Below are 56,915 nucleotides of genomic sequence, written 5' to 3' on the forward strand. Positions count from 1 at the left end.
CAGGGTTGTGCTTCATGCACTGGCTTTTAACACACTGTTGAGTTCTCAAGAAACGGACGCGTACACCCGGTCAACCGGACCCGTTCGGGCCGACCGCCAGGGGCGTTCCATTTCGTATTTCTACCGTACATCTCTGTCAAGATTGTGTCAAATTGTGAAGCTCAGTTCACTTGTCACAATCCCGGCAAACTCACTAGGATTTGCATCCCGCTTCCGGGACAACCCTCTGAACCTACCGTGACATCCAGGCCGTCGACGAATCAACCGGTTTTTCGGTGATCTACGTGGGTCCGAACTCTCAGGTTCGTTCAGCGGGTCGGCTCCCGGTGCCCGTCCGCCGCTCAGGCGTCCGGCTCGCTCCCGGGGCATGTGAAAGATTATGCGCCCCTCGGGACATCGTCAAATCAAGAGCCGTGGACAAAACCGCAGGTCAGAGCCCTGCATTGGAAGAACGGGCCACCTTCGCTACCGGAATGTTACGCCGTGGGGCCACCGGCGCCCCGGCCGTGACCGGGGCGTCGGCACATCCTGAACATCTCATCGACCTGGCCGGATCCGATCTACCCGGCGTTGCCGGTGCGACGGCCGGAACCCACGCGGAGACGATGACCGCGTCCGGCGCGAACACGTGGAACACCCGCGCCGGGACCCCTCGGAGAAGACTCCCGGAGCGTCGGGAGCACCCGCGCCGAGACCTCTCGGAGAAGATTCCGGAGCCCCGGGCGGACCCGTGCCGGGAACCCCGGGACTCCGGAACGCCGAGGTCAGGCTCCGATGATCTCGACGCCGCCGACGGAACGCTTGCCCCTGCGCAGTACCAGGAAGCGCCCGTGAAGCAGGTCATCGGCCGACGGCACGTACGTCTCGTCGGTGACCTTGGCGTTGTTCAGGTAGGCGCCGCCCTCCTTCACCGCCCGGCGCGCCTCGGACTTCGACTTGACCAGGCCGCTCTCGGCGAGCAGGTCGACGAAGGACGCCCCCAGCCCGGCCACCTCGGCACGCGGCACCTCGGCCAGGGCCTCCCCCAGCGTCCGGGCGGGCAGCTCCTCCAGGGACCCCTGGCCGAACAGCGCCGCCGAGGCCGCGATCACCGCGGCGCACTCGTCCGCGCCGTGCAGCAGCGTGGTGAACTCCTCGGCGAGCGCTCGCTGGGCCTCGCGGGCGGCCGGCCGCTCGGCCGCGGCCTTCTCCAGCCCTTCGATCTCCTCCCGGGACCTGAAGCTGTAGATCTTGAGGAACTTCACCACGTCCCGGTCGTCCGCGTTCAGCCAGAACTGGTAGAACGCGTACGGCGAGGTCATCTCGGGGTTGAGCCAGACCGCGCCTCCGGCGGTCTTGCCGAACTTGGTGCCGTCGGCCTTGGTGATGAGCGGCACGGTGAGGGCGTGCACGTGGCCGCCCGTCACCCGGCGGATGAGGTCGGTTCCGGCGGTGATGTTGCCCCACTGGTCGCTGCCGCCGATCTGCAGGGTGCAGCCGTGGCGCCGGTTCAGCTCCAGGTAGTCGTTGGCCTGCAGGATCTGGTAGCTGAACTCGGTGTAGCTGAGTCCCTCCCCTCCCAGCCGCGCCGAGACCGACTCGCGGGCGAGCATCCGGTTGACCGGGAAGTGCTTGCCGACGTCGCGCAGGAAGTCGATCGCGGACATGCCCTCGGTCCAGTCGAGGTTGCTGACCAGGATCCCGCGCTTCTCGTCGGAGAAGTCGAGGAACCTCTCCACCTGGACGCGGATCCGCGCGACCCACTCGGCCACCACGTCGGAGGAGTTGAGCGAGCGTTCGGTGCTCCGGCCGCTGGGGTCGCCGATCAGGCCGGTCGCGCCGCCCACCAGCCCGATGGCCCGGTGGCCCGCCCGCTGCAGGCGGGTCAGGGTCAGCAGCGGGACGAGGTTGCCGACGTGCAGTGAGGGGGCGGTGGGGTCGAAGCCGCAATAGACCGTGATCGGACCCTCGGCCATCGCCGCCCGCAGGGCGTCGATGTCGGTGGACTGCGCGATCAGGCCGCGCCAGGCGAGGTCATCCAGAATGTCGGTCACGATCCTTGCTTTCCAATGCTCGAAGGGACTTTCGGGGCTTCGTACACACCCTGCCCGATCACCACCGGGTCGCGCCACCCGGATCCCCCTTCGCGCCCCCAGTCGACCAGCGGGTACGCGGCCTGCGGGACGCGAAAACGGCGCGAAAACGGCGGGGAAGCGGCGGGGACGGGCACGGGACCCGCCCCCGGGACCGGTGGCGGGAGACCCTCCGGCGGCAGAGGGGCCCCCAGGAGACCGGCCGGCGGCAGAGGACCCACCCCAGGAGACGCGCCGACGGCAGAGGACCTACCGGCGGCGCGGGACGTGCGGCCGGTGGGGCGAGACCGTGGGGTCGGCGTCGATCCAGAAGCGCCACGGCGTCTCCTGGGCCGACGACACCCCGGTCCGCGGCCCCGACCTGATCGACGAGGGCACGGCCGGCTCCCCCTCCAGCACCGAGAGCTCAAGGATCTCCGACATCCCCGGGCTGCCCGGGCTCTCCGGAAGCGGCCCCGGGGCGCAGGCGTCGAGGCCGTTGTGCTCGCGGGTGAAGCCGAGCGCCACCGCCAGCCGGGCCGGGCCCTTGGCGAGGTCGTCGTGCTTGACGACGCGGCCGCTCCCGGCGGTGCGTCGGGCCAGGGCCTGCTCGGCGCCGGAGATCACCTCTCCGGCCCGGAGCAGCACGCCGGAGCCGATCCCCTCGGGCAGGCAGGTCAGGTTGGCGCAGAAGTGCATGCCGTACGTGAAGTACACGTACAGGTGGCCCGGCGGGCCGAACATCACCGCGTTGCGCGCCGTCCGGCCGCGGTAGGTGTGCGACGCCGGGTCCTCGCCGGGCACGCCGTACGCCTCGGTCTCGGTGATGCGGAGCGCGACCGGCCCGTGCACCAGCACCCGTCCCAGCAGGTCCGGGGCGACCTGGTGCGCGGGACGGTCGAAGAAGTCCCGTTCCAGCCTCGCCGGAGCGGGTGTGAGGTCCCGTGCCGGCCTCACCGGGGCGGGGGTCCGCCCGCCCCGCTCGTCATCGGGGGTCGGCCGCGTCACCGTCACGGGCCTCAGTTCCCGCTCGCCCAGCTCGCCTGCCCGTCGACGATGTCGCGCAGCGCGATGAGCTGGTCGCGGACCCGGTCGGGCGCGGTGCCGCCGTGCGCCTTGCGGGCCGCCAGGGCGCCGGGCACCGAGAGCACCTCGCGGGAGTCGGGGGTGAAGTGCGGCGAGACCTTGGCCAGCTCGTCGTCGGTGAGCTCGCCGAAGTCCTTGTCGTTGACCTGGCACCAGACGACCAGGTGCCCGACCGCCTCGTGGGCCTCGCGGAACGGCACGCCCCTGCGGACCAGCAGCTCGGCCAGGTCGGTGGCCAGCGCGAACCCGTCGGGGGCCGAGGCCTCCAGCTTGGCGGTGTTGACGCGCATGGTCGCCACCAGCCCGGCCATCGCGGGGAGGACGAGCAGCAGGGTGTCGACGGAGTCGAACACCGGCTCCTTGTCCTCCTGCAGGTCGCGGTTGTAGGTCAGCGGCAGGCCCTTGAGCGTGGTCAGCAGCGCCATGAGGTTGCCGATGAGGCGGCCGCTCTTGCCCCGGGCGAGCTCGGCCACGTCGGGGTTCTTCTTCTGCGGCATGATCGACGAGCCGGTGGAGTAGGCGTCGTCCATCTCGATCCAGCGGAACTCCTGCGAGGCCCACAGGACGATCTCCTCGCCCAGCCGGGACAGGTGCACGCCGATCATCGCCGCGTCGAACAGGAACTCGGCGGCGAAGTCGCGGTCGGCGACGGCGTCCATCGAGTTGGGCGCGGCGGAGTCGAAACCGAGCTCCCCGGCCACGGCCCGCGGGTCCAGCGGCAGGGAGGACCCGGCCAGGGCTCCGGAGCCGAGCGGGGAGACGGCCGCGCGGCGGTCCCAGTCGCGCAGCCGGTCGATGTCGCGGGCGAAGGCGTGCACGTGCGCCAGGAGCTGGTGGCCGAAGGAGACCGGCTGGGCGTGCTGCAGGTGGGTCATGCCGGGCGCTGCGGTCTCGGCATGTTCCTCGGCCTGGCTCATCAGCGCGGTCTCCAGCTCCACCAGCCGGGAGACGATGTGCCTGACGTGGTCGCGGAGGTAGAGGCGCAGATCGGTGGCGACCTGGTCGTTGCGGCTGCGACCGGCCCTGAGCTTGCCGCCGAGCGTGCCGAGGCGTTCCAGCAGCCCGCGCTCCAGCGCGGTGTGGACGTCCTCGTCGGCGACGGTCGGCCGGAACTCGCCCGCCTTGCAGGCTCGCTCCAGGTCGTCCAGGGCGGCGATCATCCGCGCCAGCTCGTCGTCGGTCAGCAGGTTCGCGCGGTGCAGCACCCGTGCGTGCGCGCGCGAGGCCAGCAGGTCGTACGGTACGAGCCGCCAGTCGAAGTGCACGCTCACCGAGAGCCTGGTCAGCGCGTCGGCCGGACCTCCTTCGAACCGGCCGCCCCACAGCCGCATCGGCTTGCCACCATCAGTCACCGTCGTTCTCCCTCCCCATTCAATCCGCGACCCTAGCCCAATCAGGACAGCCGGGCGTCCCGGGCCGAGGCAATCTTGGAGGGCAGGCTCCACAGCTCGACGAAGCCCCGGGCCAGGGACTGGTCGAAGGTGTCGCCGGTGTCGTAGGTGGCGAGGTTGAAGTCGTACAGCGACGCCTCGGAGCGACGGCCGGTGACCGTGGCCCGGCCGCCGTGCAGGACCATCCTGATCTCGCCGGTGACCTGCTGCTGGGCGTCGGCGATGAAGGCGTCCAGGGCCTTCTTGAGCGGGGAGAACCACAGGCCGTCGTAGACGAGCTCGCCCCAGCGCTGGTCGACCGAGCGCTTGAACCGGGCGAGGTCGCGCTCGACGGTGACGTTCTCCAGCTCCATGTGCGCGGTGATCAGCGTGATGGCGCCCGGCGCCTCGTAGACCTCGCGCGACTTGATGCCCACGAGCCGGTCCTCGACCATGTCGAGGCGGCCGACGCCCTGGGCGCCCGCGCGCCGGTTGAGCTCCTCGATGATCTGGAACGGGGTCAGGTGCCGCCCGTCCAGGGCCACCGGGACGCCCTTGACGAAGCTGATGATGACCTCGTCGGCCTCGCGCGGCTGTGCCGGGTCGGCGGTGTAGGCGTAGACGTCCTCGACGGGGCCGTTCCAGATGTCCTCCAGGAAGCCGGTCTCGACGGCCCTGCCCCAGATGTTCTGGTCGATGGAGTACGGGTTCTTCTTGCTGGTCTCGATCGGGAGGTTCTTCTCCTCGGCGTAGGCGATCGCCTTGTCCCGGGTCCAGGCGTAGTCGCGGGCCGGGGCGATGACCTTGAGCTCGGGGAAGAGCGCGGCCAGGCCGGCCTCGAACCGGACCTGGTCGTTGCCCTTGCCGGTGCAGCCGTGCGAGACGTGGGTGCCGCCGAACTCCTTGGCCGCGGCGGCCAGGTGCTTGACGATCAGCGGGCGCGAGAGCGCGGAGACCAGCGGGTAGCGGTCCATGTAGAGGGCGTTGGCCTGCAGGGCGGGCACGCAGAAGTCGGTGGCGAACTCCTCGCGGGCGTCCACCACGACGGACTCCACGGCGCCGCACTCGATGGCCCGCTTGCGGATGGCCTCCATGTCCTCGCCGCCCTGGCCGACGTCGACGGCCACCGCGATGACCTCGGCGCCGGTCTTCTCGGCGAGGAAGGGAATGGCGACGGAAGTGTCGAGGCCGCCGGAGAAGGCGAGTACGACCCGGTCAGTCATGATTGGTATCTCCAGGTTCTTCGTTCGTCACGGGTGTCAGATGCTGCCAGGGACCGCCCGCCTGAGCGGGCTGAATACGTCGGTCGGCGTGCCTGAGCAGCGCCTCGGCGACCGACGCCCCGCCCGTCGGGTCCCGGCTGATGACGAGGATGGTGTCGTCTCCGGCCACGGTGCCGAGGATGGACTCCCAGTCGGCGTGGTCGATGGCGGAGGCGAGGAACTGCGCGGCCCCGGGGGGCGTGCGGACGATGACCAGGTTGGCGGAGGCCTCGGCGGAGACGAGGAGCTCCTCGGCGAGTCTGCCCAGGCGCGCGGCCGGGGACTCTCCGGTGCCGACCCTGGCGCGCCGTATCCGGTCGCCGCCCTCGCCGGGAAGGGCGTAGACCAGGGAGCCGTCCTCGGCGCGCAGCTTGAGGGCGCCGAGTTCGTCCAGGTCGCGGGACAGGGTGGCCTGGGTGACCTCCACCCCGCTCTCCAGCAGCAGCTTGGCCAGCTCGGGCTGGGACCTGATCGGCTGCCGCTGGAGCAGGTCGGCGATGCGCGCCTGGCGGGCGACCTTGGTCATCGGGATCGTCATGCCGGGCCTCCTCCGCGGGAGGAGGCCGGGGAGCCGGTGCCGTGGCCGGTCGTCGCCGTGACCAGCCAGTGCAACAGGGCCTTCTGGGCGTGCAGCCGGTTCTCCGCCTGGTCCCACACCACGCTCTGCGGCCCGTCGAGGACCTCGGCGGTGATCTCCAGGTCGCGGTAGGCGGGCAGGCAGTGCAGCACGACGGCGCCGGGGGCGGCCCGGCCGACGAGCGCGGCGTTGACCTGGTAGGGAGTCAGGTCGGCGATCCGCTGTTCCCTGCCGTCCTGGCCCATCGAGACCCAGGTGTCGGTGGCGAGCACGTCGGCGTCCGCGGCGGCCTGGGCCGGGTCCGCGAGGACGGTGGCCGACCCGCCGGTCGTCTCGGCGATCTCGGCGGCCCGGCGGACGACCTCCGGGTCGGGCAGGTAGCCCTCGGGGGCGGCGATCCGCACGTGCATGCCGGCCAGCGCCCCGCCGAGCAGGTAGGAGTGGGCCATGTTGTTGGCCCCGTCCCCGAAGTAGGCCAGGGTCAGGCCGGCGGTCGTGCCGAAGTGCTCCTTGACGGTCTGCAGGTCGGCGAGGATCTGGCAGGGGTGGAACTCGTCGGTGAGGGCGTTGACCACCGGTACCGAGGAGGCCGAGGCCATGGCCTCGATCCTGTGCTGGCCGGAGGTGCGCCACACGATGGCGGCGACCTGGCGCTCCAGCACCCGGGCGGTGTCCTCGATCGACTCGCCCCGGCCCATCTGGGAGGAGCCCGCGTCGAGGATCAGCGGGAGGCCGCCGAGCTCGCCGATGCCGACCGCGAACGAGATGCGGGTACGGGTGGAGTGCTTGTCGAACAGGACGGCGACGGTCTGCGGGCCGGCGAAGGGCCGGTGGCCGTGGCGGTCCTTCTTCATCGCCGCGGCCAGGTCGAGGACCTGCTCCTGCTCGGCGGGTGAGAGGTCGTCGTCCCGCAGGAAGTGCCTGACGGGCGTCCGCGGGGCCGGGGGCCGCGTGCCGAGGGGGTCACCGGTCATCGGAGGCTCCGTCCAGGATGGCCGGGAGCGCGGCGGTGAAGGCGGCGACGTCGGCGGAGGTGATCACGAGCGGGGGCGCGATCCGTACCGCGTCGGGCTGGAGGGCGTTGACCAGGAACCCGGCCCGCTGGGCGGCGGCCTGGACGGCGGCCGCGCGGTCGGCGGTCAGCACGATCCCGAGCCACAGGCCCCGGCCGCGGACGCCGGCGAGCAGCGGGTGCTCGACGGCGGCGATGCCGCCGGAGAGTTCGGCGCCGACGGCGCGGACGTGCTCCAGCAGGCCGTCGCGGTCGATGGTGTCGAGCACGGCGAGCGCGGCGGCGGCCGCGACGGGGTTGCCGCCGAAGGTGGAGCCGTGGTCGCCCTTGGCGAAGAGGGTCCCGGCCTCGCCCAGGCCGATGCAGGCTCCGATCGGCAGCCCGCCGCCGAGGCCCTTGGCCAGGGTGAGCACGTCGGGCAGGACGCCCTCGTGCTGGTGGGCGAACCAGTGGCCGGTACGGCCGATCGCCGACTGGATCTCGTCGGCGACCAGCAGTGCGCCGGTGGCGTCGCAGACGTCCCTGGCGGCGCGGAGGTACCCCTCGGGCGGGGGCACGACCCCGGCCTCGCCCTGGGTGGGTTCGAGGAAGACCGCGGCGCAGCGGTCGTCGACGGCGCTCTTGAGGGCGTCGGCGTCGCCGTAGGGGACGAACGTGACGTCGATCGGGAACGGGCCGAACTGGTCGCGGATGGAGCGCTTGCCGGTCAGCGAGAGCGCGCCGAGGGTGCGGCCGTGGAAGCCGTTCTCGGCGGCCACGAAGCGGGGGCGGCCGGTGGAGCCGCCGTACTTGAGGGCGAGCTTGAGGGCGGCCTCGTTGGCCTCGGTGCCGGAGTTGGACAGGAAGACCCTGGCCGGGGCGCCGAGCAGGCCGAGCAGGCGCTCGGCGAGCAGCACCTCGGGCTCGTGCAGGAAGAGGTTGCTGGTGTGGGCGAGGGTGGCGACCTGGCGGGAGACGGCCTTCACCAGGGCCGGGTGGGCGTGGCCGAGGGAGCTGACCGCGATGCCGCCGATCATGTCGAGGTACTCGTTGCCGTCGACGTCCCAGACCCTCGTGCCCTCGCCGCGGGCCAGTGCCACCGGGGGCACCCCGTAGTTGGGCATGAAGGCGGCCTCGAAGCGTCTGGCGAGCGCCTGTCCTGCGGGATCGTGCTGCGGGCTCACTGGTCGTTCCCCTTCGGCTGGGCGGCGGCCGTCGGCCGCGCCGTGAGCTGGTCGGGTGCGTGCGGCGTCCCGGGGACGTCCGGCAGCACCATGGTTCCGACGCCCTCGTCGGTGAAGATCTCCAGCAGCACCGAGTGGGGCACCCTGCCGTCGAGCACGTGCGCCCGTGACACGCCGCCCTGGACGGCGGTCAGGCACGCCTCCATCTTGGGGATCATGCCGCTGGACAGGGAGGGCAGGAGCTTCTCCAGCTCGGTGGCGGAGAGCCGTTCGATGATCTCGTCCTCGCCGGCGTCGGGGCGCCAGTCGCGGTACAGGCCCGCGACGTCGGTCAGGACGATGAGCTTGGACGCCCGCAGCGCCACGGCGAGCGCGGCGGCGGCGGTGTCGGCGTTGACGTTGTAGACGGTGCCGTCGTCGCTGCGCGCCACCGAGGAGATCACCGGGATGCGCCCGTCGTCGAGCAGTGCCCGTACCGCGCCGGCCTCGACGCCGACGATCTCGCCGACCTGGCCGATGTCGACGCCGACACCGTCGACGACGGCGTGCTTGCGCACCGCGGTGAACAGGTGGGCGTCCTCCCCGGACATGCCGATCGCGAACGGCCCGTGCCGGTTGATCAGGCCGACCACGTCGCGGTTGACCTGGCCGACGAGGACCATCCTGACGACCTGCATGGCCTCGGGGGTGGTGACCCGCAGGCCGGCGGTGAAGGTGGACTCGATGCCGAGCCGGTCGAGCTGGGCGTTGATCTGCGGGCCCCCGCCGTGCACGATCACCGGCCGCAGGCCGGCGTAGCGCAGGAAGACGACGTCCTCGGCGAACCGCTCGCGCAGTCCCTCGTCGGTCATCGCGTTGCCGCCGTACTTGATGACGACGGTGGTGCCGTGGAAGGTGGCCAGCCACGGCAGGGCCTCGATCAGCGTGGCGGCCTTGGACAGGGCCTCGGCGCGCCTCATGAGGAGTACGCCGAGTTCTCGTGGACGTACGCGGCGGTGAGGTCGGTGGTGTGGATCGTCGCGGTGTGCGGACCGGCCGACAGGTCGACGGTGATCGTCACGTCGCGCGGGGTGAGGTCGACCTTGGAGCGGTCGTCGCCCACGGCGCCGCCCCGGCAGATCCAGATGCCGTTGACGGCCACGTTGAGCCGGTCGGGCTCGAAGACGGCGTCGGTGGTGCCGACGGCCGAGAGCACCCGTCCCCAGTTGGGGTCCTCGCCGTGGATGGCGCACTTGAGGAGGTTGGAGCGGGCGACGGAGCGGCCGACGGTCACGGCGTCGTCCTCGGAGGCGGCGCCGACGACCTCGACGGCGATCGCCTTGGAGGCGCCCTCGGCGTCCAGCAGCAGCTGGCGGACGAGGTCGGCGCAGACGGCCAGCAGGACCTGCTCGAACTCGGCCAGGTCGGGGACGGTGCCGCTGGCGCCGCTGGCCAGCAGGAGCACGGTGTCGTTGGTGGACATGCAGCCGTCGGCGTCGAGCCGGTCGAAGGTGACCCGGGTGACCCTGCGCAGCACCTCGTCGAGGAGTTCGGCGGGCAGGTCGGCGTCGGTCGTGATCACCGACAGCATGGTGGCCAGGCCGGGGGCGAGCATGCCGGCGCCCTTGGCCATGCCGCCGACCATGTAGCCGCCCTCGCCCCTGCGGAAGGAGATCTTCGAGACGGTGTCGGTGGTGCGGATGGCGTCGGCCGCGGCCAGTCCGCCGTCCCGGGCGAGCTGGGAGACCGCGAGGTCGACCCCGGCCAGCAGCGGGTCCATCGGCAGCCGCTCGCCGATCAGGCCGGTGGAGCAGACCGCGACCTCGCCGGCGGAGTCGTCCAGGGCCCGCGCGACCTTCTCGGCGGTGGCGTGGGTGTCCTGGAAGCCGAGCGGGCCGGTGCAGGCGTTGGCGCCGCCGGAGTTGAGGACGACCGCGTGCACCCTGCCTCCGGACAGCACCTGCTGTGACCACAGGACCGGGGCGGCCTTCACGCGGTTGACGGTGAAGACGCCCGCGGCGGCGCGGGAGGGGCCGTCGTTGACGATCAGTGCCAGGTCTCGGGCGCCGCCGGCCTTGATTCCGGCGGCGATGCCCGCGGCCCGGAAGCCGAGGGGTGCGGTCACGCTCATGGGGCGACTCCGTTGAGAGGAAGGCCGAGCTCTTCCGGCAGGCCGAGGGCGAGGTTGGCGCTCTGGATCGCGCCTCCGGCCGTGCCCTTGGTCAGGTTGTCGATGGCGATGACGGTGACGACGCGGCCCGCGCGCTCGTCCAGGGCGACCTGGAGGGCGGCGGTGTTGGCTCCGAGGGTCATGGAGGTCGAGGGCCACCGGCCCTCGGGGAGCAGCCGCAGGAACGGCTCGTCCTTGACGGCGGCCTCGTAGGCCTCGCGCAGCCGGGCGGGGGTCAGGCCGGGCCCGGCGGGCGCGCTGCAGGTGGCGAGGATGCCGCGGCTCATCGGCGCGAGCACCGGGGTGAAGGAGACGGTGACCTTCTCCCCCGTCAGCGAGGAGAGGTTCTGCTCCATCTCGGGGGTGTGGCGGTGGACGCCGCCGACGCCGTACGCGCCGGCCGCCCCCATCACCTCGCTGCCCATCAGGTTCGGCTTGGGCGCCCGTCCGGCCCCGCTGGTGCCGCTGGCGGCGACCACCACCACGTCGGGCTCGACGAGGCCGGCGGCGAAGGCGGGGAACATCGCCAGGGTGACGGCGGTGGGGTAGCAGCCGGGGACGGCGATCCGCCGGGCGGCGCGCAGCTCCTCGCGGCGGCCGGGCAGCTCGGGCAGACCGTAGGGCCAGGTGCCGGCGTGGGTGCCACCGTAGAAGTGCTCCCAGGCGGCGGGGTCGGAGAGCCGGAAGTCGGCGCCGCAGTCGACGACCAGGGTGGCGTCGCCGAGCGACTCGGCGACGGCGGCCGAGGCGCCGTGCGGCAGGGCCAGGAAGACCAGGTCGTGGCCGGCGAGGTTGCCGGGGGTGGTCTCCAGCAGGATCCGGCCGGCCAGCGGTGCCAGGTGCGGCTGGTGCTCGCCGAGGGCGGTGCCGGCGCTGGAGGCCGCGGTCAGCGCGCCGATCTCGATGCCGGGGTGGGACAGCAGCAGGCGCAGGAGCTCGCCCCCGGCGTAGCCGCTGGCGCCCGCGATCGCCGCTCTCATCCGTCCCCCCGATGACTGCATGTTCATTCAGTGAACCTCATGGTCTTACCGTGAAGATTATGCACGCGACAGGATTTCCATGCAAGTCGATAGGAGTCTCGCGGCGCGGCGAATACGGACAGAAGGGATGGAAAGGGAGTTCTCTCATCGCGACATCGGCCGGCAGGGCATTCGGTCGTGTTTCGGCACTGTTGCACGTACCTACCGGTCGGTATCGTGGCGATCGCCGGTCCCTCCTCTCCCGGGAGTACGAACGTATGAGCATCACCCATGACGACGTCCAGGCACGGCTCACCGCTCCCGGGCAGCTCTTCGAGCTGGAGGAGGTCGCGAGCCACGGCGGGACCGTCAAGACCTGGAAGCACGCGCCCAAGGACTTCCGGGCACTGCTGGAGATCAGCCGGCTCCACGGCGACAAGGTCTTCCTCACCTACGAGGACGAGCACGTCACCTACGAGGAGCACTACCGGCGGGCCTGCACCCTGGCCCGGCGCCTGGCCGACGAGTACGGCGTGGCCAAGGGCGACCGGGTGGCCATCGCCATGCGCAACTACCCCGAGTGGGTGATCTCCTTCTCGGCCGTGCTGGCCGCCGGGGCGATCGCCGTGCCGCTCAACGCCTGGTGGACCCCGCAGGAGCTGGAGTACGGCCTGTCCGACTCCGGGGCCAAGGTGCTGATCGCCGACGGCGAGCGAGCGGCCGGTCTGGCCGGCGTGGCGCCCGCGCTGATCGTGACCCGCGGCGAGGCGCCCGAGGGAGCCCGCTCGTTCGCCGACGTGCTGGGCGAGGTGGCGCCGGACGTCACGCCCCCGCCGGTGGAACTCTCCCCCGAGGACCCGGCCACGATCTTCTACACCTCGGGCACCACGGGCCGACCCAAGGGCGCCCTCGGCAGCCACCGCAACCTCGGCCAGGCCCCCATGACCGTCGCCTACGGGATGTACCGCGTCATGCTCAGGTCGGGCGCGGACCCGGGCGCGGCGGCGGGCCAGCGCCGCGTCACCCTGCTGACCGTGCCGCTGTTCCACGTCACCGGCTGCTTCGCGGTGATGACCACCACCATGTTCACCGGGGGCGGCCTAGTCCTGATGTACAAGTGGGACCCGGGCCGCGCGCTGGAGCTGATCGAGCGCGAGCGGATCACCGGCCTCACCGGCGTGCCGACCAACGTGTGGCAGCTGCTCTCCCACCCCGACCTGGAGAAGTACGACATCTCCAGCCTCAGCGCCCTCGGCTACGGCGGCGCCCCCGCCCCGCCGAAGCTGCTGGAGCGCATCACCGAGCAGCTGCCCAGCCGCGCCCCCTCCAACGGGTACGGCATGACCGAGACCACCGCGCTCGCCATCAGCAACGCCGGCGCGGACTACCTGGCCAAGCCCGACAGCATCGGCCTGCCGATGGCCGTGGTCGAGGTGAAGATCGCCGATCCGCTCGGCGCCGAGCTGCCGCCCGGCGCGGTCGGCGAGCTCTGCATGCGCGGCCCCAACGTCATCCTGGGCTACTGGAACCGCCCCGAGGCCACCGCGGAGACCTTCGTCGACGGCTGGCTGCACACCGGCGACCTGGCCAGGATGGACGAGGAGGGCTTCGTCTTCATCGTGGACCGGGCCAAGGACATGGTCATCCGCGGCGGCGAGAACGTCTACTGCGCCGAGGTGGAGGCCGCCCTGTTCGAGCACCCCGCGGTACAGGACGCCGCGGTGATCGGCATCCCCCACGAGGAGCTGGGCGAGGAGGTCGGCGCGGTGGTGCGCCTGTCGTCGCCGGTGCCGACCGAGGAGCTGCAGGCGTTCCTGCGCGAGCGGATCGCGCCGTTCAAGGTGCCGGTCACGTTCTGGACGCGCGAGACCGAACTGCCCCGCAACCCCGGGGGCAAGATCCTCAAGACCAGCCTGCGCAGGGAGGTGCTGGGAACTTGAGCGGGACCCGGCCGTGAGCAGGCCGTAAATCGATTGCCTTCGGATCGTCCAGCGTCGAGACTGGCTGTCCGTGTCGGAAAATCCTGATCGGTCGATGAGAACGCTCCTGCGCCGGCTGTCGATGGACCTCAGCCCGCTGCGCGACTCCCGCGACTTCCGGCTGCTCTTCGGATCCGGCGTGATCACGATGTTCGGGACCTTCCTGACCCTGGTCGCGGTCCCGCTGCAGATGAAGGAGCTCACCGGCTCCTACCTCGCGGTCGGCCTGGTCAGCGTGGCCGAGTTCGTCCCGATGGTGGTCTGCGGCCTGTGGGGCGGGGCGATCGCCGACGCGCTCGACCGGCGCAAGATCATCATCTACACCGAGGTGGGACTCTGCCTCACGGTCCTCGTCCTCACCGTCAACGCGCTGCTGCCCGATCCGCAGGTCTGGGTGCTGTACGTGGTGGGCGCCCTGTCCGCGGGGCTGGGCAGCCTGCAGCGGCCCAGCCTGGAGTCGCTGCTGCCGCGCGTGGTCAGGCACGATCAGCTGACCGCGGCGGCCGCCCTGTCGGCCTTCCGGTGGAACCTGGGCGCCATCGTCGCCCCGGCCCTCAGCGGCCTCATCGCGTCCTGGTTCGGCGTCGCGGTGGCGTACGGGATCAACGTGGTGACCTTCCTGGCGTCCCTGGTCCTGCTCTGGGCGGTACGGGCCCAGCCCCGGTCCGAACAGGCTCCCCCGGCGTCGCTGAGCGCGCTGGTGGACGGGGTCCGCTACGCGGTGCGCCGCCCCGACCTGATGGGCACCTACCTGGTCGACATCGCCGCGATGATCTTCGCCTTCTCCACCGCGCTCTACCCGTTCCTCGCCGACGAGGTCGGCGCCCCCAACGCGCTGGGGCTCTTCTTCTCCGCCTCGGCCGTCGGCTCGCTGATCGCCTCGGTGACCTCCGGCTGGACCCGGCACGTGCACCGGCACGGCCTCGGCGTGATCATCGCGGCGGCCGTGTGGGGGGTCGCGGTGGCGCTGGCGGCGCTGATGCCGACCGTCTGGGGCATCTTCGCCTTCCTGGCGCTGGCCGGGGCCGCCGACATGATCAGCGGCGTGTTCCGCTCCACCATCTGGAACCAGACCATCCCCGACGAGTTCCGCGGCCGCCTGGCCGGCATCGAGCTGCTCTCCTACATGAGCGGCCCGATGCTCGGCAACGCCAGGGCGGGCCTGATGGCCAACCTGGGCGGGACCCGTTTCTCGCTGGGCGTCGGCGGCCTGCTCTGCGTGGGGGCGGTGGCCGCGATGGCCGCGCTGCTCCCCGCCTTCCGCCGCTACGACGCCCGCACCGACGAGTACGCGCTCAGGGAACGCGCCCGTCGCGAGAAGACCGCTCCCGCCTGACCCGCCTGACTCATCCGGTCTCGCGCCAGCCCTCGTACTCCTCGGCCAGCGCGTCCAGGCGGGTCACGCCCTCCGGCGGCAGTGTCCCGGAGGGGTCCTCGACCACCACGAGCCACTGGGCGTCCTCGGCGTCGTCCTCGCCCGCGAGGGTCTCCCTGACCACCGCGGGCACGCCCAGCGCCGGGAACTCCCCGGCCACGACCTCGGCGACCTCCTCGGCGTCGTCGCGCCCGGCGAACACCAGCAGGTGCCTCATCGTCCCCTCCCTGGTCCTTCGCGGGGCGGGAACGGCTTCCCGCCCCGGGTGAGCGGCCCGCGGGTACGTCGTCGTCGCCTCCCGGGGAAGGCCCACCGGGAACGCGGGACCCCGGCCGGAAGGAACGGGTCCCGGTGAGGACCGCGAGGGGCCCGGGGCATGCGCCCCGGGCCCCAGTGAACCCGTGAACCCGTGAACCCGTGAACCCGTGAACCCGTGAACCGGTCAGGCGCCGCGCATCCGGGCGCCGGTGCGCTCGGCGGCCAGGGCCACGGCCGCGTCCCGGGCCGCGGTGGTCTCCTCCACCGTGAGCGTCCGGTCCGGTGCCCGGAAGCGCAGGGCGTAGGCCAGCGAGGTACGGCCCTCGCCGATCTGGGCCCCGGTGTAGACGTCGAACAGCCGGATCGACTCCAGCAGCTCGCCCGCGCCCTCGCGCAGCGCCGCCTCCACCGCGGCCACCGGCGTCGTCGCCTCCACCACGAGCGCGACGTCCTGGCTCGCGACGGGGTAGCCCGAGATGGACGGCGCCTGCGGCGGGCCGGCCATCAGCGGCTCCAGCCGGGTCAGCTCCAGCTCCATCGCGCAGGTGCGCGGGGGCAGGCCGTAGGCCTCGACCACGCGCGGGTGCAGCTCGCCGGCGTGGCCGACGAGCACGTCGCCGGCGTACAGCGCGGCGCAGCGGCCCGGGTGCCAGGGCTCGTGGCGGTCCGCGCGGACCTCCAGGGTGACGCCCGCCTCGGCGGCCACCAGGCGGGCGGCCTCCACGGCGTCCGCCCAGTCGGCCGGCCGTCCCCTGCCCCACCAGCCGGACGGTTCGAACTCCCCGGCCAGCACGACCCCGACCCGGAGCGGCTGGGCCGGCAGCGCCGACTCGATCGAGGCCAGCTCCTCGGGGGTCGGCCTGCGGTCGACGCCCAGCACCGGGGCGGTCGCGGGCGCGTCCGGGGAGGGCCGGTAGACCAGCCCCATCTCGAAGATCGCCACGTCGCCCGCGCCCCGGCCCACGTTGCGCACCAGCGTCTTGAGCAGGCCGGGCAGCAGGGTGGTGCGCATCAGCGGCTCGTCCTCGCTGAGCGGGTTGGCCAGCCGTACGGCCGCCCGCCGCGCGTCGCCGGCGGGCAGCTGCAGGCCGTCGAAGTCGCGCTCCCCGTTGAACGGGTAGGCGAGGGTCTCGACGTAGCCCGCGGCGGCCAGCGCGCGGCCCACCCGGCGGCGCAGGCGCTGGCTCTCGGTGAGGCCGGCGCCCGCCGGGGCGGTGGGCAGGATCGAGGGCAGGTTCTCGTAGCCCTCCAGCCGGATGACCTCCTCGGCGAGGTCGTTCGGGTCGGTCAGGTCGGGCCGCCACGAGGGCGGGGTGACCAGCAGCATGTCGTCACCGGTGACCGCGAGCTTGGCGGCGATCCCCCCGGTGGCGGCGTCGCCGGTGGCCGCGGTGCCGGCGGCCGGCCCCTCACCCGGGGTGCCCTGCACGGAGCCGTCCGGGGACGGGGCCCCGGCGAGGCTCTCGACCGCGCAGCCGACCTGCTCCAGCCTGCGGATCACGGTCTCGCGGTCGTAGACGATGCCCGCGACCCTGCCCGGGTAGCCGCTCGGGACGGCGATACGGACCGGTTCGACGTCCACCTCGGCGTGGGTGACGCCCGGCTCGATCGTGCCGCCGCCGAGCTCGGCCAGCAACCGGGCCGCGCGCCAGGACGCCTGCAGCGGGAGCTCCCGGTCGACGCCCCGCTCGAAGCGCTTGGAGGCCTCGCTGACCAGGTTGTGCCGGCGCGACATGCGCGCGACGCCGCTGGGCGAGAAGTGGGCGGCCTCGATCACGACGTCGGTGGAGGCGTCGGAGATCTCGGTGTTCAGGCCGCCCATGGTGCCGGCCATCGAGATCGCGCCGGAGGCGTCGGTGATCAGGACGTCCTCGGGGTGGAGCGCGCGGGTCACGTGGTCGAGCGTCTCCAGCGTCTCGCCGGGCTCGGCCCTGCGCACCACGATCTCGCCGGTCAGCCGTGCCGCGTCGAAGGCGTGCAGCGGCTGGCCGAGCTCCAGCATGACGTAGTTGGTGACGTCGACCGCGAGCGAGACCGGGCGCACGCCCGCGCGGACCAGCCGGGCGCGCAGCCACAGCGGGCTCGGCGCCGACGGGTCGAACCCGCGGATCCGCCGGAGCACGAACCGGTCGCAGGCCGAGGGGTCGGCGATCGAGGCCGGGTAGGAGGTGCCCGAGGGCACCCCGCCCTGCTCCGGCGGGGAGACGTCGGCCGGGTCGGCGAACGCCGAGCCGAAGGCGGTGGCGGCCTCCCGGGCGACGCCCCGGACGGAGAGGGCGTAGCCGATGTCGGGGGTGATCTCCAGCTCGATCACGTCGTCGCGCAGGCCGAGCAGCTCGACCACGTCGGCGCCGATCGGGGTGCCCTCGGGCAGCACGAGGATGCCGGGCGAGGACTCGGCCACGCCGAGCTCGGACTCCGAGCAGATCATGCCGTCCGACAGCCGCCCGTACGTCTTGCGCGAGGCGATCTCGAAGCCACCGGGCAGCACGGCGCCGGGCAGCGCGACCGGGACGCGGTCACCGGCCGAGAAGTTCGTGGCACCGCAGACGATCTCGCGGGGGGCGGCCTCGCCCACCTCGACCCGGCAGTGGCGGATGGGCTTCTTGAAGCCCTCGAGCGTCTCGATGGAGACGACCTCGCCCACGACGACGTTCTTGATGTCGTGGCCGTAGGAGACGACCGACTCGAGCTTGAGCCCGGCCGCGGTGAGCTTCTCGGCGATCTCGTGCGCCGTGACGGCGGGCAGATCGACGTACTCCCGCAGCCATGAGATCGGGACCTTCATCAGATCTCCATTCCGAAGGGGAGCGTGAAGCGGACGTCTCCCTCGACCATGTCGCGCATGTCCTCGGCGTTGTGGCGGAACATCAGGGTGCGCTCGACGCCCATGCCGAAGGCGAAGCCGCTGTAGCGGGCCGGGTCGACGCCGCAGGCGATGAGCACCCGCGGGTTGACCATGCCGCAGCCGCCCCACTCGATCCACCCCTCCGATCTGCAGGTGCGGCAGGGCGGGTTGCCGGGCGTCGCCGAGGCGCCGCGGCAGACGAAGCAGCGCAGGTCCATCTCGGCGGAGGGCTCGGTGAACGGGAAGTAGTTGGGCCGGAACCGGGTGGTGATGCCCTCGCCGAACATGACCTCGGCGAACCGGTCCAGGGTCCCCTTGAGGTGGGCCATGGTCAGGCCCTCGTCGATCGCCAGCCCCTCGATCTGGTGGAAGACCGGGGTGTGGGTGGCGTCGAGCTCGTCGGTGCGGAACACCTTGCCGGGCGAGATCACGTAGACCGGGAGCGGCCTGCCGAGCAGCGCCCTGACCTGGACCGGGGAGGTCTGGGTGCGCAGCACCTTGCCGGAGTCGACGGACTCCACGAAGAAGGTGTCGTGCTCGGAGCGGGCGGGGTGGTCGGCGGAGATGTTGAGGGCGTCGAAGTTGAACCACTCCCCCTCCAGCTCGGGACCCTCGGCCACCTCGTAGCCCATCGCGACGAAGGTGTCGGCGATGCGCTCCTGCAGGGTGGTCAGCGGGTGCCTGGCGCCCCGGGAGGCGCGGCCGGTGGGCAGCGTGACGTCGACGGTCTCCTCGACGAGGACCCGCTCGTCGCGTTCGGCCTCCAGCTCGGCCTGCCGCCGCGCCAGGGCCTCGGCGACGGCCTTGCGGGCGCCGCCGATGCGCTTGCCCGCCTCGGCGCGGGCCGCCGGGGGCAGGACGCCGATCTCGCGGTTGGCCAGGGCGATCGGCGAGCGGTCGCCGGCGTGCGCGAGGCGCACCCGCTTCAGTTCTTCGAGGTCACGCGCGGCCTTGACGGCCTCCAGCGCGTCGGCCTGCATGCGCGCCATCTCGTCGGCGTGCAGCGGGGTCACCTCGACCGGGTCGTAGTTTGACACAAGAGGGCTCCGAATCCAGGGCTTGAGCGGCCATGAGTCTAGTCGGGTGAGCCCACCGGGCCGACATCCGCGCTCAGGCGAAGTCCGGGGTGCCGGTGGGCACCATAAATCGGAACTCGGCTCCGCCGTCCGGCCCGCGCTGCACGGAGATGGTGCCGCCGTGCGCCTCGATCAGCCCCTTGACGATGAACAGGCCGAGCCCGGTGCCGCCGCGGCGGCGGGCGTTGCCCCGCCAGAACTGCCGGAAGACGCGCGTGACCAGCTCGGGCGGGATGCCCTCTCCCTGGTCACGGACGGACACGGCCACTCCCCACTCGCTTGGTTCGACCACTATTGTCACCGTACCGCGCCCGTGACGCACCGCGTTTTCCATCAGGTTGGCGAGCACCTGATCGATCTTGTCCTGGTCGAGCCAGGTCTCGGGCAGCTCGCCGCGCACGTCGAGCACGAAGCGGTCCCCGGGCTCGCCCGCGGCCACCCGGCCCGCGATGATCCGGGAGATCCTGGCCGGGATGTCGACCACCTGGCGGTGGATCTCCAGCCGTCCCGACTCGATGCGCGAGACGTCCAGCAGCTCGGTGATCAGCCGGGTCACCCGGTCGGCGTCGGCGTTCACCGTCTCCAGCATGACCAGCTTCTGGTCGTCGGTGAAGCGGGTCCACTTGGCCAGCAGGGTCGCGGTGAACCCCTTGACGCTGGTCAGCGGGGAGCGCAGCTCGTGGGCGACGGTGGAGACCAGGTCGGCGCGGCTGCGTTCCAGGCGGGCGCGGGCCCCGGCGTCGCGGAGCGTGATGACGACCCGGACGACCTTGCCGCCCCGCGCGGGTTCGCGCACCAGGCGGGCGGCCACCAGCATCTCCTGCCCGCCCGGGGTGCGCAGCGGCAGCTCGGGCTGGCGGGAGCGGGTGGGCAGGCCGCCGTAGGTGTCGAGCCACTTCCACCAGTCGCGCCCGTCCTGGTCGCGGAAGGAGAAGACGTCGCGCAGGTGCCGTCCGGTGGCCCGCTCGCGGGTGACCCCGGTGAGGCGGGTCGCGGCCCGGTTGACGGTGAGCACGTGGCCGTCCCCGTCGGCCACCACGAGACCGTCGGGGAGCTCGTCAGCGTCGATCATGGGAACGGGATCGGCGCTCCGCCCACCGGTGTGTTCGCCGTGCACGACCCCGCCTCCTCGACGCTACATGGCCGACAATAGCGGGTTTCCCGTACCACCGGTCAGCCCGCGGGCGCCGGTCGCCGGACGCCGGCGGGAGCGGTGCGCTGAGATCGGGCAGATGCGTACAGACAGACCGCGGCGGCGGTCGCCAGGTTCAGGCTCTCGGCCCGCCCGTGGATCGGCACCCTGACGACCTCGTCGGCCAGGGCCAGGATGTCCTCGGGCAGCCCCCACGCCTCGTTGCCGAAGATCCAGGCCGTCGGGCCGGACAGGTCCACGTCGTCCAGGGTGAGCTCGCCCGCGCCGTCGGCGGCCAGCACGCGCAACCCGGAGTCCTTGAGGTGCCGTGCCACCTGCCCGGCCCCGGCGCCGGTGGTGACCGGCAGGTGGAACAGGCTGCCCGCGCTGGCCCGTACGCACTTGCCGTTGTAGGGGTCGACCGAGGCGTCGGTGAAGACGACCGCGTCGGCGCCCGCGGCGTCGGCGGTGCGCAGCACGGTGCCGGCGTTCCCGGGGTCGCGCACGTGGGCGAGCACGGCCACCAGCGCGGAGCCGGGCGTCACCGCGGTCTCCAGGGGCACGTGCACGAAGCGGCACACGGCCAGCAGGCCCTGCGGGGTGACGGTCTGGGCCAGCTCGGCCATGACCTCGCCGCTGGCCCGCAGCAGCGGCACCCCCGCCGCGGTGGCGGCGGCGACCAGGTCGGCGTGGCGCGCCTCGGCCTCGGCGGTGGCGAACAGCTCCACCACCACGCCGTCCAGCGCCAGCGCCTCGCGGACCGCCTGCGGCCCCTCGGCCAGGAAGGAACGGTCGCGGTCCCGGAAGGCCCGCTTGGTCAGCCTTCGCGCGGCCTTGACCCGCGGTGACTTGATGTTGGTCAGCTCAGACCCGGCCATGCCCGTCCCCCAAGAATGCGAACGCGGCCCGCAGCAGTGAAGCTGCGGGCCGCATCGTCGTCAGTGCCCTGCTCGACCGGCTGGCTCAGCCGGCGACCGGCGCGTTCACGTCGGCCGGGAGCGCCTTCTTGGCGGCCTCGACCAGCGTCGCGAACGTGGCGGCGTCGTTGACCGCGAGGTCGGCGAGGATCTTGCGGTCGACCTCGATGGAGGCGAGCCGCAGGCCCTGGATGAGCCTGTTGTAGGTGATGCCGTTCTGGCGGGCGGCGGCGTTGATCCGCTGGATCCAGAGACGACGGAAGGTGCCCTTGCGGTCCTTGCGGTCGCGGTAGGCGTACGTCATCGAGTGGAGCATCTGCTCCTTGGCCTTGCGGTACAGCCTGGAACGCTGACCCCGGTAGCCCTTCGCCCGCTCGAGAACGACCTTGCGCTTCTTCTTGGCGTTGATCGCCCGCTTCACGCGTGCCATGTGTATCTATCTCCCCGGGGGCGGTTACTTAGCGAGCAGCTTCTTGATCTTCTTGGAGTCGGCGTCGGAGAGCACGACCTCGGGCTTGAGACGACGCGTCAACGTGGACGGCTTGTGCTCGTTGTAGTGCGCGCGGTTGGCGCGACGACGCACGAGCTTGCCGGAACCCGTGAGCCTGAACCGCTTCTTCGCACCGCTGTGCGTCTTCATCTTCGGCATTTCGGCCGTCTCTCCCTCGATCGCGCCGATGTCCCGGGCCGGTAACCCGAGTCAAGGGCATGCCTGACTGCGAGACCGGACCCGGTCTCGGCTTGATCTCGCGACTACCTGAAAATCCAGGCTATGCGAGTTACTCCTGCGGGGCCGCCACCGCTCCGCCGACGGAGACCGGGCTGCCGGCGTCGTCGGCGTTGCCGCCGTCGCCGGCCTGCGTCTCGTCCGCGGACCGGGACGCGTCACCGGAGGCGTCCTCGTCATGCCGCGCCTTGGCCGCCGCCTTCTCGGCCTTGGCCTCTGCCTTCTTCTTGTGCGGGCCGATCACCATGATCATGTTACGGCCGTCCTGCTTGGGCTGGGACTCGACGAAGCCGAGCTCCGTCACGTCCTCGGCCAGCCGCTGCAGGAGCCGGAAGCCCAGCTCGGGCCGGGACTGCTCCCGGCCGCGGAACATGATGGTGACCTTGACCTTGTCCCCGGCCTTGAGGAACCGCACCACGTGACCCTTCTTGGTCTCGTAGTCGTGCGGGTCGATCTTCGGCCGGAGCTTGATCTCCTTGATGATGGTGTACGCCTGGTTGCGGCGCGCCTCACGTGCCTTCATCGCGGACTCGTACTTGAACTTGCCGTAGTCCATGAGCTTGCACACTGGCGGGCGAGCCGTTGCCGCGACCTCGACCAGGTCGAGGTCGGCTTCTTGAGCCAGCTTCAAGGCATCGCCGATGGAGACGATGCCCACCTGTTCGCCGTTCGGGCCGACGAGGCGGACCTCGGGCACACGAATGCGGTCGTTGATGCGGGGCTCGGCGCTGATGGGGCCTCCTAGGTTGCGATCCGCGGCCTCCCGGCAGGAGGCCGCAACATGCTCGATCGTGCCGGGAGGTCGCGGACGCGCACCCTTTGCCGAGGGTGTCGAACGCAAGATGCCCCGCACGTCACGCATGCGGGGTCACATGAACCGAGGGCTTCACGCCGTAAGCTCTCCGGGAGTCACCCGGTGTGATCCTGACCTGTCAGCCTTGCGGCCGACGAGGTGGGAGGGCGACCTCCGCTTGCGCGTCCAGCAGGCACGCCGGACCGATCGAGTCGTTACTCTACCACAACCGCGTGCTCACTCAGAATCATCCCGCTCCGCGCCGGGACGTCCGCGTCCGGGGACCTCGGCAGGCCCGGAGGTCCCGGGACACGGAAAAGCGGAGACGCCGAGACGCCGAGACGCCGAGACGCCGGCGGGCCCGGTCACTCGGCCGGGGCGGCGCGCCTGACGATCTCGGCCTTGCCCGCCTCGCGCATGGCCTCCACCGGCACGTCCGCGCGGCCGGTCATCAGCTCGACCTGCCGGACCGCCTGGTGCAGGAGCATCGGGAACCCGCCGACGACGGTCCCGCCCCGGCCGGCCACGGCCGCCGCCAGCCGGGTGGGCCAGGGGGCGTAGACCACGTCGAAGAGGGCGGGCACCCGCTCCAGCGTGCCGGCCAGGTCGTCGGCGGCGCCGGAGGGCAGGGTCGAGACGACCAGGTCGACCTCCAGCGCCGCCTCGAGTTTGTCGAAGGACTGCACGGTCAGGTTCACGCCCAGCCGCTCGGCCGCCTCGGCGGTCGTGGAGGCCCTGCCCGGGTCGCGGACCACGAGGGTGGCCTCCCCCAGGCCGAGGCGGCGAAGGGCCGCCAGGGCCGAGGAGGCGGTCGCGCCGCCGCCCAGGACGGTCGCCGCGCGGGGCGCGGTCACCCCGGCCTCGGCCAGCGCCTCGACGATGCCGTACACGTCGGTGTTGTCGCCGTGGCGCCCGTCCTCGGACAGGATCACGGTGTTGGCCGCGCCCACCTGGAGGGCGAGCTCGGAGACGGTGTCGAGCAGCGGCAGCACGGCCCGCTTGAGCGGCATGGTCAGCGACAGCCCGCGCCAGGTGCCGTCCAACCCGGCGATCAGGCCGGGCAGGGCGGCCTCGTCGCACTCGATCGCCTCGTAGTGCCAGTCGTGCAGGCCCATGCCACGGTGGGCCGCGCGGTGCAGGTACGGGGAGAGCGAGTGGACGATCGGGGATCCGAGCACCGCCGCCTTCAGCACCCGTTCACCTTGTTCCGCTCGTACTCGGCCTTGAGCGCCAGGAAGTCCGACTCCAGCGAGGCGAACTTGGTGATGCGCTTGCCCGGACAGGTGGTGACGAACCACACCCAGTCGCCCTTGGTGGGGTTGAGCGCCGCCTGGATGGCGTCGTCGCCGGGGTTGGCGATCGGGCCGGGGGGCAGCCCCTCGAACCTGTAGGTGTTGTAGGGCGAGGTGCTCTCCAGGTCCCTGCCGGAGGACTCGATGCCGTACTTGTTCAGCCCGTACATCACCGTGCTGTCCATCTCCAGCTTGCGGCGGGGCGTGCCGTCGAGGCGGTTGTAGATGACGCGGGCCACCTTGCCCATGTCCTCCTGGGTGCCGGACTCGGCCTGCACGATGCTGGCGATCGTCATGATCTCGTGCGGGGTGTGACCGAGCTCCCTGGCCTTGGACTGCAGGTCGTCCTTGTCGGCGGTCTGGTTGAAGCGGTCGACCATCGCGGTCAGGATCTCCGAGGCCGTCATCTTCGGCCTGATCTCGTAGGTGGCCGGGAAGGCGTAGCCCTCCAGCCTGCCCCTGGCGTACGCCGGCAGGCCGAGCTCCTCGCCGTTCTTGGCCGCCTGCTGGAACTCCCTGAGCGGTTTGCCGGTCTGCTTGGACAGCTGCTTGAGGGTGTCGGCCAGGCGCAGCCCCTCCTTGAGGGTGACCCGCTCCAGCAGCCGCTTGCCCGGGTCGAGCAGCTTCACGGCCTCGGCGGCCGACATCTGCTTGCGCATGGTGTACTCACCGGGCTGCAGCGAGGAGCTCTTGCCCGCCTGGCCGACGGCGTCGACGAAGGCCCTGGCGCTCTTCACCACGCCCTGGTCCTGCAGGGTCTGCGCGATCTGGGAGGCGCTCTGGCCGTCCTTGATCTCCACGACGATCTCACCGGAGCCCTTGCCGGTGTAGTCGTCGGGGGTCATCACGTCGCGCACCCAGGTGTAGCCGTAGAAACCCGCGGCGCCGATCCCTCCCAGCAGCACGATGATCGCCAGCATCGGGGCGAGGAACCGGCCCCGGCTGCGGCGGCGCCTGCGCCGGCGTCCCCGCCGCTCGCCGGGCTCGCGGCCCGAGGACGCGCGGGAGCCGCGGCGCGACCGACCTTCGTCGTCGGAGCCGACCAGGAAGTCCATATCGAGATCGTTCATAGAGACGCTGGCCAATCTCCCGCTGAGGACGGCATGGCGTCAAGTGAGTCCGCCAAACCGGAGAGGGGCATCCTGCCGGACGTCCCGCCGCTGCGGGAACCGCCGTCCGGTCCGGGGACGCGGGACGCCGCTCGCCGCGGAACGGGGGGTGTTCCGCCGGGCATCAACGCTTCCCGAGGTATCTGTTCAGCTGTTCCCGGTATCTCACAAACTCACTCTCTTTGTCAGTGAATTTCGTGATTCTATGCTCCGGATTGGTGGTCACAAACCAGAACCAATCACCTTGATCTGGCTGGAGAGCCGCGATCAATGCCTTCTCTCCGGGGTTGGCGATGGGCCCGGGCGGCAGGCCGGGACGGAGATAGGTGTTGTACGGCGACCTCATCTCGGTGTCCTTCTGGGACACCTCCAGGGTCCTGCGCCGCTGCGCGTACAGCACCGTGGTGTCCAGCTGGAGGGGCGTCCCGGCCCTGATCCGGTTGTAGATCACTCTAGCGATCTTCGGGTAGTCCGGGTCCCGGCCCCCCTCGGCCTGGACGATGCTGGCCACGGTGACCGCCTGCAGCGGCGTCAGCCGCCTCCGCTCGGCCCGGTCCTTCAGGCCGATGGCCTCGGCGACCTGTTTGTAACGTTCCACCATCGCGGCGAGCAGCTCGGGCGCGGTGGTCCCGGCCTCGATCTCGTAGGTGGCCGGGAACAGGAAGCCCTCCGCGCTCCCGGCGTACCGGGGAAGGTCCAGCGCCTGCTCGTCGGCGGCGGCCCTGGCCAGGTCGGCGCGGCGCAGGTCGGTGTCCTCGGCGAGCCGGTCGAGCAGCTCGGGCAGGCGCAGCCCCTCGGGGATCGTGACGGTGCGCACCATGCGCGACCCGGGCGCGGCCAGCAGGTCGAGCGCGGCCGCCGCCTCCATGCCCCTGCGCATCCTGAAGCGGCCCGGGTGCAGTGTGTCGGTCCTGTCCTGCTCCTCGGCCCGCCTGACGAACGCCCTGGCGCTCGCCACCACCCCGGCGTCGGCCAGCGTCCGCCCGATCTCGGCGGCGCTCGCGCCCCGGGGGATCTCCACCACGACCTGGCCGGACCCCTGTCCCTCGAAGTCGGCGGGCGCCAGGTAGGGCCGGACCACGATGAGCCCGGCGGCCCCCGCGGCGACCACGAGCGCGCCCGCCCCGGCCAGCAGCGGCCACATCGGCCGCGGGCCGCTCATCGGACGGCTCCGCCGGCCGGTCCGCGACCGGACGTCTCACCGGCCCCGCTCCCGGGACCGCCCATGACGTCCCGGTCCCCCGGACCGGCGGCGCTCTCCTGCCCGGCGCCGCGGGCCGCCCCGCCGCGTGGCGTCCCGTCGCGTGGCGGCGTCACGGGGACGCCGGGGGGCCTGCCGGTGGCGCGCTCGGCGTCCAGCGCCGCCTGGAGCAGGACGATCGCGGCGGCCTGGTCCACCACCGCGCGCTGGTTCTTCGCCCGCACCCCGCTGGCCCGCAGGCCCTGCTGGGCGGTGACCGTGGTCAGCCGCTCGTCGAACAGCCGGACCGGGACCGGGGCCAGCCGCGCCGCGATCCTGCCCGCGAAGTCGCGGGCCGCCTCGGCGGCCGGCCCCTCCCGCCCGGAGAGCGAGGTCGGCAGGCCGACCACCACCTCGACGATCTCGTACTCGGCCGCGATCTCCGCGAGCCGGTCGAGGTCGCCCCGGCCGCGCCGGACGGTCTCCACCGGCGTGGCCAGCACCCCCGAGGGGTCGCTGCGCGCCACGCCGATACGGACCGAGCCGACGTCGACCCCGAGCCGAACGCCGTTCCTCATCATCGTCTCCACCCTCCTGCCGGATGCGGCGTGAGGGTGTCGTACCCCGTCAGGAGAGCGTCTGCGCGATCGTCCGCTCGACGGCGGCGAGTGCCTCGCCGATCTCCTCGGGGCGAACCCCGCCGCCCTGTGCGACGTCGTCCTTGCCGCCACCACCACCTCCGAGCGCCTTCGCGGCGACGCCGACCAGCAGGCCCGCCTTCAGCCCCCGGTCGCGTCCCGCCTCGTTCACCGCGGCGATGACGACCGGCCGGTCGCCGGGGACACCGGCTATCACGACGACCGCGGCGCGGTCGCCCGGCAACCGGCCGCGTACGTCCAGGGCGAGCTTACGCAGATCGTCCGGAGAAGTGCCATCAGGCGCGCGGTGGGTGACGACGGCTGCTCCGTGCAGATCACGGGCACTTTCCGCCATCTGTCCCGCTCCGGCGAGCGCCTGGGCCGAGCGCAGACCGGCCAGTTCCTTCTCCGCCGAGCGCAGCCGGGTCACGATGCCCTCGATGCGCTCGGGCAGTTCCTCCCTGCGGGCCTTGAGCTGCTCCGACAGCTGGGCGACCAGCACGCTCTCCTTGGCGAGGAAGCGGAAGGCGTCCAGCCCGACCAGGGCCTCCACGCGGCGCACGCCCGCGCCGATCGAGGCCTCGCCCAGCACCTTGACCAGGCCCAGCTGCCCGGAGCTGGCCACGTGGGTGCCGCCGCACAGCTCGCGGGAGTACTCGCCGACCTCGACGATGCGGACGGTGTCGCCGTACTTCTCGCCGAACAGGGCCAGGGCGCCCATCGCACGCGCCTCCGCCTGGGAGGTGTGGAAGGCGTTGACCTTGAGGTCGTTGATCAGCACGGCGTTGACCTCGTCCTCGACGTCGCGCAGCACGCTGGGCGGCACCGCGCCCGCGGCGGTGAAGTCGAAGCGGAAGCGGCCCGGCGAGTTCTCCGAACCGGCCTGCGCGGCGGTCTCGCCCAGCGCGTTGCGGAAGCCGCGGTGCACCAGGTGGGTGGCGGTGTGGCTGCGGGAGATCGCCCGGCGCCGCTCGACGTCGATCTCGGCCTGGGCCTGGTCGCCCACGCGGATCTCGCCGGAGCGGACCTTGCCGCGGTGCACGACGACCCCGGGGACCGGGGACTGCACGTCCACGATCTCCACCTCGGCGCCGCCGGTGCGGATCACGCCCTGGTCGGGGAGCTGGCCGCCGCCCTCGGCGTAGAACGGGGTGCGGCCCAGCACCACCTCGACCGACGTGCCCGCGCCCGCGGCGGGCACCGAGGCGCCGTCCACCAGCAGGCCGATGACCTCGGCCTCGGCGGTCACCTGGTCATAGCCCAGGAACTCCACCTTGCCGGTCTTCTCCAGGATCGTCCCGAAGATGGAGATGTCGGCGTTGCCGGTCTTCTTGGCGGCGGCGTCGGCCTTGGCCCGGTCGCGCTGCTCCTTCATCAACCGGCGGAAGCCCTCCTCGTCGACCTGCAGCCCCTGCTCGGAGGCCATCTCCAGGGTCAGGTCGATCGGGAAGCCGTAGGTGTCGTGGAGCTGGAAGGCCTGGTCGGCGGCGATCGCGGCGCGGCCCTTGCGCTTGGTCTCCTCGGCGGCCACGTCGAAGATCGCGGTTCCGGTGCGCAGGGTGCCCAGGAAGGAGGCCTCCTCGGCGTCGATGACGCCGTGGATCTGCGGGGCGTCGGCCTTGAGCTCGGCGTACTGCTCGCCCATCACCTCGACGGTCACCGCGGTGAGCTCGTGCATGTATCGCTCCTCGCCCGCGCCGAGCAGGCGCAGGTTGCGGATGGCGCGGCGCAGGATGCGGCGCAGCACGTAGCCCCTGCCCTCGTTGGAGGGCAGCACCCCGTCGGCGACGAGCATCACGCCGGTCCTGACGTGGTCGGCGACCACGCGCAGCGACACGTCGGCGCGCTGGTCGCGGCCGTAGCGCGTCCGGGTGAGCTCCGCCGCCCGGTCGAGGATCTTGTACGTGGTGTCGATCTCGTAGATGTTGTCGACGCCCTGCAGGATCGCGGCCATGCGCTCCAGGCCCATGCCGGTGTCGACGCTCTTGGCGGGCAGCTCTCCGGCGATGTCGAAGTCGATCTTGCTGCGCACCGCGCTGAGCTGGAACTGCATGAAGACGTTGTTCCACACCTCGAGGTAGCGGTTCTCGTCGGCGACCGGGCCGCCCTCGCGCCCGTACTCGGAGCCGCGGTCGTAGTAGATCTCGCTGCACGGGCCGCCCGGGCCCGGCACGCCCATGTGCCAGTAGTTGTCGGCCAGGTCGCGGCGCTGGATGCGCTCGGCCGGCACACCGGCCTTCTTCCAGATCTCGGCGGCCTCGTCGTCGTCGAGGTAGACGGTGGCCCACAGCCGGTCCTCGGGGAAGCCGAAGCCGCCATCGGACTCGGACCTGGTCAGCAGCTCCCAGGCGAAGGGGATCGCCTGGTCCTTGAAGTAGTCGCCGAAGGAGAAGTTGCCGAGCATCTGGAAGAAGCTGGCGTGCCTGGTCGTCTTGCCGACCTCGTCGATGTCGAGGGTCCGCACGACCTTCTGCGCGCTGGCGGCCCGCCTGTAGGGCGGCTTCTGCTGCCCCAGGAAGTAGGGCTTGAAGGGCACCATGCCCGCGTTGACCAGGAGCAGGGTCGGGTCCTCGGCGATGAGGCTGGCCGAGGGCACGACGGTGTGCCCACGCTCCTCGAAGAAGCGCAGGAAGCGGCGGGCGATCTCTGCCGAATCCATGTCAGCGGCCATCCTTTACGTCGGTGTGATAGGGGTTTTCCACGGCGCTCTCCACGGTGTCGAGTCCGAACCGCGATCGCAACTCTGTTTCCCGCTCGGCCGCGCCACGCCGGGTCTCACCGGCGAGCTCGCGCACCTGCTCCAGCGCGCCGGCGGCACCGTGCACGGCCCGGCGGGCCAGGTGGTCGGGGTGCAGCGCCTGCAGCCTGCGCATGACCCACACGGCGCCGAACGCGCCCAGGCCCATGTAGAACAGCCTGCGGATCATCGCCGCCGCCTCTCCAGCGCCGGCCGGGCGGCCACCGGGCGACGGCGGGCGCCCAGCGCCCGGCGCAGGCCGTGGGTGAACGCCGCGACCTTGATCATCGGCCCGGTGACGAGGTTCTGGGTGACGTCGCTGACCCGGGCGACGTGCCCGCTGACCTGCTTGACGTCCTTGGTGATGGCCTCCAGGGCCACCAGCTGCCGGTTGGTCTCGCCGACGGCCGCCGAGACGTCCTCCAGCAGCGGCACGACCCGGTCGCCCAGCTGGGAGACCATCTTGGTGGTCTCGGTCAGCAGCCGGATCAGCCGGACCAGGGCGACGGCCATGAAGCAGACCAGGATCGCCCAGGCCATCGCGGCGATCAGCCCGGCGACCTCTCCTGCGGTGAGCATTGCGGACCCGTCCCCTCATAGGTGACCCCGGCCGTGGTCGGGTGGAATGGCAAAACCCTATCGTGCCCGAGGTCACCGCTCTCCGCTCACCGCACGTCACCGGACGCGCCGGGCACGGCGGCGCGGCGCGGGTCCTGGGCGCGCGGGGACGGACGCGCGGGACCGTACGCGGGCCGGGCAAGGGACGGGCAAGGAACGGGCGCGGTGCGGGCGGGTCACTCCCCGCGCAGGAAGGCGCGGATCCTGGACCACCGGTCGGCGAAGGCCGCCTCGGCGCCGTGCCGGGTGGGCTTGTAGTAGCGCCGGTCCCGCAGCTCCTCGGGCGCGTACTCCTGCCGGACCAGCCCGTGCTCGAAGTCGTGGGGGTAGCGGTAGCCCTCACCGTGCCCGAGCTTCCCGGCCCCGGCGTAGTGGGAGTCGCGCAGGTGCGCCGGGACGTGCCCGATGGCGCCGCGCCGCACGTCCGCCGAGGCCTCGCCGATGGCGCTGATCACCGCGTTGGACTTGGGGGCGAGCGCGCAGTGGATGACGGCCTGGGCCAGGTTGAGCCGCCCCTCGGGCATGCCGATGAGCTCCACCGCCTGGGCCGCGGCCACCGCGATCTGCAGGCAGGTGGGGTCGGCCATGCCCACGTCCTCGGAGGCGAAGATGACGATCCTGCGGGCGATGAACCGGGGGTCCTCCCCCGCCTCGATCATCCGGGCCAGGTAGTGCAGCGCGGCGTCGGCGTCGGAGCCCCGCATGCTCTTGATGAAGCCGCTGATCACGTCGTAGTGCTGGTCGCCCTGGCGGTCGTAGCGGACGGCGGCCTTGTCCACCGCCCGTTCCACCACCTCGACCGTGACCTCGCCGTCGGCGATCAGCGCGGCGGCCTCCAGGTAGGTGAGCGACCTGCGGGCGTCGCCCCCGGCCAGCCGGACCAGGTGCTCGGCGGCCTCGGGCGCCAGGCGTACCCTCCCGTCCAGGCCGCGCGGGTCGGCGACGGCGCGCTCCAGGACCGCGCGGATGTCGTCCTCCGTCAGCGCCTGCAGGGTCAGCAGCAGCGAGCGCGACAGCAGCGGCGAGATGACGGAGAAGAACGGGTTCTCGGTGGTGGCGCCGATGAAGGTGACCCAGCGGTTCTCCACCGCGGGCAGCAGGGCGTCCTGCTGCGCCTTGTTGAAACGGTGCACCTCGTCGACGAAAAGGACGGTCTGGCGGCCGGACATGCCCAGGTCGCGGCGGGCCTGCTCGATGGCCGCGCGGACCTCCTTGACCCCGGCCGACACCGCCGACACCTCGACGAAGCGCCGCTTGGTGACGCCGGCCACCACGTAGGCCAGGGTGGTCTTGCCGGTGCCCGGCGGGCCCCACAGGAACAGCGACATCGGCGCCTCGGCCTCGACCAGGCGGCGCAGCGGCGTGCCGGGGCCCAGCAGGTGCCGCTGGCCGATCACCTCGTCCAGGCCCCGGGGGCGCATCCGTACCGCCAGGGGCTCCTGGCCGCGGTGCGCCTCCTCGGCCGCCGCGTCGAACAGGCTGTCCACGCCTGAGACAGTACCGCCGCCCGGCGGGCCTCAGCTCCCCCAGACGGCGACGGCGCCGCTGTGCCCGGCCCGGACCACGTAGTACAGGGCCACCACCGCCAGGATCACGGTCAGTACCGAGACCACCGTCACGAGCGGACGCCCGAACCGGTCGCCGCGGCAGACGTAGACCAGGGCCGCGGACGCGATCCCCAGGCCGAGGGCGACCAGCAGCAGGGGGGTGCCGAAACCGGCGTGCTCGGTGATGCGCTCCCCGAGCTCTCCGCTCGCGGAGGAGAAACGGCCCTCGTTCAGGGCGTCACCGCTCTGCTTGGCCGCGAACACGCTCACCGGCACGATCGGGGCGAGCCCGGCCACCGCCCAGGTGAGCACCGGCCGGGTGCGCGGCGCCAGCGCGTACACGGTGGCGAGCACCGCCAGCAGCGGCGTGAGGATCACGGCGGCGTGGACGATCAGTGGGTGCTGGGGCAGGCCGAGGATCTCGTCGAACATAGGGTGCTCCGGTGGTGCGTGGTTCATCATCGATTGACGCGAATCCCACCATGGGCCGGTTATGGGGAGCGTGAAGATTCAACTTTCTCCCCTGTGGCACCAATGGACGAATTTCATCACTTACGTGCAGCACACGTCGAGGCCGGTACTCTTTCGGCCAGTCAGACATCATGCAACAGCAATCCTGGAGGACATAGCGGTGAGCGCCGAGGACCGCCAGAGCCGGCTGGCTCGGGAACACAGGGAGCGGCAGGCGAAGCGTGCTGAGCAGACGAGCACGTCGAAGCGGAACGCCGTCATCGGAACGGTCGCCGCGCTCGTCGTCGCCGGCGGGCTGGTGGCCGGCGTGACCCTCCTGGGAGGCGATGACGACGAGAGCAAGCCGGTCGCCGCCACGAGTTCGCCGAGCCCGTCGAACACCCCCGCGGTGACGCCCAGCATCACCACGTCGGCCGCGCCGGCCGGCACGCGCTGCTCCTATCGCAAGGACACCAGCGGCAGCCCGATGAAGTACGTGGGCATGCCGCCGAAGAAGCCCAACCTGAAGCTCAAGACCATGACGATCACCACCAACCACGGTGACGTCACGATCAAGCTGGCGACCCCGCAGGCGCCGTGCACGGTCAACTCCTTCGCCTTCCTGGCCAAGAAGAACTTCTTCGACGGCATCAAGTGCCACCGCCTGGCCACCCCCGAGAACTCCGGGGTGGGCCTGCTGCAGTGCGGCGACCCGCAGGCCAAGGCCGACGGCAAGAACCCCACCGACGGCCAGGGCAGCGCGGGCTACGTCTACGACAACGAGAACATGGAAGGGGCCGCGTACCCCAAGGGCGTGGTCGCCGTGGCCCAGGCCCCCGACGCCGTCAACCAGAACGGCAGCCAGTTCTGGATCTCACTGGCCGACGACACCAACCAGGTGGAGAAGGCCTACACGCCCTTCGGCGTCGTCACCGAGGGCATGGACGTCCTGGAGAAGATCTACACGGGCGGGTGGATCCAGAACCCCGACGACATCACCGGCGACGGCGGCTCCACCGCCCCCAAGCTGCCGGTGATCATCAAGGACGTGAAGCTCTCCTAGCGCGCCGTGCGGCGACGCGCCGCCACCGGGACGGACCTCCGTCCCGCGCATCACGGACACCATGGACGCCCCGGAGGCCGGAAGGCCGGCCCGGGGCGTTCTCGCGTCACCACCTCCCTCGTCGTGTCGTCATACCGTCGCGTCGTCATGCCGGTGCGTCGTCATGCCGGCGGCTCGCGCCCTCGAACCCGGCCGCGGAGCGGGACCCGGCCCCCGGTACGGAGCGCTCAGAGCGTCCGTACGGCACGGGTGGGGTCCGCCGGGCACAGTGGGGCCGCGAGGCGCGTCCGGGGAGCCCGGGGCGTTCTGGGCGGCCTGAGGGGTCATGCGGGGTCCACCGGGACGCCCGGGTCGTGAACCTGAGAAAATCGTGATCACCGAAAGGCCGTGATCCCCGTCACAGTCGCCCGGTGCCCTCCCTCCCGCGGCCAGACTCGAAACGGATCCCGTCCACCTCACGAGGGAGCACCCGATGGCGGAGCGACTGAGCGGCGAGTTCGTGTTCGATCCCGAGTTCGGCCGGAACCCCTACGCGACCTACGCCGCGCTCCGCGAGAAGGGGCCCGTGCACGCCGTGCGGTCCCACACCGGCAGGGACGACTTCCTGATCGTTGACTACGAGCACGGCCGCGCCGCGCTCGCCGACCCCAGGCTGGCCAAGGACTTCAGGCACGGCGCCGCCTCGCCCCAGCGGCGCGGCGACACCGGCGACACCGGCGACACGGCCACGAGCAGCCCGCTGCTCGACAGGAACCTGCTCAACTCCGACCCGCCGGACCACACCCGGCTGCGCCGCCTGCTCTCCCGGGCCTTCACCCCCCGCCGTGTCGAGAGCCTGCGACCCCGGATCCAGGAGATCGCCGACGGGCTCGTCGACGACATGGCGGGCAGGGGACACGCCGACCTGCTCGACGAGTACGCCTTCCCGCTGCCCATCGTGGTGATCTGCGAGCTGCTGGGCATCCCGGCCGAGGACCGCGACGACTTCCGCGCGTGGTCCACCACGCTGGTCAGCGCGACCCTGACCGAGGAGGACGCCCGGCGCCGGGTCGCGGCGAACCAGGACATCCGCGCCTACTTCGCCGGGATCATCGCCGCGCGCCGGGCCGAGCCCCGGGACGACATGGTCAGCGCGCTGGTCTCCGCCCGCGACGAGCGCGAACTGCTCAGCGAGCCGGAGCTGATCGCCGCGCTCACGCTGCTGCTCATCGCCGGGCACGAGACCACGGTCAACCTGATCGGCAACGGCACGCTGGCCCTGCTGACCCATCCCGGGCAGCTGCGGCTGCTGCGGGAGCGGCCCGAGCTGCTGCCCTCGGCGATCGAGGAGTTCCTGCGCTACGAGGGCCCGGTCGAGCGGGCCACCCTGCGTTTCGCCGCCGAGGACATGGAGATCGGCGGCGTGACCGTCCCGCGGGGCTCCGTGGTGCACGTCGCCCTCGGGGCGGCCGACCGGGACCCGCGGGCCTTCGGCGACCCCGACGTCCTCGACATCACCCGCGGCGACAACCACCATCTGGCCTTCGGGCACGGCATCCACTTCTGCCTGGGCGCGCACCTGGCCCGCCTGGAGGGCCGGATCGCCTTCGAGACGCTGCTGCGCCGGCTGCCCGGCCTCAGGCTCGCGTGCCCGCCCTCCGAGCTCTCCTGGCGCGGTAACGGCACGATCATCCGCGGTCTGCGGAGCCTGCCGGTCTCCTTCTGAGCATGTGAAGCCCGGCCGCGTGAACCCCGGTGGCGGGGGCCCCGGCCGCGGGAGACCTGGGAGAACGCGCGGGGCCCGGCCCGGCCCGCGAGGGGACGGGCCGGGCCCCGGAAGCCGCCGGGACGACAGGCGCCGGATCGTGCCGGGTCAGGCGCCGGTCTTGGGCCTGCCGTCGACGCCGGCCTCCTTGCGCTGCGCGGCCGTGATCGGGGTCGGCGCGCCGGTCAGCGGGTCGAAGCCGGAGGCCGTCTTGGGGAAGGCGATGACGTCGCGGATGGAGTCGCCGCCCGCGAGCAGCATGCAGATCCGGTCCCAGCCGTAGGCGATGCCGCCGTGCGGCGGCGGGCCGTAGGTGAACGCCTCCAGCAGGAAGCCGAACTTGTTCTCCGCCTCCTCCTTGGAGATGCCGAGCACGTCGAAGACGCGCTGCTGCATCTCGGCGCGGTGGATACGGATCGAGCCGCCGCCGATCTCCATGCCGTTGCAGACCATGTCGTAGGCGTAGGCCAGGGCCTCGCCCGGACGGTCCTGGAAGGTGTCGGCCCACTCGGGCTTGGGGCCGGTGAAGGGGTGGTGGACCGCGGTCCAGCCGCCCTCGCCGTCCTCCTCGAACATGGGGGCGTCGACGATCCACAGGAAGTTCCACGCGGACTCGTCGATCAGGCCGCAGCGGCGGCCGATCTCCAGGCGGGCCGCGCCGAGCAGGTCGCGGGAGGCGGAGGGGGCGCCGGCCGCGAAGAAGATCGCGTCACCGGGCGCGGCGCCCACCTCGGCGGCCAGGCCGGCCGCCTCGGTCTCCGACAGGTTCTTGGCGACCGGGCCGCCCAGCGTGCCGTCCTCGCCCACCAGGACGTACGCCAGCCCCTTGGCCCCGCGCGACCTGGCCCACTCCTGCCAGCCGTCGAGCTCCTTGCGGGTCTGCGAGGCGCCGCCCGGCATGACCACGGCGCCCACGTACGGGGCCTGGAAGACCCGGAAGGTGGTGTCGGCGAAGAAGCGCGTCATCTCCACGAGCTCCTGGCCGAAGCGCAGGTCGGGCTTGTCCGAGCCGTAGCGGGCCATGGCGTCGTGGTAGGTCATCCGGGGCAGCGGCACCGGCAGGTCGTGACCGACGGTCTCCTTCCAGATGCGCCCGATCAGCGCCTCGCCCAGGGCGATGACGTCGTCCTGGTCCACGAACGACATCTCGACGTCGATCTGGGTGAACTCCGGCTGCCGGTCGGCGCGCAGGTCCTCGTCGCGGTAGCACTTGGCGAGCTGGTAGTAGCGCTCCAGACCGGCCACCTGCAGCAGCTGCTTGAACAGCTGCGGCGACTGGGGCAGGGCGTACCAGCTGCCGGGCTGCAGGCGGACCGGGACCAGGAAGTCGCGGGCGCCCTCCGGGGTGGAGCGGGTCAGCGTCGGGGTCTCCACGTAGGTGAACCCGTGCTCGTTCATCACCTCGTGGGCGAGGTACGTCGCCCGGGAGCGGATGCGCATGGCGTGCGCGACCTGCGGGCGGCGGATGTCGAGGTAGCGGTACTTGAGCCGGGCCTCCTCCGAGACGCCGGAGCCGCCCTCGATGGGGAACGGCAGCGGCGCCGACTCGCTGAGCACCTCGACCTCGGAGGCGACGACCTCGATCCGGCCGGTGGCCAGGTCGGGGTTCTCGTTGCCCTCGGGGCGGACCCGCACCTCGCCGACGACCTTGACGCAGTACTCGGCGCGCAGGCCGTGGGCGTCGTCCTCCTCGCGGAAGACCACCTGCGCGGAGCCGGAGGCGTCCCGCAGGTCGATGAAGACCACGCCGCCGTGGTCGCGGCGTCGCGCCACCCATCCGGCGAGCGTCACCGGCTGCCCGGCGTGCTCCTCGCGCAGTGATCCCGCTTCGTGCGTGCGGATCATTTGTCCAGTCTCTCCTTCAGCATGGTGACGATCTCGGCGAGCGGCACGGCGGCCTGGTCCCCGCTGACCAGGTCCTTGACCTGCGCGACCCCCTCGGCGATGTCCCGCTCACCGAGGATCACCGCGTGGCTCGCCCCGGAGCGGTCCGCGCCCTTCATGGCGCCCTTGACGCCCTTGCCGCCGAACGCCATGTCGGCGGCCAGACCGGCCCGGCGCAGCTCGGTGACGAGAAGGAACATCCGGCGGCGCGCCTCCTCGCCCAGCGGCACACCGTACACCTGGACGCGCGCCTCGGCGCTCTCGCCCCCGAGCAGCCCCTCGGCCTCCATGGCCAGGACCGTGCGGTCGACGCCGAGCGCCCAGCCGACGCTGGGCAGGGCCGGGCCGCCGAGCATCTCGCTCAGCCCGTCGTAGCGTCCCCCGCCGCCGACCGCGGACTGCGCGCCGAGCCCGTCGTGGACGAACTCGAACGTGGTGCGCGTGTAGTAGTCCAGGCCGCGTACCAGCCGGGGGTCGTCGGTGTAGGAGACGCCGGAGGCGGTCAGCAGCGAGCGGACCTCCTCGTGGTAGGCCTTGCACGCCTCGCACAGGTGGTCGACGACCAGCGGCGCCCCGGCCAGCCGCGCCTGCACGTCGGGGCGCTTGTCGTCCAGGACGCGCAACGGGTTGATCTCGATCCGCTGCCGGGTGGGCTCGTCGAGGTCGAGGCCTCGCAGGAACTCCTGGAGCGCGGCCCGGTAGACCGGGCGGCACTCCTTGTCGCCCAGCGTGTTGACCAGCAGCCGGACCCCGGTGAGCCCCAGGCCGGCGTACCCGTCGACGGCCAGCAGGATCAGCTCGGCGTCCAGCGCCGGGTCCTCGGCGCCCAGCGCCTCGGCGCCGACCTGCGAGAAGTGACGGTAGCGGCCCTTCTGGGCCCGCTCGTAGCGGAACTGGCTGCCCGAGTACCACAGCTTCACCGGGAGCTGCCCGTTGTGCAGGCCGTGCTGGAGCACCGCCCGCACCACCGAGGCGGTGCCCTCCGGGCGCAGCGTGATGGAGCGCCCGCCCTTGTCCTCGAAGGTGTACATCTCCTTGGAGACGATGTCGGTCGACTCCCCCACGCCCCGGACGAAGAGCGCGGTGTCCTCGAAGACCGGGGTCTCGATGTAGCCGTAGCCCGCCCGGCGGGCGGGGGCGATCAGTGTCTCGCGTACCTGCAGCGCTCGTTCTGAGCGCGGCGGAAGCCAGTCGAAGGTGCCCTTGGGCGCCTGCAAAGTCATGTCTAGAGTCCCCTGCCGGGGCCGCCGTCGTGCCGGATCTCCGCGGGACCTGCGCCCGCGGCCTTCTTCGCCTCCGCGAGGTAGGGGTTGGTGGCACGCTCTTGGCCGATGGTGGTCTGTGGTCCGTGCCCGGGCAGCACGACCGTCTCCTCCGGCAGCGGCAGGCACTTGGCCGCCAGGCTGCGCAGGATGGTCGGGTAGTCGCCGCCCGGAAGGTCTGTGCGGCCGATGGAGCCGGCGAACAGCAGGTCGCCCGAGAACATCACATCCGGGATCTCCTCGGCGGCGGGCAGCCTGAACGTCACCGACCCCCTGGTATGGCCCGGGGTGTGGTCGACGGTGAGCTCCAGCCCCGCCAGCCGCAGCACCTCGCCGTCGGCGAGCTCGCGCACGTCGTCGGGCTCGGTGAAGGTCATCCCGCCGAAGAGCTGCTGCCGGGTCGACAGCGACAGCCCGCGGCCCGGGTCGGAGAGCAGCTCGCGGTCCTCCGGGTGGATCCACGCCGGGACGCCGCGCGCCCCGCAGACCGGGGCGACCGACCACATGTGGTCGACGTGCCCGTGGGTGACCAGCACCGCGACCGGCTTGAGCCGGTGCTCGCGCAGCAGGTCGTCGAGGTCGCCGACGGCGTTCTGACCGGGATCGACGACCACGCACTCCTCTCCCGCGGCGGGAGCGACGACGTAGCAGTTGGTCTGGAAGGCCCCTGCGGGAAAGCCGGCGATGAGCATCTGCCTCAGCTGATCTCGTCAAGAATGCGGATGGGAATGTAACCGAAGGGTACCGGTGCGGGTCGGCGGGCTGCGAACCATTACCCATTGGCCGATACGATTCGCCCACCTCATTAAGTACTACTCGGCACTCGGGAGGGCGAAGCGGTGAGCGGCGGCAAGGAGCGTCAGAAGCAGTTGGCGCGCGAGCACTACGAGCGGCAGATGCAGCGGCGTCTCGAACGCGAGGCCAGGGGCAAGCGGAACGCGATCATCGGCACCAGCGTGGCCGCCGTGGTGGCCGTGGGAGGTGTGATCGCCGCGACCACCCTGCTGGGCGGTGACTCCGACACGACCGCCACCTCCGACCCGGCCCCGTCCGCCAGCGCGTCGGCGTCCGCCTCGGGGGCCGCGGAGGCCAAGCCCGCGGCGTTCGACCCGGCCGCGGGCACCTGTGGCTACGCCGCCTCCCCCGGCGGCGCGGTCAAGGACGTCGGCCTGCCCCCGGCGAAGGTCGACAAGAGCCCCAAGAAGATGACCCTCAAGACCAGCCAGGGCGACATCGTGATCGAGGTGTCGGCGGACAAGACGCCGTGCACGGTCAACTCCTTCGCCTTCCTGGCCAAGAAGAAGTACTTCAACGGCTCCAAGTGCCACCGGCTGGGGTCGGCCCAGTTCCCCATGCTGCAGTGCGGCGACCCGCTGGCCAAGGCCGACGGCAAGAGCCAGACCGACGGCCAGGGCGGCCCCGGCTACCGCTTCGTCAACGAGAACCTGGAGGGGGCCAAGTACAGCCGCGGCGTCGTGGCCATGGCCAACAGCGGTCCCGACACCAACGGCAGCCAGTTCTTCATCGTCTACGGCGACGCCCCGCTGACGCCGGACTACACACCGTTCGGTACGGTCACCAAGGGCCTGGAAATCCTTGACAAGGTGAACAAGGCGGGGGTCATCACCCCGGGACCCGACGGCACCGGCGCACCAAAGGAAACCGTCGAAATCAAAGACGTGACAATGTCCAGCAAGAGCTGACGTAATACATACAAGGGGCGGCAAGTCCCGAAAGGCTGATGAAAGTGCGGGAGGACACGGTGAGCACCGACCCGTGGGGCCGGGTAGACGACGACGGCACCGTCTACGTACGTACGGCTGAGGGAGAACGGGCCGTCGGGTCCTGGCAGGCCGGCGAACCGGAGGAGGCCCTTGCCTACTTCCGTCGCAAGTTCGACGAGCTGGCCGGGCAGGTCGCCCTGCTGGAGCAGCGGGTCCGCGGCACCGACCTGCCGCCCGCCCAGGCCGAGGCGACCATCGTCAAGCTCCGTGAGGCGATCACCGACGCGCACGCGGTCGGTGACCTGGACGCGCTGCTGGCACGCCTGGGCGCCCTCACCGAGCTGGTCGCCCGGCGCCGGGAGGAGGTCAAGGCCGCCCGTGACGTGGCCAGGGCGGAGGCCAAGGGCATCAAGGAGCGGATCGTCGCCGAGGCCGAGCGGATCGCCGAGGACACCACCCACTGGAAGACGGGGGGTGAGCGGCTGCGCCAGCTGATCGAGGAGTGGAAGGCCGCCGAGCGCATCGACCGGGTGACCGAGGCGGCCCTGTGGAAGCGCCTGTCGGCGGCCCGCACGGCCTTCGCCAAGCGGCGCAAGGCCTACTTCGCCGGGCTGGACGAGCAGCGCGAGGGCGTGCGCTCGGCCAAGGAGCGCATCGTGGCCGAGGCCGAGGAGCTGGCCTCGTCCACCGACTGGGGGACCACCGCGTCGGCCTACCGCGACCTGATGCAGCAGTGGAAGAACGCGGGCCGGGCCTCCCGCGAGGTGGAGGACGAGCTCTGGGGCCGCTTCAAGGGCGCCCAGGACCGGTTCTTCCAGGCGCGTTCGGCCGTCTTCGCCGAGCGCGACGCCTCGCTGGCCGCCAACGCCGAGATCAAGGAGCAGCTGCTGACCGAGGCGGAGAAGATCCTCCCGGTCACCGACGCCCGGGCGGCCCGGAGCGCCCTGCGGGGTCTCCTGGAGCGCTGGGAGGCGGCCGGCGCGGTCCCGCGCGAGCAGCGCGACCGCCTGGAGGGCGGCCTGCGCAAGATCGACGAAGCGGTCCGCAAGGCCGAGGAGGCGGAGTGGAAACGCTCCAACCCCGAGGCCCGCGCCCGCGCCCAGAACACGGTCGACCAGCTGCGCAAGTCCATCGCCCAGCTGGAGGCCCGCCTGGCCAAGGCGCAGGAGGCCGGTAAGGACAAGGACGTCAAGGACGCCGAGGAGGCCCTGGCCGCCCGCCGTTCCTGGCTGGAGGAGGCCGAGCGCACGCTCGCCGAGTTCTCCTGAGCCACCCCTCCGGCGCCGCGTCCCGCGGGCGTGGCGCCGGAGGAGCCTTCCGAGGAGCCGGGACCTACGTTCCCGGCGTGACGCCGCGGGGCCGTTCGGGCATGAGGCCGCGGGAAGACCGGGACGTCCGTTCCGGGAGACCGTTCCCGGCGTGACGCCGCGGGAGCCGGGCCCCCGTCCCGGTGGACCGCCCCCTTGCGGGAGGCATTCCGGAGCCGGTCAGGCGGGTGTTCTCAGGAGCCGGCTCCGCTGACCCGGTAGACGTCGTACACGCCCTGGATGTTGCGGACCGCCTTCAGCACGTGCCCCAGGTGCTTGGGGTCGCCCATCTCGAAGGTGAACCTGCTGATCGCCACCCTGTCCCTGGACGTCGTCACCGACGCGGACAGGATGTTGACGTGCTGGTCGGAGAGCGTGCGGGTGACGTCGGAGAGCAGGCGGGGCCGGTCCAGCGCCTCGACCTGCAGGGCGACCAGGAAGACCGAGTCGTCCGCGGCGGACCAGGCGACCTCGACCAGGCGGTCGGGCTCGGAGGTGAGCTGGTCCATGTTCGGGCAGTTGGTGCGGTGCACCGACACGCCGTGCCCGCGGGTGACGAAGCCCACGATCTCGTCGCCCGGCACCGGGGTGCAGCACCGCGACAGGCGTACCCAGACGTCGGAGTCGCCCGCGACGACCACGCCGGCGCCGCCGCTGCCACGCGGCCGTCCGCGCAGCTTGGTGGGCACGGAGGTCTCGGCGATGTCCTCCTCGGCGCCCTCCACTCCCCCGATGGACGTCACGAGCTTCTGCACGACCGTCTGCGCGGCGACGTGGCCCTCGCCGACGGCCGCGTACAGCGCGGAGACGTCGGCGTAGCGCAGGTCCCTGGCCAGGGCCAGGAGGGACTCTCCCGACATCAGGCGCTGCAACGGCAGGCCCTGCTTGCGCATGGCGCGGCCGATCGCCTCCTTGCCGGCCTCGATCGCGGTCTCGCGGCGCTCCTTGGAGAACCACTGGCGAATCTTGTTACGGGCCCGGCCGGACTTGACGAACTTCAGCCAGTCGCGCGAGGGTCCCGCGTCGGGCGACTTGGAGGTGAAGATCTCCACGGTGTCGCCGTTTCCCAGCCGCGACTCCAGGGGCACCAGGCGGCCGTTGACCCGGGCGCCGATGCAGCGGTGGCCGACCTCGGTGTGCACGGCGTAGGCGAAGTCGACCGGCGTCGCGTTCTCGGGCAGCGCGATCACCTGGCCCCGGGGCGTGAAGACGTACACCTCGGAGACCGACAGGTCGAAGCGGAGCGACTCCAGGAACTCGCCCGGGTCGGCGGTCTCCTTCTGCCAGTCGAGCAGCTGGCGCAGCCAGGCCATGTCGCTGGCGGGCTTCAGCTTCGACCCCGCGGGACCGGAGGTGGTCGTGTCCTCCTTGTACTTCCAGTGCGCCGCCACGCCGTACTCGGCCCTGTGGTGCATGCCGTTGGTACGGATCTGCAGCTCGACGGGCTTGCCCTCGGGGCCGATGACCGTGGTGTGCAGCGACTGGTACATGTTGAACTTGGGCATCGCGATGTAGTCCTTGAACCGGCCGGGCACCGGGTTCCATCGCGCGTGAATCGTTCCCAGCGCCGCGTAGCAGTCGCGGACGGTGTCGACCAGGACCCGGATGCCCACCAGGTCGTAGATGTCGTCGAAGGCGACGTCCCTGGCGATCATCTTCTGGTAGACGGAGTAGTAGTGCTTGGGGCGGCCCTTGACGGTCGCGCGGATCTTGGCGTCGCGCAGGTCGCCGGAGACCTTCTCGATGACCTCCTGCAGGAACAGGTCCCTGCGGGGGGCGCGCTCGGAGACCATGCGGGCGATCTCGTCGTAGCGCTTGGGGTAGAGCATGGCGAACGCGAGGTCCTCCAGCTCCCACTTGATGGTGTTCATGCCCAGCCGGTGGGCGAGCGGCGCGAAGATCTCCAGCGTCTCGCGGGACTTCTGGTGCCGCTTGTGCTCGGGCAGGTAGCGCATGGTGCGCATGTTGTGCAGCCGGTCGGCGAGCTTGATCACCAGCACCCGGATGTCGCGGGACATGGCCACGACCATCTTGCGCACGGTCTCGGCCTCGGCCGCGTCGCCGAACTTGACCTTGTCGAGCTTGGTGACGCCGTCGACCAGCAGCGCGATGTTGTCGCCGAAGTCCGAGCGCAGCTCGTCCAGGCCGTAGGCGGTGTCCTCGACGGTGTCGTGCAGCAGCGCGGCGCAGAGCGTCTCGTCGTCGGTGCCCAGCTCGGCGAGGATCGTCGCCACCGCCAGGGGGTGGGTGATGTAGGGGTCGCCGCTCTTGCGCTTCTGGTCGCGGTGGTGGTGGGCGGCCACGTCGTAGGCGCGCTCGATGAGCCTCAGGTCCGCCTTGGGGTGGGTCGCACGGACCGTACGGAACAGCGGCTCCAGAACCGGGTTCATGCCGCCACCCCACTGCCCCCCAAGACGCGCGAGCCTTCGCCTTACCGCCGGCTTCTCCTCGGCGGATCCGGACATGGCAGAACCGGCATCGCCTGCGGGGGCGGTCGTCTCGGGACCACCGCCGCCGCCGGCGGTCGTGTCGGGGACGACCACATCACGGGGCACTCAGACTCCCTACGTTCGAGTCCAGATTCTTCAGTGTATCCAGACCGAGTTGTGTGCATTCGCCCGCGGGTGGGTCAAACGACGACCAAGGAGCGCACCTCGACGTCGGTCAGGCGCTCGCGCCCCCTGAGGAAGGCCAGCTCCATGAGCACGGCGAGGGCGACGACATCGGCGCCCGCCCTGCGGACCAGCTCCACCGCCGCCCGTGCCGTGCCGCCGGTGGCGAGCACGTCGTCGACGATCAGGACCCGCTCTCCGGGGACGAACGCGTCCCGGTGGACCTCGATGACGGCGGAGCCGTACTCCAGATCGTAGGACTCCTCAAGCGTCTCAGAGGGCAGTTTGCCTTTCTTGCGTACCGGAACGAAGCCCGCGCCCGCCCGGAGGGCGGCCGGGGCGGCCAGGATGAAGCCGCGCGCCTCGATTCCCACGATCTTGTCCACCTCGTACATCCCGGCCAGTTCGTCGGTCACGGCGGCGAACGCGACCGGGTCGGCCAGCAGCGGGGTGATGTCCTTGAACAGCACGCCGGGCTGCGGATAGTCGGGCACGTCGCGGATGCGGTCGAGGATCAGGCTGCTGAGCTCGGTCATGACGGTACTCCTGGGGCGGGGCGCGAACGGGGCGGCAAGGCGGCGGGCGAGGCGGGCGGTACGAGCGCGACGGGCGGGACGACAGGGCGACGGAGAAAGGGCGGGGGGACGGGCCGGGCGAGCCGGACGGGTGGGGGAAGACGAACGCCTCCGCTCCCTGCGCGGGGAGCGGAGGCGCTGACTGCCCGGAGCTACCTCTTCTTGCGTTTGTCGCCGGACGGCGTGGCCGTGCGGGTGGCCCCGCCACGGGCTGTGGCGGTCGTGCCGCCGCCCCCGCCGCCCCCGCCGCCCGTGGCTCCGGCGGTGACCGGCTGACGCGCCGCCGCCTTCGTCCCGGAGGTGCCGTGCGAGGAGAGCCTGCGGGCGATCGCCTGGTAGCGCGGCTCGCGCTCCTTCAGCGTGACCAGCAGCGGCGTCGCCACGCAGAGCGAGGAGTAGGTACCGACGATCATGCCGACGAACAGCGAGAGCGACAGGTCCTTCAGCGTGCCGGCGCCGAACAGCGTGGTGCCGATGAACAGGATGGCCGCCACCGGCAGGATCGCCACCAGGGTGGTGTTCAGCGACCGGATCAGCGTGTGGTTCAGCGCGTTGTTGGCGGCCTCGGTGTAGGTCATCTTGGAGGTCGTGCCGAGCTTGGCGGTGACCTCCTTGATCATGTCGAACACGACGACGGCGTCGTAGAGCGAGTACCCGAGGATCGTCAGGAAGCCCAGCAGGGTGGCCGGGGTGACCTCGAACCCGGACCAGGCGTAGACACCGGCGGTAATCACCAGGTCGTGCAGCAGTGCCACGACCGCGGCCAGCGCCATCTTCCACTCGAAGGCCATCGTCAGGTACAGAATGATCGCCAGCATGAAGACGATCAGTCCGATGATGGCCTTGTTGGCCACCTGGCCGCCCCAGGAGCCGCCGATCACCTGCAGGGTGACGTCGTTCTGCCGGAGCCCGAACTCGCTCGCCACGGCCTTCTGCACCGCGGTGACCTGCTCGGCCGGGAGGCTCTCGGTGGTGACCCGCCAGCCGTTGTTGGTCGTCTGGGCGATGACCTGGTGGGCGCCGGACTCGGCGAACGTGCCGCGGACCTGCTCGATCGTGGCGGTCGGGGCCTTGAACGAGAAGACCGAGCCGCCCTTGAACTCCACGCCCAGGTTGAGGCCGTTGATGAGCAGACCGGCGATGGAGATCGCCAGCAGGATGCCGGAGAGGCTGTACCAGAGCTTCTGGCGGCCGACGAAGTCGACGTTGACCTCGCCCCGGTACAGCCGGCGCGCGATGCCGGACATCATGCCTCCTGCGGAACGGTCTTGGGGGCGAGGGCGGTCTCGCTCATGCGCTCGGCGTCGAGGCCGGAGAGCTTGTGCCCCCTGGCGAAGAACTTCATCTTCGCCAGCAGCGCGATGAACGGCTTGGTGAACATGAACACCACCGCGATGTCGATGAGGGTGGTCAGGCCCATCGCGAAGGCGAACCCGGCCACACCGCCGACCGCCAGGAAGTACAGCACCACGGCGGCGATGAACATGACGGCGTCGGCGATGAGGATGGTGCGCCGGGCGCGGACCCAGGCGACCTCGACGGCCGCGCGCAGCGAGCGCCGGCCCTCCTTCATCTCGTCACGGATGCGTTCGAAGTAGACGATGAACGAGTCCGCGGTGATACCGATCGACACGATCAGGCCGATGATGTGCGGCAGCGAGAGGCGGAAGCCCGCCAGCGCGCCGAGCAGCACCACGGACTGGTAGGTGACGAGCGAGGCCACGAGCAGGCTCAGCACCGAGACGATGCCGAGGCCCCGGTAGTAGAGCATCGAGTAGACCACGACCAGCAGCAGACCGATCGCGCCCGCGATGAGACCGCCGCGCAGCTGGTCGGCGCCCAGCGTGGAGGAGACCTCCTCGATGGAGCTCTTCTCGAACTTCAGCGGCAGCGCGCCGAACTTGAGCTGGTTGGCCAGCTCGTCGGCGGTCGCCTGGGTGAAGCTGCCGGAGATCTGCGCCCGGCCGCCGGTGATGGGCTCCTGGATGACGGGGGCGGAGATGACCACGCCGTCGAGGACCATGGCGACCTGGTTGCGCGGGGCCTGCGAGTTGAAGGCGGTGGTGGTGACCTTCGACCACTGGTCGGGACCCTGGCCCTTGAAGGAGAGCTGGACGAGCCACTCACCGGTGGTCTGGTCGACGCCCGAGGAGGCGGAGTCGATCGAGGTGCCGGTCACGGCGGCCTTCTCCAGGATGTACTTGGCGCTGCCGTCGCTGCTGCAGCCGACGTACTGCTTGTCCGGGGCGTCCTGGGCTCCCTTGCCGGCGTCCTTGGCGCAGTCGAGCGTCTCGAACTGCTTCAGGGCCGCCGGGTCGATGCCGGTGGTGTCCATGCCCGCCGCCGGGTCCTGGGGCGCGGTGGGCATGGTGCTCGGCTGGGTGGTGGGCGGGGCGCTGGCGCCGGGGCTCGCTTCCGGCTTGGCCGACCCGTTGCCGCTCGGCTCGGCCGAGGGAGAGGTCGCGGGGGCCGGGGTGGCGCCGGTGAGCGCCGACGACAGGGCGCGACCGGCCGGCGTGGCGCCGGTGTCGGGCGCGGCGGTCGTGCCGGGCTTCGGGGTCGTGCCGGGCCTGGGGGTCGTGGACTCCGCGGGCTCGGCCTTCTTGTCGCCCTTGTCGCCCTTTTCACCCTTGCCCGAGGCCGTGGGCGACGGCGACGGGGTCGGCGCCTTGGTGGACAGCTGTCCCGGGGGCGCGGGCGAGCCGGGCCCGACCGCCAGCACCTGGCGGAACCTCAGTTCCGCGGTGGTGCCGACCAGCTTGACGACCTCCTCCTGGCCCGCGCCTGGGACGGAGATGACGATGTTGTCACCGGACTTGGCGACCTCGGCGTCGGAGATGCCGGTGCCGTTCACCCGATCCCGGATGATGTTCACGGCGAGGTCGAGGCTCTCCTCGGTGGGAGCGGTCCCGTTCGGCGTGATGGGCGACAGCGTCACTGTCGTGCCGCCGGCGAGGTCGAGGCCGTACTCGGGGGTGTACGCCTTGTTGAGGAGCATCGCCCCGCCCATGGCGAGAATGATCGCCAGGAGCAACAGGAGCATGCGCCCCGGTCTGCTCTGGCTGCTGGTCGGTCGGGCCACTGGTCGTCAGTTCTTTCGGCTATAGGGGACTGATGGGGATCCTGCTCACGGTTTCCTGATCGTCGAGTCCTGGTCCTCGCCCCGCTGCTCGGCGGTCTTCGGCGCGTCCTGGACGACCGGGGTGGCCGGGGTCGCCGGGTCGGCGGTGTACGTGGTGTCGACGGCCTTGAGGTCCTCCTCCGCGTCGTCGACGGGGACCAGGACACGGCCGATCGCCGCCTTGACCCACCGGGTCTCGACTCCGGGGGCGATCTCCAGGATCACGTCGTCGGCGTCGATGGCCACCACGGTCCCGAAGAGACCCGTCGTGGTCATCACGCCGGTGCCGGGGGTGAGGCTGTTCTGCATCTTGGCCTGTTCCTGCTGCCGCTTGCGCTGCGGGCGGATGAGCAGGAAGTAGAACACCACGACCATGAGAGCGATCATGATCAAACTCGAATAGCTGTCGCCCACGGGGCCGCTCCCTCTCTTGAGAATGACCGGCGGAAGCCGGACGTCTTGTACGGCCACGCCACTCAGCACGTCAGCCTACACAGCCGGCCAAGCCTAGGAGTTTAGGCGAGCTGTTAGGAGCGCGGCAACGAGGTCACGTTTCGGCGCACGAGGAAGTTCCCATTTCGATACTCTTGTCATTGATCTGTGATCAATCCCGTACGTTCTCCCTACCGATTCCTCACGCTATATCTTCCCGGGCTCGTCCCCGAGCCCGACCAGGAACGAGGCGCCGAAGGCGTCCGGCGGGGGGGTCAGCCCCAGGTGGGTCCAGGCCGCGGCGGTCGCCACCCGGCCCCTGGGCGTACGGGCCAGCAGCCCCTGGCGCACCAGGAACGGCTCGGCCACCACCTCGACCGTCTCCGGCTCCTCCCCCACCGCGACCGCCAGCGTCGACAGCCCCACCGGCCCGCCGCCGAACTTGCGCAGCAGCGCCCCGAGCACCGCCCGGTCCAGCCGGTCGAGCCCCTCGGCGTCGACCTCGTAGAGGTTGAGCGCGGCCGAGGCGATGTCCTTGGTCACCACGCCGTCGGCGCGGACCTCGGCGAAGTCGCGGACCCTGCGCAGCAGGCGGTTGGCGATACGGGGCGTGCCGCGCGAGCGCCCGGCGATCTCCTGGGCGGCGTCGGCGGGAAGGGTGACGCCCAGCAGCCGCGAGGAGCGGTGCAGCACCTGCTCCAGCTCGGCGACCCCGTAGAAGTCCATGTGCGCGACGAAGCCGAAGCGGTCGCGCAGCGGAGCGGGCAGCATGCCGGCCCGGGTGGTGGCCCCGACCAGGGTGAACGGGGCGATCTCCAGGGGGATGGCGGTCGCCCCCGGCCCCTTGCCCACCACGATGTCGACGCGGAAGTCCTCCATCGCGAGGTAGAGCATCTCCTCGGCGGGCCTGGCCATCCGGTGGATCTCGTCGATGAACAGGACCTCGCCCTCCGACAGGGTCGACAGGATCGCCGCGAGGTCACCGGCCCGTTCCAGTGCGGGCCCGGAGGTGATCCGGAGCGGCACCGAGAGCTCGGTCGCGATGATCATGGAGAGGGTCGTCTTGCCGAGTCCCGGGCCGCCGCTCATCAGCACGTGGTCCGGCGGCCGGTTGCGCCGCAGCGCGCTCTGCAGCACCAGCGAGAGCTGCTCGCGCACCCGCGCCTGGCCGATGAACTCGTCCAGCCGCTTGGGCCGCAGCGCCGCCTCGATGTTCTGCTCGTCGTCCTCGGCGTCCGGCGACACCAGGTCCCGCTCGCTCACGCCCGTCCGCCTTCCCTCGCCGGCCACAGGTCCGTCATCGCACGCTCAGCACCCGCAGGGCGGCCTTGAGCAGGGCCGCCACCGGCGGGGTGCGGCCCTCGGCCAGCGCCGTGTCGGCCTGGGGCGCGACCGCGGCGACGGCCTCGTCGGCGTCGCGGGCCGAGTAGCCGAGCCCGACCAGGCCGGAGTGGACCTGGTCGCGCCAGACGGGCACCGGGGCGTCGCCGTTGAGCGCGGCGGTGACGGCCTCCTCTGGGGTGCCGAGCTTGTCCTTGAGGTCGACGATGATCCGCTGGGCGCCCTTGGGGCCCACCCCGGGGACCCTGGTCAGCGCCTTGACGTCGGCGGCGGCCACGGCCATCCGGAGCGCGTTGGGGGTGTGCACCGCCAGCATCGCCAGCGCGACCTTGGGGCCGACCCCGCTGGCCGCCTGGAGCATCTCGAAGATGCCGCGCTCGTCGTCGGTGGCGAAGCCGAAGAGCGTCAGCGACTCCTCGCGGACCACCAGCGAGGTGGCCAGCCGCACCTCCTCGCCCTGCCTGAGCGTCGCCAGCGTCGTCGGCGTGCAGTGCACCCGGACGCCGACACCGCCGACCTCGACGATCGCCCCGTCGGGCGCGATCGCGGTCACCTGTCCCCGAACCGAGGCGATCACGTGCTGGTTCCTCTCGAGTATCTGGCCGTCCCGCCCCGGCCGCGGAAGTAGGCCGCGGCGGTCGTCTTCGGGCCGCTCGCCGCCCTGGCCTTGGCCGCGGCCTCGGCCAGCCTGTTCTGAGCGCCGCCCCGCCAGACGTGGCAGATGGCCAGGGCGAGCGCGTCCGCGGCGTCGGCGGGCTTGGGCATGGCGTCCAGCCGGAGCAGGCGGGTGACCATCGTGCCGACCTGCTGCTTGTCGGCCGTGCCGCTGCCGGTGATCGCGGCCTTGACCTCGGACGGCGTGTGCAGCGCCACCGGCAGCCCCCGGCGGGAGGCGCACAGGATCGCCACCGCGGAGGCCTGCGCGGTGCCCATCACGGTCCTGAGGTTGTGCTGGGCGAAGACCCGCTCCACGGCCACCGCGTCGGGCTCGACCTCGTCGAGCCACTGCTCGATGCCGGCCTCGATCGCCACCAGCCGGGCGCCGATCTCGTCGTCGGCGGGGGTACGGACCACCCCGACCCTGACCAGGTTCAGCGGCGCCCCGGGCCGCCCCTCGACCGCGCCGAGCCCGCATCGGGTCAGCCCGGGATCGACCCCCATCACCCGCAGCTCGGGCACCCGCACCGACACGCCTCCGCTCGCCGAACACCTGTTCGGTGGCAGACTCTACCGCGTGCGGGCACGGCGCGCACGGCTCTCGCGGGCCCGGCGGCCGGTGTCAGCCGGGGTCAGCCGGGGTCAGAAGGAGTCGAGCATGTACGGGGTGGCGCGGAAGGCCGTCTCCAGGACCCCGAGGACACCTGCGACATCCGCGGCACCCGCGGCACCCGGGGCGCCCGTGACACCGGTGGCGTCCGGGGATGCGGTGCCGGAGGGGACGGTGAGCGCCCCCGAGCGGTGCAGGGTGGCCGCCGGGACGCCCGCGAACAGCGCGGAGAAGCCCCCGGCGGTGAGGACCGGCACGGAGCCGGGCGGGGCCTCGGCGGGACGGGCCTCGCCGGCGCCACCGCGGACCGAGAGCCGCCAGGCGCCGGAGTTGGCGGGGCGGTGGGGATCCTCGACCCGGACGACGGTGTCGAGGGTGACGCCGTCGGGGAAGCCCCGGCCGGCGACGGCGGCGGGCAGGTCGACCACCCGGAACATCCAGCGGGTCTGGGTGACCTCGTCCTTCTTGCGTTCACCGATCAGCCAGAAGACCGGGTCGTCGGGGGCGACGATGGCGCGGACCGACGTGGCGATCGAGGACGAGGAGCCGACCAGCGACCACAGGGTGCGGGCGGTGGCCTCGGAGCCGGCCAGCAGGGCGTCGACCTCGATGTCGTCGCCGTCCCAGCGGTAGATCACGAACCCGTCGTCGGCCAGGTAGAGGAAGTCGTCCTCCTCCTCCAGCCACAGGCGCCAGGTCGGCTCGTCCCAGCAGATCGGGCCGGAGGCGCGGGCGCCGGCGTGCACCCGCCCCATGATCTCGATCACCTCGGCGGCGTCGCCGGGCCCCATCCGGCGGACCGGGGACCGCTCGGCGGGCCCGATCGCGCGCAGCGCCTCGGCCGGGAAGGTGGCCCGGTGCAGGGCTCCGGCGTGTTCCCAGCCGAGCGAGCGGTAGACGCGGGTCGCGGCCGGATAGAGCGCCGAGACCGGGTGCCCCAGCTCGGCGCAGCGGTCCACGGTGGCCCGCAGGAGCATCCGGCCGACGCCGCGCCCGCGGTCCTCCGGGGCGACCGTCACCGAGGCGACGCCGCCCATGGAGATCGGCCTGCCGTGCCACCACTGGGTGAAGTCGTTGATCCTGCTGGTGGCGATCAGCCGGGGGCCGTCGGCGACGCCGAGATACCTGCCGGCCTCCAGGACCGGGACGACCTGTGCCCGCCAGTCCTCCAGGTCACCGGACGGGATGATCCCGAAGGCGCGCCTGCGGTTGTCGAGCACCGCGTCGAGGTCGTCGGCGGTCAGGGGGCGTATCTCCACGAGCGGACAAGATAGTCGGCTGCCTCCCCGCCGGGCCAACCCTTTTTCGCGGCCCCCGGTCCCGCCGCCCTCAGAGGTGCTGGGTGGCGGGGTCGGCGTCCCGGGCGCGGCCGACCCGCTCGCGGAGCCGGTCCAGGCGGGTCATCACCGGCGTGGCCGAGATGCCGTGCACGACCAGGGAGGCCAGCACCGTGAAGGCGACCACCGCCCACAGCTCCGCGGCCGGTACGCCGAAGTCGGCCTGGCCGAGGGCGTAGGCGAGGTAGAACAGCGAGCCGATGCCGCGGATGCCGAAGAACGCGGTCGCGATGCGCTCGCGCGGGCCGGCCCGTCCGCCCAGTTCGGCCAGCCATCCGGTCAGCGGCCGGATCACCAGGATCAGCAGCAGGCCGACGGCGGCGCCCCGCCAGGTGAGCGCGTTCAGCCCGCCGGTGGCGATGAACCCGCCGAGCAGGACGATCAGCCAGGCGGTGAACAGCCGCTCGATCTGCTCGATGAAGCCGTGCAGCACCCCGTTGTAGCCGTGGTCGCGCTCGGCGGCCCTGATCGTGCAGGCGGTCACGAACACCGCGATGAAGCCGTACCCGTGCACCAGCTCGGTCAGGCCGTAGGCCAGGAACGTCGCGGCCAGCGCCACGAAGCCGTCGCGGTGCTCGGCCAGCCGCAGGTCGGAGGCGCGGGCGCGGAAGAAGAGCCGCCCCAGCAGCTTGCCTATCAGCAGGCCGCCCACCACGCCGGCGCCGCACCGGTAGAGCACGTCCACCAGCGCCCACTCGCCCAGCCAACCGGCTCCCCCGCTGACGGCCAGCGCGATCGCGGCGTACACCAGGGGGAAGGCCAGGCCGTCGTTGAGACCGGCCTCGGACGTGAGGGTGAAGCGGACCTCGTCGTCGTCCTTCTCCGCGGCACCGTCCTTCCCCGCGTCGTCGTCCTTCCCCGCGTCGTTCTTCCCCGCGTCGTCCTTCTCCGCCTCGTCGTCCTTCCCCGCCTCGCGAGGCCTCTCCTGGCCGTCGGGGTTCTCCGACTCCTCGGCCTTCTCCGAGTCGACGGGCTCGCCGACCTGCACGTCGGAGGCGAGCACCGGGTCGGTCGGGGCGAGCACGGCGCCCAGCAGCAGCGCCGCCGCCAGCGGCCAGCCGAGCAGGCCGTAGGCGGCGGCGGCCACGCCGAGGACGGTCAGCGGGAGCGTCCAGCCCAGCAGGCGCCAGGTCGACGACCAGGAGTGCCGGCCGAAGGGACGGTTGATGGCCAGCCCGGCGCCCATCAGGGAGATCAGCACGCACACCTCGGTGGCGTGCTCGACCATGGCCCGGTGGGCGATCGGGTCGGCGTCCGGGAGATCGAGCGGTAGTACGTACAGGAGAACGCCGAACAGCAGGCAGGCCAGCGGAAGGGAGAAGGGACGTCGGTTCAGGAGCTGCGGCAGGGTGGCCGCGAGCAGCGCGGCGACACCGGCCACGGCAAAGATCAGATCAGGATTGCCCATCGTCCGCGTGATATGCCCCTGACCAGAAGGGCAAACATCGCAGATGAGGTGAGATCAACCTAAAATCACCGGGTGGCCGGGGCCGTCAGGCGTCCAGCTTCTCCATGACCTCGTCGGAGACGTCGAAGTTGGCCCAGACGTTCTGCACGTCGTCGCTGTCCTCCAGGGCGTCGATCAGCCGGAAGACCTTGCGGGCGCCGTCCTCGTCGAGGGGGACGTTCAGCGTCGGCATGAAGCTCGACTCGGCCGAGTCGTAGTCGATCCCGGCGTCCTGCAGGGCCTTGCGGACCGGGACGAGGTCGGTGGCCTCGGAGACCACCTCGAACTGGTCGCCCAGGTCGTTGACCTCCTCGGCGCCCGCGTCCAGCACGGCCGACAGCACGTCGTCCTCGCCCAGGTCGCCCTTGGGGACGAGCACGACGCCCTTGCGGTTGAACATGTAGGACACCGAGCCGGGGTCGGCCAGCGAGCCGCCGTTGCGGGTCAGCGCGACGCGGACCTCGGAGGCGGCGCGGTTGCGGTTGTCGGTCAGGCACTCGATCAGCACCGCGACGCCGCCGGGGGCGTACCCCTCGTACATGATGGTCTGCCAGTCGGCGCCGCCGGCCTCCAGGCCGCCGCCGCGCTTGCGGGCGCGCTCGATGTTGTCGATCGGCACCGAGTTCTTGCGCGCCTTGGTGATGGCGTCGTACAGCGTCGGGTTACCGTCGGGGTCGGGGCCGCCCGTCCGTGCCGCCACCTCGATGTTCTTGATGAGCTTGGCGAACAGCTTGCCGCGCTTGGAGTCGAGCGCGGCCTTCTTGTGCTTCGTCGTCGCCCATTTGGAGTGGCCGGACATCGCCTAGAGCTCCCTCACCATCTCAGCGAAATATGAATGCACGCCGACATCCCCGGTGATCTCCGGGTGGAAGGACGTGGCGAGCAGCGGTCCCTGACGGACCGCGACGATCCTATCCCCAGGTTCGGCCAGCGCCAGCACTTCGACCTCCGAACCCACGGATTCCACCCAGGGGGCGCGGATGAAGACCGCCCGCATCTCCCCCCGGCCTGCGAAGTCGATGTCGGCCTCGAAGGAGTCGACCTGGCGGCCGAAGGCGTTGCGGCGGACGACCATGTCGATGCCGCCGATCGTCTGCTGGCCCTCGATCCCGTCCTCGATCCGGTCGGCCAGCATGATCATGCCGGCGCAGGAGCCGTAGGCGGGCATGCCGGCCTTGATCCGCATGCGGAGCGGTTCGAGCAGCTCGAAGGTCTCGGCGAGCTTCCACATCGTGGTGGACTCCCCGCCCGGTACGACGAGGCCGTCGACCTCCTCCAGCTCCCGGGGCCGCCGCACGGCGACCGCCCGGGCGCCCACGGCCTCCAGGGCGCGCATGTGCTCGCGCACGTCGCCTTGGAGCGCGAACACGCCGATCGTGGGGGCGTTGGTCACCGGTGGTCCTTCCAGAGCGGGTGGGTGCCTCTTCAGGGTATGACCAACGCCTGGATCATCCCAAAACGACCTCTCGTCGCCCCCGCCCGCCCCCGCCGGGGTTCCGGTGGGAGCGGGGTGGATCGCGTCGGGCCGCCCGGGACGGGGCCGCGCGGGGAGCGGCGACCCGCACGGGCCGGTGCGGGGCCGTACGGAGGGCGGCGGCCACATCCGGCCACATCCGGCCGGTCCGGTCGGTCCGGCCGTCCGGCGCGGGGCCGTGCGGGGACTACCAGCCGCGCTCGGCCAGGCGGTGCGGGGCCGGGATCTCGTCGACGTTGATGCCCACCATGGCCTCGCCCAGGCCGCGGGAGACCTTGGCGATGACGTCGGGGTCGTCGTGGAAGGTGGTGGCCTTGACGATGGCCGAGGCCCGCTCGGCCGGGTTGCCGGACTTGAAGATGCCCGAGCCGACGAACACGCCCTCGGCGCCGAGCTGCATCATCATCGCCGCGTCGGCCGGGGTCGCGATGCCGCCGGCGGTGAACAGCACGACCGGCAGCTTGCCGGCCCTGGCGACCTCGGCGACCAGCTCGTAGGGGGCCTGGAGCTCCTTGGCCGCCACGAACAGCTCGTCCTCGGGCAGCGAGGACAGCCGCTTGATCTCGCCGCGGATCTTGCGCATGTGCATGGTGGCGTTGGACACGTCGCCGGTGCCCGCCTCACCCTTGGAGCGGATCATCGCCGCGCCCTCGGTGATGCGGCGCAGCGCCTCGCCCAGGTTGGTCGCGCCGCAGACGAAGGGCACGGTGAAGCGCCACTTGTCGATGTGGTTGGCGTAGTCGGCCGGGGTGAGGACCTCGGACTCGTCGATGTAGTCGACGCCGAGCGACTGCAGGACCTGGGCCTCGACGAAGTGGCCGATACGGGCCTTGGCCATGACCGGGATCGAGACGGCGGAGATGATGCCGTCGATCATGTCGGGGTTGCTCATCCGGGAGACGCCGCCCTGGGCGCGGATGTCGGCGGGCACCCGCTCGAGCGCCATGACGGCGACGGCGCCGGCATCCTCGGCGATCTTGGCCTGCTCGGCGTTCACGACGTCCATGATGACGCCGCCCTTGAGCATCTCTGCCATGCCGCGCTTGACCCGGGCGGTTCCGGTGACGGTGGTCTCGCTGACTTCGGGCGTGCTGCTGGACACGGGCTCTACCTCACGACGTCTGGCTGCGGGGCACGGGCCGCCCCGGAGGGCGACCGCTGACGTCTCCATCGTAGGCGCAGGGCGGCCTCTCCCCTCACACGCCACCTTGTCACTGTCGGCGGACCGTCTTGGACATCCTGTAAGGGTCGCCCGTCAGGGGATGACGGGCTTGGCCGAGGCCAGCACGACCCAGACCTGTCCGGGGGCGAAGTTCATCGGATCCCCGGCCTCGGTGGTAAAGACCGTGCCCTTCTTCTCCGAGGGCCGCGACCAGCGGGCCTTGAACGCCTGGCCGTCGCGGAGCACGACCGCCCTGCCCTTGCCGGTGGTGTGCACCAGCGGGGTGTAGCTCTGGTTCTTGTCGTGGAACTGCGAGCGCTCGGTCTTGGTGTACTGCACGACGATCGTGGGGGCGCCGAGCTGGCCTCCCTCGGCGGCCATGTTCTTCTTGCCGTCCTGCCAGATCAGCCATTTCTCCGCCGCCTGGGACCAGACGAACCCGAAGCGGGCCGCGGGGTAGCGCACGGTGTAGGTCTTGCGCGGCACGCCCCCTTCCGGGGCGTCGCCGAAGGTGAACCCGATGTCCTTGGCCCTGGACGCCTTGGGCGCCCCGGCCAGCAGCCGCCGGGTCTCGGCGAAGAGGTTGTAGGGGGCGAAACGGCCGGGCTGGCGGAAGTAGGCGCCCGGCTGCCTGCTGTCGGAGACGTCGAACAGCGGCGCCTCGGCGATGAAGGGCAGCATCTTGGTCTGCGCGCCCGAGTAGGCGAAGGCGGGCCTGCCGAACTGCGGGACGATGTGCAGGTCGGAGATGCGGGCGCTGCGGACCGGGCCGACCTTGGCCGGGAGCTTCGAGGAGAAGATCGCCATCAGGCGGGTCAGCCCGGCCTCGACCTGCTCGACGTAGACGACGTCGGCGCT

At 71.7% G+C, this 56,915-nt stretch carries 49 protein-coding genes and 1 pseudogene (1 of these 50 running past the window's edge); 6 read left to right on the plus strand and 44 right to left on the minus strand.

Annotated elements, in window-relative coordinates; all coding sequences use genetic code 11:
- Positions 1-764: 764 nt before the first annotated feature.
- The 10 genes from tyrS to argC form a co-directional block, all read right to left on the minus strand.
- Entirely contained in the window at positions 765-2,033 is a 1,269-nt protein-coding gene (gene tyrS / locus ACZ6RT_RS27550) for a tyrosine--tRNA ligase (RefSeq protein WP_470157019.1), read from the minus strand.
- Between the two features lie 288 nt (positions 2,034-2,321).
- The gene (locus tag ACZ6RT_RS27555; RefSeq protein WP_470157020.1) at positions 2,322-3,008 is read right to left on the minus strand and encodes a DNA-3-methyladenine glycosylase; all 687 of its coding nucleotides are present in this window, start codon (positions 3,006-3,008) and stop codon (positions 2,322-2,324) included.
- A gap of 62 nt (positions 3,009-3,070) precedes the next feature.
- Positions 3,071-4,489: an argininosuccinate lyase gene (argH, locus tag ACZ6RT_RS27560; protein ID WP_344903569.1), complete on the minus strand. Its 1,419-nt coding sequence runs from the start codon at positions 4,487-4,489 to the stop codon at positions 3,071-3,073.
- A 41-nt stretch (positions 4,490-4,530) separates the two neighbouring features.
- Positions 4,531-5,730: an argininosuccinate synthase gene (locus tag ACZ6RT_RS27565; RefSeq protein ID WP_399196089.1), complete on the minus strand. Its 1,200-nt coding sequence runs from the start codon at positions 5,728-5,730 to the stop codon at positions 4,531-4,533.
- The gene (locus tag ACZ6RT_RS27570) at positions 5,723-6,307 is read right to left on the minus strand and encodes an arginine repressor (protein ID WP_399196087.1); all 585 of its coding nucleotides are present in this window, start codon (positions 6,305-6,307) and stop codon (positions 5,723-5,725) included. Before ACZ6RT_RS27570 ends, ACZ6RT_RS27565 begins: the two co-directional genes overlap by 8 nt.
- Positions 6,304-7,320 carry an ornithine carbamoyltransferase gene (gene argF / locus ACZ6RT_RS27575; protein ID WP_470157021.1) on the minus strand — a complete coding sequence of 339 codons (1,017 nt, stop codon included), beginning with the start codon at positions 7,318-7,320 and terminating at the stop codon, positions 6,304-6,306. Before argF ends, ACZ6RT_RS27570 begins: the two co-directional genes overlap by 4 nt.
- Positions 7,310-8,461: an acetylornithine transaminase gene (locus ACZ6RT_RS27580; protein WP_470157061.1), complete on the minus strand. Its 1,152-nt coding sequence runs from the start codon at positions 8,459-8,461 to the stop codon at positions 7,310-7,312. Before ACZ6RT_RS27580 ends, argF begins: the two co-directional genes overlap by 11 nt.
- A 56-nt stretch (positions 8,462-8,517) precedes the next feature.
- Positions 8,518-9,480 (minus strand): acetylglutamate kinase, encoded by a 963-nt coding sequence (gene argB / locus ACZ6RT_RS27585; RefSeq protein ID WP_470157022.1) that lies wholly within the window; start codon positions 9,478-9,480, stop codon positions 8,518-8,520.
- Entirely contained in the window at positions 9,477-10,631 is a 1,155-nt protein-coding gene (gene argJ, locus ACZ6RT_RS27590; protein WP_470157023.1) for a bifunctional glutamate N-acetyltransferase/amino-acid acetyltransferase ArgJ, read from the minus strand. Before argJ ends, argB begins: the two co-directional genes overlap by 4 nt.
- Positions 10,628-11,650, minus strand: coding sequence for an N-acetyl-gamma-glutamyl-phosphate reductase (gene argC, locus ACZ6RT_RS27595; RefSeq protein WP_470157024.1), 1,023 nt, complete (start codon positions 11,648-11,650; stop codon positions 10,628-10,630). Before argC ends, argJ begins: the two co-directional genes overlap by 4 nt.
- Positions 11,651-11,907: 257 nt before the next feature.
- Between argC and ACZ6RT_RS27600 the strand changes: the two genes are divergently transcribed.
- Together ACZ6RT_RS27600 and ACZ6RT_RS27605 are read left to right on the plus strand one after the other, a co-directional pair.
- Entirely contained in the window at positions 11,908-13,569 is a 1,662-nt protein-coding gene (locus ACZ6RT_RS27600) for a class I adenylate-forming enzyme family protein (RefSeq protein ID WP_470157025.1), read from the plus strand.
- 94 nt (positions 13,570-13,663) lie between these two features.
- Entirely contained in the window at positions 13,664-14,944 is a 1,281-nt protein-coding gene (locus ACZ6RT_RS27605) for an MFS transporter (RefSeq protein WP_399196075.1), read from the plus strand.
- A 10-nt stretch (positions 14,945-14,954) separates the two neighbouring features.
- Here the strand turns inward: ACZ6RT_RS27605 and ACZ6RT_RS27610 are convergent, their stop codons facing one another.
- The 17 genes and pseudogenes from ACZ6RT_RS27610 to ACZ6RT_RS27690 form a co-directional block, all read right to left on the minus strand.
- Complete coding sequence (locus tag ACZ6RT_RS27610; RefSeq protein ID WP_399196073.1) at positions 14,955-15,200, minus strand: hypothetical protein; 246 nt, start codon at positions 15,198-15,200, stop codon at positions 14,955-14,957.
- A gap of 225 nt (positions 15,201-15,425) precedes the next feature.
- Positions 15,426-18,029 (minus strand): phenylalanine--tRNA ligase subunit beta, encoded by a 2,604-nt coding sequence (locus ACZ6RT_RS27615; RefSeq protein WP_399196071.1) that lies wholly within the window; start codon positions 18,027-18,029, stop codon positions 15,426-15,428.
- Positions 18,029-19,078 (minus strand): phenylalanine--tRNA ligase subunit alpha, encoded by a 1,050-nt coding sequence (pheS, locus tag ACZ6RT_RS27620; protein ID WP_470157062.1) that lies wholly within the window; start codon positions 19,076-19,078, stop codon positions 18,029-18,031. The genes ACZ6RT_RS27615 and pheS overlap by 1 nt, the downstream gene beginning before the upstream one ends.
- Before the next feature lie 121 nt (positions 19,079-19,199).
- A complete protein-coding gene (locus ACZ6RT_RS27625) occupies positions 19,200-20,237 on the minus strand; it encodes a sensor histidine kinase (protein WP_470157026.1) in 1,038 nt (345 codons plus the stop codon).
- A 101-nt stretch (positions 20,238-20,338) separates the two neighbouring features.
- Entirely contained in the window at positions 20,339-21,175 is an 837-nt protein-coding gene (locus tag ACZ6RT_RS27630) for a TrmH family RNA methyltransferase (RefSeq protein ID WP_470157027.1), read from the minus strand.
- Positions 21,176-21,260: 85 nt separating this feature from the next.
- Positions 21,261-21,644, minus strand: a complete 384-nt coding sequence (rplT, locus tag ACZ6RT_RS27635; RefSeq protein ID WP_012892552.1) for a 50S ribosomal protein L20 — start codon at positions 21,642-21,644, stop codon at positions 21,261-21,263.
- Positions 21,645-21,668: 24 nt separating this feature from the next.
- Positions 21,669-21,863 (minus strand): 50S ribosomal protein L35, encoded by a 195-nt coding sequence (rpmI, locus tag ACZ6RT_RS27640; RefSeq protein ID WP_030920046.1) that lies wholly within the window; start codon positions 21,861-21,863, stop codon positions 21,669-21,671.
- Between the two features lie 130 nt (positions 21,864-21,993).
- On the minus strand, positions 21,994-22,731 hold the full coding sequence (gene infC / locus ACZ6RT_RS27645) for a translation initiation factor IF-3 (RefSeq protein ID WP_470157063.1): 738 nt from the start codon (positions 22,729-22,731) through the stop codon (positions 21,994-21,996).
- Positions 22,732-23,099: 368 nt separating this feature from the next.
- Positions 23,100-23,924, minus strand: coding sequence for a shikimate dehydrogenase (locus ACZ6RT_RS27650; protein ID WP_470157064.1), 825 nt, complete (start codon positions 23,922-23,924; stop codon positions 23,100-23,102).
- The gene (gene mltG, locus ACZ6RT_RS27655; protein ID WP_399196067.1) at positions 23,921-25,096 is read right to left on the minus strand and encodes an endolytic transglycosylase MltG; all 1,176 of its coding nucleotides are present in this window, start codon (positions 25,094-25,096) and stop codon (positions 23,921-23,923) included. Before mltG (ACZ6RT_RS27655) ends, ACZ6RT_RS27650 begins: the two co-directional genes overlap by 4 nt.
- Positions 25,097-25,259: 163 nt before the next feature.
- Complete coding sequence (gene mltG, locus ACZ6RT_RS27660) at positions 25,260-26,297, minus strand: endolytic transglycosylase MltG (protein ID WP_470157028.1); 1,038 nt, start codon at positions 26,295-26,297, stop codon at positions 25,260-25,262.
- 161 nt (positions 26,298-26,458) lie between these two features.
- Positions 26,459-26,893 (minus strand): annotated as a pseudogene (gene ruvX, locus ACZ6RT_RS27665) (Holliday junction resolvase RuvX); the annotation flags it as partial.
- Positions 26,894-26,942: 49 nt separating this feature from the next.
- On the minus strand, positions 26,943-29,612 hold the full coding sequence (alaS, locus tag ACZ6RT_RS27670) for an alanine--tRNA ligase (protein ID WP_470157029.1): 2,670 nt from the start codon (positions 29,610-29,612) through the stop codon (positions 26,943-26,945).
- Position 29,613: 1 nt separating this feature from the next.
- Positions 29,614-29,880, minus strand: coding sequence for a hypothetical protein (locus ACZ6RT_RS27675; protein WP_470157030.1), 267 nt, complete (start codon positions 29,878-29,880; stop codon positions 29,614-29,616).
- Positions 29,877-30,269 carry a DUF948 domain-containing protein gene (locus ACZ6RT_RS27680; RefSeq protein WP_362806802.1) on the minus strand — a complete coding sequence of 131 codons (393 nt, stop codon included), beginning with the start codon at positions 30,267-30,269 and terminating at the stop codon, positions 29,877-29,879. The genes ACZ6RT_RS27675 and ACZ6RT_RS27680 overlap by 4 nt, the downstream gene beginning before the upstream one ends.
- Before the next feature lie 215 nt (positions 30,270-30,484).
- Positions 30,485-31,795 carry a replication-associated recombination protein A gene (locus tag ACZ6RT_RS27685; RefSeq protein WP_399196058.1) on the minus strand — a complete coding sequence of 437 codons (1,311 nt, stop codon included), beginning with the start codon at positions 31,793-31,795 and terminating at the stop codon, positions 30,485-30,487.
- 30 nt (positions 31,796-31,825) lie between these two features.
- Entirely contained in the window at positions 31,826-32,287 is a 462-nt protein-coding gene (locus ACZ6RT_RS27690; RefSeq protein WP_470157031.1) for a hypothetical protein, read from the minus strand.
- A 199-nt stretch (positions 32,288-32,486) separates the two neighbouring features.
- Between ACZ6RT_RS27690 and ACZ6RT_RS27695 the strand changes: the two genes are divergently transcribed.
- Positions 32,487-33,368, plus strand: a complete 882-nt coding sequence (locus ACZ6RT_RS27695) for a peptidylprolyl isomerase (protein ID WP_470157032.1) — start codon at positions 32,487-32,489, stop codon at positions 33,366-33,368.
- A 472-nt stretch (positions 33,369-33,840) separates the two neighbouring features.
- Positions 33,841-35,073 (plus strand): cytochrome P450 family protein, encoded by a 1,233-nt coding sequence (locus ACZ6RT_RS27700; protein WP_470157033.1) that lies wholly within the window; start codon positions 33,841-33,843, stop codon positions 35,071-35,073.
- A 147-nt stretch (positions 35,074-35,220) separates the two neighbouring features.
- Here ACZ6RT_RS27700 and aspS read toward each other — a convergent pair whose 3' ends face one another.
- The 3 genes from aspS to ACZ6RT_RS27715 are packed head-to-tail and all read right to left on the minus strand — an operon-like array spanning position 35,221 to position 38,950.
- Positions 35,221-36,957, minus strand: coding sequence for an aspartate--tRNA ligase (gene aspS / locus ACZ6RT_RS27705; protein WP_399196050.1), 1,737 nt, complete (start codon positions 36,955-36,957; stop codon positions 35,221-35,223).
- The gene (gene hisS / locus ACZ6RT_RS27710; RefSeq protein ID WP_470157034.1) at positions 36,954-38,219 is read right to left on the minus strand and encodes a histidine--tRNA ligase; all 1,266 of its coding nucleotides are present in this window, start codon (positions 38,217-38,219) and stop codon (positions 36,954-36,956) included. The genes aspS and hisS overlap by 4 nt, the downstream gene beginning before the upstream one ends.
- A gap of 2 nt (positions 38,220-38,221) precedes the next feature.
- Positions 38,222-38,950, minus strand: coding sequence for an MBL fold metallo-hydrolase (locus tag ACZ6RT_RS27715; RefSeq protein WP_399196046.1), 729 nt, complete (start codon positions 38,948-38,950; stop codon positions 38,222-38,224).
- Between the two features lie 147 nt (positions 38,951-39,097).
- Between ACZ6RT_RS27715 and ACZ6RT_RS27720 the strand changes: the two genes are divergently transcribed.
- Complete coding sequence (locus tag ACZ6RT_RS27720; RefSeq protein WP_399196044.1) at positions 39,098-39,961, plus strand: peptidylprolyl isomerase; 864 nt, start codon at positions 39,098-39,100, stop codon at positions 39,959-39,961.
- A gap of 38 nt (positions 39,962-39,999) precedes the next feature.
- Positions 40,000-41,250 carry a DUF349 domain-containing protein gene (locus tag ACZ6RT_RS27725; RefSeq protein ID WP_399196042.1) on the plus strand — a complete coding sequence of 417 codons (1,251 nt, stop codon included), beginning with the start codon at positions 40,000-40,002 and terminating at the stop codon, positions 41,248-41,250.
- Between the two features lie 233 nt (positions 41,251-41,483).
- Here the strand turns inward: ACZ6RT_RS27725 and ACZ6RT_RS27730 are convergent, their stop codons facing one another.
- From ACZ6RT_RS27730 to ACZ6RT_RS27795, 14 genes are all read right to left on the minus strand, one after another.
- Positions 41,484-43,679 carry a RelA/SpoT family protein gene (locus tag ACZ6RT_RS27730; protein ID WP_399196040.1) on the minus strand — a complete coding sequence of 732 codons (2,196 nt, stop codon included), beginning with the start codon at positions 43,677-43,679 and terminating at the stop codon, positions 41,484-41,486.
- 239 nt (positions 43,680-43,918) lie between these two features.
- Positions 43,919-44,437 (minus strand): adenine phosphoribosyltransferase, encoded by a 519-nt coding sequence (locus tag ACZ6RT_RS27735; protein ID WP_399196039.1) that lies wholly within the window; start codon positions 44,435-44,437, stop codon positions 43,919-43,921.
- A 191-nt stretch (positions 44,438-44,628) separates the two neighbouring features.
- Positions 44,629-45,726 (minus strand): protein translocase subunit SecF, encoded by a 1,098-nt coding sequence (gene secF / locus ACZ6RT_RS27740; protein WP_470157035.1) that lies wholly within the window; start codon positions 45,724-45,726, stop codon positions 44,629-44,631.
- Entirely contained in the window at positions 45,723-47,519 is a 1,797-nt protein-coding gene (secD, locus tag ACZ6RT_RS27745) for a protein translocase subunit SecD (protein WP_399196034.1), read from the minus strand. Before secD ends, secF begins: the two co-directional genes overlap by 4 nt.
- Before the next feature lie 84 nt (positions 47,520-47,603).
- A complete protein-coding gene (gene yajC, locus ACZ6RT_RS27750) occupies positions 47,604-47,984 on the minus strand; it encodes a preprotein translocase subunit YajC (RefSeq protein WP_399196032.1) in 381 nt (126 codons plus the stop codon).
- Between the two features lie 252 nt (positions 47,985-48,236).
- Positions 48,237-49,292 (minus strand): Holliday junction branch migration DNA helicase RuvB, encoded by a 1,056-nt coding sequence (ruvB, locus tag ACZ6RT_RS27755; RefSeq protein ID WP_399196030.1) that lies wholly within the window; start codon positions 49,290-49,292, stop codon positions 48,237-48,239.
- 34 nt (positions 49,293-49,326) lie between these two features.
- The gene (gene ruvA / locus ACZ6RT_RS27760; protein WP_399196029.1) at positions 49,327-49,947 is read right to left on the minus strand and encodes a Holliday junction branch migration protein RuvA; all 621 of its coding nucleotides are present in this window, start codon (positions 49,945-49,947) and stop codon (positions 49,327-49,329) included.
- On the minus strand, positions 49,944-50,540 hold the full coding sequence (gene ruvC / locus ACZ6RT_RS27765; protein ID WP_470157065.1) for a crossover junction endodeoxyribonuclease RuvC: 597 nt from the start codon (positions 50,538-50,540) through the stop codon (positions 49,944-49,946). Before ruvC ends, ruvA begins: the two co-directional genes overlap by 4 nt.
- A 129-nt stretch (positions 50,541-50,669) precedes the next feature.
- Positions 50,670-51,896, minus strand: a complete 1,227-nt coding sequence (locus ACZ6RT_RS27770; protein ID WP_470157036.1) for a GNAT family N-acetyltransferase — start codon at positions 51,894-51,896, stop codon at positions 50,670-50,672.
- A gap of 70 nt (positions 51,897-51,966) precedes the next feature.
- A complete protein-coding gene (locus ACZ6RT_RS27775) occupies positions 51,967-53,382 on the minus strand; it encodes a cation:proton antiporter (protein WP_399196025.1) in 1,416 nt (471 codons plus the stop codon).
- Positions 53,383-53,467: 85 nt separating this feature from the next.
- Complete coding sequence (locus ACZ6RT_RS27780; protein WP_399196023.1) at positions 53,468-54,220, minus strand: YebC/PmpR family DNA-binding transcriptional regulator; 753 nt, start codon at positions 54,218-54,220, stop codon at positions 53,468-53,470.
- Positions 54,221-54,223: 3 nt separating this feature from the next.
- On the minus strand, positions 54,224-54,814 hold the full coding sequence (gene pdxT, locus ACZ6RT_RS27785) for a pyridoxal 5'-phosphate synthase glutaminase subunit PdxT (RefSeq protein WP_399196022.1): 591 nt from the start codon (positions 54,812-54,814) through the stop codon (positions 54,224-54,226).
- Between the two features lie 268 nt (positions 54,815-55,082).
- The gene (gene pdxS, locus ACZ6RT_RS27790) at positions 55,083-55,997 is read right to left on the minus strand and encodes a pyridoxal 5'-phosphate synthase lyase subunit PdxS (protein WP_470157037.1); all 915 of its coding nucleotides are present in this window, start codon (positions 55,995-55,997) and stop codon (positions 55,083-55,085) included.
- Between the two features lie 153 nt (positions 55,998-56,150).
- Positions 56,151-56,915: the 3' portion of a DUF3048 domain-containing protein gene (locus tag ACZ6RT_RS27795; RefSeq protein WP_470157038.1), read on the minus strand. The gene runs 255 nt beyond the window's last position; only the last 765 of its 1,020 coding nucleotides appear in the window; its start codon lies beyond the right edge, outside the window; its stop codon occupies positions 56,151-56,153.

The organism is Streptosporangium sp. NPDC050148 (assembly GCF_055586505.1).

Excerpts from the sequence above, each read along its gene's own strand:
- ACZ6RT_RS27565 (WP_399196089.1), bottom strand. The coding sequence starts at position 5,730 with ATGACTGACCGGGTCGTACTCGCCTTCTCCGGCGGCCTCGACACTTCC.
- ACZ6RT_RS27570 (WP_399196087.1), bottom strand. The coding sequence starts at position 6,307 with ATGACGATCCCGATGACCAAGGTCGCCCGCCAGGCGCGCATCGCCGAC.
- argF (WP_470157021.1), bottom strand. The coding sequence starts at position 7,320 with ATGACCGGTGACCCCCTCGGCACGCGGCCCCCGGCCCCGCGGACGCCC.
- ACZ6RT_RS27580 (WP_470157061.1), bottom strand. The coding sequence starts at position 8,461 with ATGCCCAACTACGGGGTGCCCCCGGTGGCACTGGCCCGCGGCGAGGGC.
- argB (WP_470157022.1), bottom strand. The coding sequence starts at position 9,480 with ATGAGGCGCGCCGAGGCCCTGTCCAAGGCCGCCACGCTGATCGAGGCC.
- argJ (WP_470157023.1), bottom strand. The coding sequence starts at position 10,631 with ATGAGCGTGACCGCACCCCTCGGCTTCCGGGCCGCGGGCATCGCCGCC.
- argC (WP_470157024.1), bottom strand. The coding sequence starts at position 11,650 with ATGAGAGCGGCGATCGCGGGCGCCAGCGGCTACGCCGGGGGCGAGCTC.
- ACZ6RT_RS27600 (WP_470157025.1), top strand. The coding sequence starts at position 11,908 with ATGAGCATCACCCATGACGACGTCCAGGCACGGCTCACCGCTCCCGGG.
- ACZ6RT_RS27605 (WP_399196075.1), top strand. The coding sequence starts at position 13,664 with ATGAGAACGCTCCTGCGCCGGCTGTCGATGGACCTCAGCCCGCTGCGC.
- ACZ6RT_RS27610 (WP_399196073.1), bottom strand. The coding sequence starts at position 15,200 with ATGAGGCACCTGCTGGTGTTCGCCGGGCGCGACGACGCCGAGGAGGTC.
- ACZ6RT_RS27615 (WP_399196071.1), bottom strand. The coding sequence starts at position 18,029 with ATGAAGGTCCCGATCTCATGGCTGCGGGAGTACGTCGATCTGCCCGCC.
- pheS (WP_470157062.1), bottom strand. The coding sequence starts at position 19,078 with ATGGCGCGCATGCAGGCCGACGCGCTGGAGGCCGTCAAGGCCGCGCGT.
- ACZ6RT_RS27625 (WP_470157026.1), bottom strand. The coding sequence starts at position 20,237 with ATGATCGACGCTGACGAGCTCCCCGACGGTCTCGTGGTGGCCGACGGG.
- ACZ6RT_RS27630 (WP_470157027.1), bottom strand. The coding sequence starts at position 21,175 with ATGGCCGGGTCTGAGCTGACCAACATCAAGTCACCGCGGGTCAAGGCC.
- rplT (WP_012892552.1), bottom strand. The coding sequence starts at position 21,644 with ATGGCACGCGTGAAGCGGGCGATCAACGCCAAGAAGAAGCGCAAGGTC.
- rpmI (WP_030920046.1), bottom strand. The coding sequence starts at position 21,863 with ATGCCGAAGATGAAGACGCACAGCGGTGCGAAGAAGCGGTTCAGGCTC.
- mltG (WP_399196067.1), bottom strand. The coding sequence starts at position 25,096 with ATGAACGATCTCGATATGGACTTCCTGGTCGGCTCCGACGACGAAGGT.
- mltG (WP_470157028.1), bottom strand. The coding sequence starts at position 26,297 with ATGAGCGGCCCGCGGCCGATGTGGCCGCTGCTGGCCGGGGCGGGCGCG.
- alaS (WP_470157029.1), bottom strand. The coding sequence starts at position 29,612 with ATGGATTCGGCAGAGATCGCCCGCCGCTTCCTGCGCTTCTTCGAGGAG.
- ACZ6RT_RS27675 (WP_470157030.1), bottom strand. The coding sequence starts at position 29,880 with ATGATCCGCAGGCTGTTCTACATGGGCCTGGGCGCGTTCGGCGCCGTG.
- ACZ6RT_RS27680 (WP_362806802.1), bottom strand. The coding sequence starts at position 30,269 with ATGCTCACCGCAGGAGAGGTCGCCGGGCTGATCGCCGCGATGGCCTGG.
- ACZ6RT_RS27690 (WP_470157031.1), bottom strand. The coding sequence starts at position 32,287 with ATGTTCGACGAGATCCTCGGCCTGCCCCAGCACCCACTGATCGTCCAC.
- ACZ6RT_RS27700 (WP_470157033.1), top strand. The coding sequence starts at position 33,841 with ATGGCGGAGCGACTGAGCGGCGAGTTCGTGTTCGATCCCGAGTTCGGC.
- aspS (WP_399196050.1), bottom strand. The coding sequence starts at position 36,957 with ATGATCCGCACGCACGAAGCGGGATCACTGCGCGAGGAGCACGCCGGG.
- hisS (WP_470157034.1), bottom strand. The coding sequence starts at position 38,219 with ATGACTTTGCAGGCGCCCAAGGGCACCTTCGACTGGCTTCCGCCGCGC.
- ACZ6RT_RS27715 (WP_399196046.1), bottom strand. The coding sequence starts at position 38,950 with ATGCTCATCGCCGGCTTTCCCGCAGGGGCCTTCCAGACCAACTGCTAC.
- ACZ6RT_RS27725 (WP_399196042.1), top strand. The coding sequence starts at position 40,000 with ATGAAAGTGCGGGAGGACACGGTGAGCACCGACCCGTGGGGCCGGGTA.
- ACZ6RT_RS27730 (WP_399196040.1), bottom strand. The coding sequence starts at position 43,679 with ATGAACCCGGTTCTGGAGCCGCTGTTCCGTACGGTCCGTGCGACCCAC.
- ACZ6RT_RS27735 (WP_399196039.1), bottom strand. The coding sequence starts at position 44,437 with ATGACCGAGCTCAGCAGCCTGATCCTCGACCGCATCCGCGACGTGCCC.
- secF (WP_470157035.1), bottom strand. The coding sequence starts at position 45,726 with ATGATGTCCGGCATCGCGCGCCGGCTGTACCGGGGCGAGGTCAACGTC.
- secD (WP_399196034.1), bottom strand. The coding sequence starts at position 47,519 with ATGCTCCTGTTGCTCCTGGCGATCATTCTCGCCATGGGCGGGGCGATG.
- yajC (WP_399196032.1), bottom strand. The coding sequence starts at position 47,984 with ATGATCGCTCTCATGGTCGTGGTGTTCTACTTCCTGCTCATCCGCCCG.
- ACZ6RT_RS27775 (WP_399196025.1), bottom strand. The coding sequence starts at position 53,382 with ATGGGCAATCCTGATCTGATCTTTGCCGTGGCCGGTGTCGCCGCGCTG.
- ACZ6RT_RS27780 (WP_399196023.1), bottom strand. The coding sequence starts at position 54,220 with ATGTCCGGCCACTCCAAATGGGCGACGACGAAGCACAAGAAGGCCGCG.